This is a genomic window from Curtobacterium sp. BRD11, assembly GCF_031844345.1.
Lineage (GTDB): Bacteria > Actinomycetota > Actinomycetes > Actinomycetales > Microbacteriaceae > Curtobacterium.
This window is the reverse complement of sequence record NZ_JAUZUZ010000002.1, coordinates 56,185-113,117: the sequence shown is the minus strand read 5'-3', so window position 1 is coordinate 113,117 and position 56,933 is coordinate 56,185. Positions and strand designations below refer to the sequence as shown.

The 56,933-nt window shown below is 72.7% G+C and carries 51 protein-coding genes (2 of these 51 only partly in view); 31 read left to right on the top strand and 20 right to left on the bottom strand.

Annotated features, from left to right (window positions below; genetic code table 11):
• Window positions 1-258: the 3' end of a glycoside hydrolase family 65 protein gene (locus Q9R28_RS04995; RefSeq protein ID WP_066657193.1), read on the top strand. The gene continues 2,253 nt to the left of window position 1, outside the view; the window shows 258 of its 2,511 coding nt (coding positions 2,254-2,511); the start codon falls outside the window, past its left edge; it ends in the stop codon at window positions 256-258.
• Between the two features lie 197 nt (window positions 259-455).
• Window positions 456-1,223 carry an SDR family NAD(P)-dependent oxidoreductase gene (locus Q9R28_RS04990; protein WP_311205589.1) on the top strand — a complete coding sequence of 256 codons (768 nt, stop codon included), beginning with the start codon at window positions 456-458 and terminating at the stop codon, window positions 1,221-1,223.
• A gap of 16 nt (window positions 1,224-1,239) precedes the next feature.
• On the opposite strand, the gene Q9R28_RS04985 is transcribed toward Q9R28_RS04990, so the two are convergent.
• Complete coding sequence (locus Q9R28_RS04985; RefSeq protein ID WP_251155168.1) at window positions 1,240-1,755, bottom strand: DUF1697 domain-containing protein; 516 nt, start codon at window positions 1,753-1,755, stop codon at window positions 1,240-1,242.
• A 111-nt stretch (window positions 1,756-1,866) separates the two neighbouring features.
• Between Q9R28_RS04985 and Q9R28_RS04980 the strand changes: the two genes are divergently transcribed.
• The 3 genes from Q9R28_RS04980 to Q9R28_RS04970 all read left to right on the top strand — a co-directional run bounded on the left by Q9R28_RS04980 (window position 1,867) and on the right by Q9R28_RS04970 (window position 4,477).
• Window positions 1,867-2,439 carry a transcriptional regulator gene (locus Q9R28_RS04980; protein WP_066657186.1) on the top strand — a complete coding sequence of 191 codons (573 nt, stop codon included), beginning with the start codon at window positions 1,867-1,869 and terminating at the stop codon, window positions 2,437-2,439.
• Entirely contained in the window at window positions 2,436-3,704 is a 1,269-nt protein-coding gene (locus Q9R28_RS04975; protein WP_311205588.1) for an MFS transporter, read from the top strand. Before Q9R28_RS04980 ends, Q9R28_RS04975 begins: the two co-directional genes overlap by 4 nt.
• Window positions 3,705-3,997: 293 nt before the next feature.
• A complete protein-coding gene (locus Q9R28_RS04970; protein ID WP_066657180.1) occupies window positions 3,998-4,477 on the top strand; it encodes a hypothetical protein in 480 nt (159 codons plus the stop codon).
• Window positions 4,478-4,634: 157 nt separating this feature from the next.
• On the opposite strand, the gene Q9R28_RS04965 is transcribed toward Q9R28_RS04970, so the two are convergent.
• Window positions 4,635-6,107, bottom strand: coding sequence for an NCS2 family permease (locus tag Q9R28_RS04965; protein ID WP_311205587.1), 1,473 nt, complete (start codon window positions 6,105-6,107; stop codon window positions 4,635-4,637).
• Window positions 6,108-6,254: 147 nt separating this feature from the next.
• Between Q9R28_RS04965 and folE the strand changes: the two genes are divergently transcribed.
• The 6 genes from folE to Q9R28_RS04935 all read left to right on the top strand — a co-directional run bounded on the left by folE (window position 6,255) and on the right by Q9R28_RS04935 (window position 10,798).
• A complete protein-coding gene (gene folE, locus Q9R28_RS04960; RefSeq protein ID WP_311205586.1) occupies window positions 6,255-6,866 on the top strand; it encodes a GTP cyclohydrolase I in 612 nt (203 codons plus the stop codon).
• Window positions 6,863-7,801 carry a dihydropteroate synthase gene (folP, locus tag Q9R28_RS04955; RefSeq protein WP_311205585.1) on the top strand — a complete coding sequence of 313 codons (939 nt, stop codon included), beginning with the start codon at window positions 6,863-6,865 and terminating at the stop codon, window positions 7,799-7,801. Before folE ends, folP begins: the two co-directional genes overlap by 4 nt.
• Complete coding sequence (locus Q9R28_RS04950; RefSeq protein WP_311205584.1) at window positions 7,798-8,553, top strand: pyrimidine reductase family protein; 756 nt, start codon at window positions 7,798-7,800, stop codon at window positions 8,551-8,553. Before folP ends, Q9R28_RS04950 begins: the two co-directional genes overlap by 4 nt.
• 43 nt (window positions 8,554-8,596) lie before the next feature.
• On the top strand, window positions 8,597-9,301 hold the full coding sequence (locus Q9R28_RS04945; RefSeq protein WP_066657173.1) for a hypothetical protein: 705 nt from the start codon (window positions 8,597-8,599) through the stop codon (window positions 9,299-9,301).
• 208 nt (window positions 9,302-9,509) lie between these two features.
• Window positions 9,510-10,163 carry an HAD-IA family hydrolase gene (locus tag Q9R28_RS04940; protein WP_209684876.1) on the top strand — a complete coding sequence of 218 codons (654 nt, stop codon included), beginning with the start codon at window positions 9,510-9,512 and terminating at the stop codon, window positions 10,161-10,163.
• A gap of 89 nt (window positions 10,164-10,252) precedes the next feature.
• The gene (locus Q9R28_RS04935) at window positions 10,253-10,798 is read left to right on the top strand and encodes a type 1 glutamine amidotransferase domain-containing protein (protein WP_066657169.1); all 546 of its coding nucleotides are present in this window, start codon (window positions 10,253-10,255) and stop codon (window positions 10,796-10,798) included.
• A 128-nt stretch (window positions 10,799-10,926) separates the two neighbouring features.
• Here the strand turns inward: Q9R28_RS04935 and Q9R28_RS04930 are convergent, their stop codons facing one another.
• Window positions 10,927-11,424, bottom strand: coding sequence for a molybdenum cofactor biosysynthesis protein (locus Q9R28_RS04930; protein WP_251155279.1), 498 nt, complete (start codon window positions 11,422-11,424; stop codon window positions 10,927-10,929).
• A 382-nt stretch (window positions 11,425-11,806) separates the two neighbouring features.
• On the opposite strand from Q9R28_RS04930, the gene Q9R28_RS04925 reads away from it, so the two are divergent.
• The 5 genes from Q9R28_RS04925 (at window position 11,807) to Q9R28_RS04905 (ending at window position 17,756) form a co-directional block, all read left to right on the top strand.
• A complete protein-coding gene (locus Q9R28_RS04925) occupies window positions 11,807-13,351 on the top strand; it encodes an AlkA N-terminal domain-containing protein (protein ID WP_311205839.1) in 1,545 nt (514 codons plus the stop codon).
• Window positions 13,348-13,866 carry a methylated-DNA--[protein]-cysteine S-methyltransferase gene (locus tag Q9R28_RS04920; protein WP_311205583.1) on the top strand — a complete coding sequence of 173 codons (519 nt, stop codon included), beginning with the start codon at window positions 13,348-13,350 and terminating at the stop codon, window positions 13,864-13,866. Before Q9R28_RS04925 ends, Q9R28_RS04920 begins: the two co-directional genes overlap by 4 nt.
• Before the next feature lie 224 nt (window positions 13,867-14,090).
• Window positions 14,091-14,948 carry an alpha/beta fold hydrolase gene (locus Q9R28_RS04915; RefSeq protein ID WP_311205582.1) on the top strand — a complete coding sequence of 286 codons (858 nt, stop codon included), beginning with the start codon at window positions 14,091-14,093 and terminating at the stop codon, window positions 14,946-14,948.
• Between the two features lie 82 nt (window positions 14,949-15,030).
• The gene (locus Q9R28_RS04910; RefSeq protein WP_311205581.1) at window positions 15,031-15,903 is read left to right on the top strand and encodes a hypothetical protein; all 873 of its coding nucleotides are present in this window, start codon (window positions 15,031-15,033) and stop codon (window positions 15,901-15,903) included.
• Between the two features lie 377 nt (window positions 15,904-16,280).
• Window positions 16,281-17,756 carry an APC family permease gene (locus Q9R28_RS04905; RefSeq protein WP_066657154.1) on the top strand — a complete coding sequence of 492 codons (1,476 nt, stop codon included), beginning with the start codon at window positions 16,281-16,283 and terminating at the stop codon, window positions 17,754-17,756.
• A gap of 197 nt (window positions 17,757-17,953) precedes the next feature.
• On the opposite strand, the gene Q9R28_RS04900 is transcribed toward Q9R28_RS04905, so the two are convergent.
• On the bottom strand, window positions 17,954-18,829 hold the full coding sequence (locus tag Q9R28_RS04900) for a LysE family transporter (protein ID WP_311205580.1): 876 nt from the start codon (window positions 18,827-18,829) through the stop codon (window positions 17,954-17,956).
• A gap of 70 nt (window positions 18,830-18,899) precedes the next feature.
• On the opposite strand from Q9R28_RS04900, the gene Q9R28_RS04895 reads away from it, so the two are divergent.
• Complete coding sequence (locus Q9R28_RS04895) at window positions 18,900-19,820, top strand: LysR family transcriptional regulator ArgP (protein ID WP_066657148.1); 921 nt, start codon at window positions 18,900-18,902, stop codon at window positions 19,818-19,820.
• 56 nt (window positions 19,821-19,876) lie between these two features.
• Here Q9R28_RS04895 and Q9R28_RS04890 read toward each other — a convergent pair whose 3' ends face one another.
• Window positions 19,877-20,458, bottom strand: a complete 582-nt coding sequence (locus tag Q9R28_RS04890; protein ID WP_311205579.1) for a TetR/AcrR family transcriptional regulator — start codon at window positions 20,456-20,458, stop codon at window positions 19,877-19,879.
• A gap of 97 nt (window positions 20,459-20,555) precedes the next feature.
• Between Q9R28_RS04890 and Q9R28_RS04885 the strand changes: the two genes are divergently transcribed.
• From Q9R28_RS04885 to Q9R28_RS04865, 5 genes are all read left to right on the top strand, one after another.
• Window positions 20,556-21,590 (top strand): aldo/keto reductase, encoded by a 1,035-nt coding sequence (locus Q9R28_RS04885; protein ID WP_251155178.1) that lies wholly within the window; start codon window positions 20,556-20,558, stop codon window positions 21,588-21,590.
• 490 nt (window positions 21,591-22,080) lie between these two features.
• A complete protein-coding gene (locus tag Q9R28_RS04880; protein WP_311205578.1) occupies window positions 22,081-24,051 on the top strand; it encodes a cellulose synthase catalytic subunit in 1,971 nt (656 codons plus the stop codon).
• Window positions 24,048-24,788, top strand: a complete 741-nt coding sequence (locus tag Q9R28_RS04875; RefSeq protein WP_066657136.1) for an HlyD family efflux transporter periplasmic adaptor subunit — start codon at window positions 24,048-24,050, stop codon at window positions 24,786-24,788. The genes Q9R28_RS04880 and Q9R28_RS04875 overlap by 4 nt, the downstream gene beginning before the upstream one ends.
• 84 nt (window positions 24,789-24,872) lie before the next feature.
• The gene (locus Q9R28_RS04870; protein ID WP_209684884.1) at window positions 24,873-26,864 is read left to right on the top strand and encodes a glycosyl hydrolase; all 1,992 of its coding nucleotides are present in this window, start codon (window positions 24,873-24,875) and stop codon (window positions 26,862-26,864) included.
• 122 nt (window positions 26,865-26,986) lie between these two features.
• Window positions 26,987-27,484 carry a hypothetical protein gene (locus Q9R28_RS04865; protein ID WP_209684885.1) on the top strand — a complete coding sequence of 166 codons (498 nt, stop codon included), beginning with the start codon at window positions 26,987-26,989 and terminating at the stop codon, window positions 27,482-27,484.
• A gap of 75 nt (window positions 27,485-27,559) precedes the next feature.
• On the opposite strand, the gene Q9R28_RS04860 is transcribed toward Q9R28_RS04865, so the two are convergent.
• Window positions 27,560-28,339 (bottom strand): Fpg/Nei family DNA glycosylase, encoded by a 780-nt coding sequence (locus Q9R28_RS04860; protein ID WP_209684886.1) that lies wholly within the window; start codon window positions 28,337-28,339, stop codon window positions 27,560-27,562.
• An 80-nt stretch (window positions 28,340-28,419) separates the two neighbouring features.
• Window positions 28,420-33,231 (bottom strand): DEAD/DEAH box helicase, encoded by a 4,812-nt coding sequence (locus tag Q9R28_RS04855; protein WP_311205577.1) that lies wholly within the window; start codon window positions 33,229-33,231, stop codon window positions 28,420-28,422.
• Window positions 33,232-33,382: 151 nt separating this feature from the next.
• Here Q9R28_RS04855 and Q9R28_RS04850 point away from each other — a divergent pair, with 151 nt between their 5' ends.
• A complete protein-coding gene (locus Q9R28_RS04850; protein WP_066657116.1) occupies window positions 33,383-34,063 on the top strand; it encodes a PadR family transcriptional regulator in 681 nt (226 codons plus the stop codon).
• Between the two features lie 89 nt (window positions 34,064-34,152).
• Here Q9R28_RS04850 and Q9R28_RS04845 read toward each other — a convergent pair whose 3' ends face one another.
• On the bottom strand, window positions 34,153-34,773 hold the full coding sequence (locus tag Q9R28_RS04845) for an alpha/beta hydrolase (protein WP_271826690.1): 621 nt from the start codon (window positions 34,771-34,773) through the stop codon (window positions 34,153-34,155).
• A gap of 73 nt (window positions 34,774-34,846) precedes the next feature.
• On the opposite strand from Q9R28_RS04845, the gene Q9R28_RS04840 reads away from it, so the two are divergent.
• Window positions 34,847-35,389 (top strand): NUDIX hydrolase family protein, encoded by a 543-nt coding sequence (locus Q9R28_RS04840; RefSeq protein WP_066657112.1) that lies wholly within the window; start codon window positions 34,847-34,849, stop codon window positions 35,387-35,389.
• A 123-nt stretch (window positions 35,390-35,512) separates the two neighbouring features.
• Here the strand turns inward: Q9R28_RS04840 and Q9R28_RS04835 are convergent, their stop codons facing one another.
• Window positions 35,513-35,713, bottom strand: a complete 201-nt coding sequence (locus tag Q9R28_RS04835) for a CsbD family protein (RefSeq protein ID WP_066657109.1) — start codon at window positions 35,711-35,713, stop codon at window positions 35,513-35,515.
• Window positions 35,714-35,854: 141 nt separating this feature from the next.
• Window positions 35,855-37,534, bottom strand: coding sequence for a DEAD/DEAH box helicase (locus tag Q9R28_RS04830; protein WP_311205576.1), 1,680 nt, complete (start codon window positions 37,532-37,534; stop codon window positions 35,855-35,857).
• A 294-nt stretch (window positions 37,535-37,828) separates the two neighbouring features.
• Here Q9R28_RS04830 and Q9R28_RS04825 point away from each other — a divergent pair, with 294 nt between their 5' ends.
• Window positions 37,829-38,668: an endo alpha-1,4 polygalactosaminidase gene (locus tag Q9R28_RS04825; RefSeq protein WP_209684890.1), complete on the top strand. Its 840-nt coding sequence runs from the start codon at window positions 37,829-37,831 to the stop codon at window positions 38,666-38,668.
• A 174-nt stretch (window positions 38,669-38,842) separates the two neighbouring features.
• Here the strand turns inward: Q9R28_RS04825 and Q9R28_RS04820 are convergent, their stop codons facing one another.
• Window positions 38,843-39,202, bottom strand: a complete 360-nt coding sequence (locus Q9R28_RS04820; RefSeq protein WP_066657105.1) for a GntR family transcriptional regulator — start codon at window positions 39,200-39,202, stop codon at window positions 38,843-38,845.
• A 46-nt stretch (window positions 39,203-39,248) separates the two neighbouring features.
• Window positions 39,249-39,818, bottom strand: coding sequence for a DUF1684 domain-containing protein (locus tag Q9R28_RS04815; RefSeq protein WP_209684941.1), 570 nt, complete (start codon window positions 39,816-39,818; stop codon window positions 39,249-39,251).
• Between the two features lie 272 nt (window positions 39,819-40,090).
• Here Q9R28_RS04815 and Q9R28_RS04810 point away from each other — a divergent pair, with 272 nt between their 5' ends.
• Window positions 40,091-40,417, top strand: a complete 327-nt coding sequence (locus tag Q9R28_RS04810; RefSeq protein ID WP_066657103.1) for a hypothetical protein — start codon at window positions 40,091-40,093, stop codon at window positions 40,415-40,417.
• 13 nt (window positions 40,418-40,430) lie between these two features.
• On the opposite strand, the gene Q9R28_RS04805 is transcribed toward Q9R28_RS04810, so the two are convergent.
• A complete protein-coding gene (locus Q9R28_RS04805) occupies window positions 40,431-40,913 on the bottom strand; it encodes a hypothetical protein (protein WP_066657101.1) in 483 nt (160 codons plus the stop codon).
• Between the two features lie 74 nt (window positions 40,914-40,987).
• Window positions 40,988-41,620, bottom strand: a complete 633-nt coding sequence (locus Q9R28_RS04800) for a GNAT family N-acetyltransferase (RefSeq protein ID WP_066657099.1) — start codon at window positions 41,618-41,620, stop codon at window positions 40,988-40,990.
• 139 nt (window positions 41,621-41,759) lie between these two features.
• On the opposite strand from Q9R28_RS04800, the gene Q9R28_RS04795 reads away from it, so the two are divergent.
• Together Q9R28_RS04795 and Q9R28_RS04790 are read left to right on the top strand one after the other, a co-directional pair.
• A complete protein-coding gene (locus tag Q9R28_RS04795; protein WP_209684891.1) occupies window positions 41,760-42,365 on the top strand; it encodes a hypothetical protein in 606 nt (201 codons plus the stop codon).
• 55 nt (window positions 42,366-42,420) lie between these two features.
• Window positions 42,421-42,723 (top strand): DUF427 domain-containing protein, encoded by a 303-nt coding sequence (locus Q9R28_RS04790; protein WP_066657097.1) that lies wholly within the window; start codon window positions 42,421-42,423, stop codon window positions 42,721-42,723.
• A 35-nt stretch (window positions 42,724-42,758) separates the two neighbouring features.
• Here Q9R28_RS04790 and Q9R28_RS04785 read toward each other — a convergent pair whose 3' ends face one another.
• From Q9R28_RS04785 to Q9R28_RS04760, 6 genes are all read right to left on the bottom strand, one after another.
• Window positions 42,759-44,048, bottom strand: a complete 1,290-nt coding sequence (locus tag Q9R28_RS04785) for an Nramp family divalent metal transporter (RefSeq protein WP_209684893.1) — start codon at window positions 44,046-44,048, stop codon at window positions 42,759-42,761.
• A 74-nt stretch (window positions 44,049-44,122) separates the two neighbouring features.
• On the bottom strand, window positions 44,123-44,824 hold the full coding sequence (locus Q9R28_RS04780) for a CGNR zinc finger domain-containing protein (protein WP_066657096.1): 702 nt from the start codon (window positions 44,822-44,824) through the stop codon (window positions 44,123-44,125).
• 47 nt (window positions 44,825-44,871) lie between these two features.
• Complete coding sequence (locus Q9R28_RS04775) at window positions 44,872-45,351, bottom strand: SprT-like domain-containing protein (RefSeq protein WP_209684894.1); 480 nt, start codon at window positions 45,349-45,351, stop codon at window positions 44,872-44,874.
• Window positions 45,348-46,214, bottom strand: coding sequence for a hypothetical protein (locus Q9R28_RS04770; protein WP_209684895.1), 867 nt, complete (start codon window positions 46,212-46,214; stop codon window positions 45,348-45,350). The genes Q9R28_RS04775 and Q9R28_RS04770 overlap by 4 nt, the downstream gene beginning before the upstream one ends.
• Window positions 46,215-46,349: 135 nt before the next feature.
• Window positions 46,350-47,189, bottom strand: a complete 840-nt coding sequence (locus Q9R28_RS04765) for a DUF4064 domain-containing protein (RefSeq protein ID WP_311205575.1) — start codon at window positions 47,187-47,189, stop codon at window positions 46,350-46,352.
• Window positions 47,190-47,369: 180 nt separating this feature from the next.
• Window positions 47,370-48,212: a spermidine synthase gene (locus tag Q9R28_RS04760; protein ID WP_066657081.1), complete on the bottom strand. Its 843-nt coding sequence runs from the start codon at window positions 48,210-48,212 to the stop codon at window positions 47,370-47,372.
• A gap of 338 nt (window positions 48,213-48,550) precedes the next feature.
• Here Q9R28_RS04760 and Q9R28_RS04755 point away from each other — a divergent pair, with 338 nt between their 5' ends.
• From Q9R28_RS04755 to Q9R28_RS04745, 3 genes are all read left to right on the top strand, one after another.
• On the top strand, window positions 48,551-49,126 hold the full coding sequence (locus Q9R28_RS04755) for a hypothetical protein (protein WP_066657079.1): 576 nt from the start codon (window positions 48,551-48,553) through the stop codon (window positions 49,124-49,126).
• Window positions 49,127-49,539: 413 nt separating this feature from the next.
• On the top strand, window positions 49,540-53,028 hold the full coding sequence (rpoB, locus tag Q9R28_RS04750; protein ID WP_066657077.1) for a DNA-directed RNA polymerase subunit beta: 3,489 nt from the start codon (window positions 49,540-49,542) through the stop codon (window positions 53,026-53,028).
• 47 nt (window positions 53,029-53,075) lie between these two features.
• Window positions 53,076-56,933: the 5' portion of a DNA-directed RNA polymerase subunit beta' gene (locus Q9R28_RS04745; protein WP_311205574.1), read on the top strand. It continues 24 nt past the right edge of the window; 3,858 of the gene's 3,882 nt are visible here — the first part of the coding sequence; its start codon is at window positions 53,076-53,078; its stop codon lies off the right edge, out of view.

Genomic DNA, 56,933 nt, shown 5'->3' with positions numbered 1-56,933 from the left:
CTGGAAGAGGACGCGATGACCTTCACGGTGGAGACCGGCGAGGGCTTCACCGCGTGGGTGCACAACCAGCAGTGGGACGTCACCGCGGGGGCGCCGACGGTCGTGCCGCTCGCCCACCACGGGCCGCGGATGAGCGGGCACGCGCCCACCACGAGCGACATCCAGGGCACGCTCCGGGCGGACGGCTCCGTCATCACGGCGTCGATCCCGATGATCTCGCTGGACCGGAACCTCGACCTCGACGAGACCACCGCCTGATCGTCCGGCCGGGAGGCGCGGTGCGGGTCCGCCCCGCGCCGCGCCTCCCGTCGTCTCCGTACCCTCCACACCGGCACCGGTGCCGCCTCCGTCCCGCCTGCACACGCGCCCAGGCGGGTGCGGGCACCGTGGTCGTCCGTGCCCCCGGGCCGACGGCGTCTCCTGCGGCACGAGCAGTGCATCGAGAGGAGACACACATGGACAAGCGGTTCGAGGGCAAGGTCGCGATCGTCACGGGAGCCGGGTCGGGCATCGGCGAGGCCACCGCGCGGGCGTTCGTCGGCGAGGGAGCTGCCGTGCTGCTCGTCGACAGTGTCGAGGACAAGGTCCGTGCCGTCGCCGACAGCCTGCCGACCGGTCGTGCGGTCGCGCTGCAGGCCGACGTGGCCGACCCGGCGGCGTGGGAGACGATCGTGTCCGGCGCGGTGGATCGGTGGGACCGCGTCGACGTGCTCGTGAACAACGCCGGCACCTTCACCTCCGGCGACATCACCGACATCGAGCCCGACGAGTGGCACCGGGTCATCGAGACCGATCTGTCGAGCGTGTTCTACGGCACGCGGGCGGCGCTGCCGTTCCTGCGGGAGACCAAGGGGTCGGTCGTGAACACGTCATCGGTCTCCGGGATGGACGCCGACTGGCGGATGAGCCCGTACAACGCGGCGAAGGGCGGCGTCTCGAACTTCACGAAGGCCGCGGCGCTCGACAACGGGCAGTTCGGTGTCCGGGTGAACGCGGTCGCGCCGGGCCTCATCTGGACGGACATGACCCAGCAGCAGGCCGAGGACGAGGAGCTCCAGCACGCGTTCGCGGAGCGTGTCTCGCTCGGTCGCGGCGGGCGCTCGGAGGAGGTCGCTGCAGCGGTCCTGTTCCTGGCCAGCGACGCTGCGTCCTACATCACGGGAGCGATCCTGCCGGTCGACGGCGGGACGACCGCGAGCAACGGGCAGCCCGCGCAGTCCTGACCGTCCGACGCGCGGCTCAGAGCAGCTTGCGCAGGGTGTTCGTGTTGCGGGTCGTCGTCGTGCGCCGGAAGCGCGCGGCGGCGGCCCGCTTCGCGAACGCGGTGTCGGTGCTCGAGCCCTTCGGGCAGGACCAGTAGACGACACCGTCGCCCCGGGCCACCCGCTCGACACCGTCGTCGAGCGACAGGTCGGCGACCAGGCCGTCGAGGGCGGCGTCGTCGGAGCCGAAGACGACGTGGTCGTGCCGGTCGGGGGCGGAGTCGAACGGGAAGCCGTCGACGACCTCGGCGAGTCGCTCGTGCGGGACGAGGACGATCCGGGCGTCGTACCCGAAGCGGTCCCGCAGGGCCTGCTCGACGGCGGTCTGCACCGCCGACGCGTCGCCCGGTGCCGTGAACACGACGTTGCCCGAGGCGAGCACCGTCCGCACGTCGGTGTACCCGAGACCCCCGAACAGCGCCGCGAGCTCGGCGTTCCGGATCGTGATCCCGTTGACGTTCACCCCACGCAGCAGCGCGACCCACCTGGCCATGCCGGAACCGTAGCCTGCCCGGCGGCGGTGGGGCGAGCCTCCCGACTGATCCGCAACGACCATTGCGCAAGAAACGTTGCACAAGACGTGTTGTGCACCTATGGTCGAGCCATGGACGTGCAGCGACTCGACGACGCGGCGCAGATGCGCGCGCTCGCCCACCCGACCCGGCTGCGGCTCGTCGGGCTGCTCCGGACCGGTGGCCCGCAGACCGCGGCGATGCTCGGCGAGCAGGTCGACGAGGCACCGGGGACGATCAGCTACCACTGCAAGCGCCTGGCCGACGCCGGCTTCATCGAACCCGCACCCGAGCTCGGCACCGACCGACGTGAGCGCTGGTGGCGGGCGGTCGCGCAGCACACGTCGTGGGACCTCGCGGACGGCTTCGACGACCCCGACCGGATGGTCGCCGGCACCGCGCTCGACCGGACCGTCGCGCAGGCGTACGCCGACGAGTACACGGCGTTCCTCGACCACGTCCCGGCCTTCGGGCGCGAGTGGGTCGCGGCGTCGAACAGCGGCGACCGGACCCTCCGGCTGACGATCGACGAGCTGCGTGCCCTCGGGTCGGAGCTGCAGGGCGTCCTCGACCGGTGGGAGGCGCGGAGCGCCGAGCACGAACCCGGCGACGGTGCCGAGCGGGTCACCGCGGTCGTCCAGAGCTACCGGTCGGCGCGCCCGTGAACGCACACTGGCGGCTGCGGTCGCTGCTCGCCGTCCAGGTGGTCTCGCGGACCGGGAACGTCGCGACGACGATCGCGGTGCCGTTCGTGGTGCTCTCCCGCGGCGGGTCGGCGACGGACGTCGGCATCGCGGCCTTCGCGGCGACGATCCCGATCGTGCTCGGCGGGGCCTTCGGCGGCGTGCTCGTCGAGCGCTTCGGGTTCGTCCGGTCGAGCGTGGCGTCCGACCTGGTCAGCGCCGCGACGCTCGTCGCGATCCCGCTCCTGGCGTGGACGGTCGGGCTGCCGGCCTGGGCGCTGCTCGTGCTCGTGTTCCTCGGCGGCCTGTTCGACACCCCGGGGGAGTCGGGCCGGCGGGTGCTCCTGCCGGGACTCGCGACGGCGGCGGGGATCCCGCTCGAGCGTGCCGTGGGCCACTTCGAGGCGTCGGTGCGTTTCTCAGTGCTGCTCGGCGCCCCCGCGGCGGGACTGCTCGTGGGCGCCGTCGGGCCGTTGCCCGCACTGGCCGTGACCGCCGCCGTGTTCGGGGCGGCAGCGGTGCTCGCCGCCGTCACGCTGCGGGGTGTCGTCGTCGCGCCCGCGACCGACGCGGGCGCCGCCGAGCCGTCCGCCGGGTACTGGCGCGACCTCGGCGCCGGGCTGCGCTTCTGCGTGCGCGACCCGCTCTTCCGGCTCGTCATCGCGCTCGTGCTCGTGACGAACCTGCTCGACGCGGCGCGCTCGACAGCGCTGCTCCCGCTCTACGCCGACCGAGTGCTCGACGGCGCGCAGTCGCTCGGGATCGTCAGCGGGACCTTCGGTGGTGCGGCGTTCCTCGGGTCCCTCGCGTTCGGGTACGTGGCGCACCGGGTGCCCCGGCGGATCACGTTCGTGGTGTGCTTCGTCCTGGCCGGCGGGCCGTCGCTCGCGGTGCCGGCACTCGGACTCGGGCTGCCGTGGGTGCTCGGCGCGTGCGTGCTGTCGGGCTTCGCGGCGGGCGCGCTCAACCCGATCCTGGGGGCCGTCGAGCTCGAGCGCATCCCGTCGCACATGCGGGCCCGGGTGTTCGGGCTCCTGTCGGCGGGGTCGTGGGCGGGCATCCCGCTCGGCGGACTCTTCGGGGGCATCGCTGCGGACGGCATCGGGGTGACCGCGACGTTCGGCGTCGTGGCGGTCGTCTACACGATCGTCACGCTGTCGCCGCTGCTCGGTGGGTCCTGGCGGCTCATGGAGCGCCCGACGGCGACGGCGCCCGCGGCCGTGCCGCCGACGGTCCCGGTCCCGTAGCCCGGCCGGCCGACCGGTCGGCCGGCCAGCCGGTCGGCCGGCCAGCCGGTCGGCCGGCCAGCCGGTCGGCAGCGCTCGCGGGGCGGCCGGCCGCGGCGCTCGCGGCGGCGCGGTCCGTCGTCACGCCGCACCACCGGAAGCACGTCGCACCACGGGATTCCGTGGTGCGACGTGCTTGCGGTCGTGCGCGAGCGAGTCGAACCAGCGCACGACCGCACCACCCGAACGCGACGAAGGAGCCCGTCCCGCACTTGCTCGGAGCGACCCGAGCGACGCTCCGGTAGACGAGGAGCATGACGGACGAGCGCAACGCAGACGGCCAGGCAGCAGACGGACAGGGACCGGACGACGCACACGTGGTGCCCGAGGGGGTGTCCGAGGCGACGGTCGAGGCGCTCGGCACGCTGTCGGCCGCACTCGAGGTGCTCGAGCACGCACGGGGCCTGCTCTACGGGTTCCACCGACTCACCGGGACCGCGGACCTGAACCTCGGCGAGGCCGTCGAACAGCTCCGGAAGGCCGGCCACACCGAGCTCGCCGAGCGGATCGACACCGAGCTGGTCGGCCGCAACGTCATCGACGGACGGTGGACGTTCCAGATCGTCGAGGACTACGACGACAACTACTACGCCCTCGCCAAGGAGCTCGAGCAGACCGCCCGCGACCAGCTCGTCGGCGGCAAGCGCCACCTGTACGAGGCGGGCATGAAGGAGGACCGGCGCACCCCGGGCCGACGCCGCCACGAGGCCAAGCCGGCCGACCTGCGGGACTGACCCAGCGCCTCCCGGCCGGACCTACCGGACGTACCGGACGCACTCTCGCGGAACGCACCGTGGGCGGCCCCTCGCAGCGGAACGTCGCTGCGAAGGACCGCCCACGTTGCGTCTCGCGGAAAGCGCGGGAAGCGCGGGACGCGGAAGCGGGAGCGCGCTACCCGACGCCGAGCAGCGCCTCGAGCGGCCCGCGCGCGAAGTACAGCAGGAAGCCCGCCGCGACGACGTAGAGGAGCCAGGAGACCTCGCGGCCGCGGCCGGACAGCAGCTTGATGAGCACCCAGCTGATGAAGCCGGCGCCGATGCCGTTCGCGATCGAGTAGGTCAGCGGCATCACGACGATCGTCAGGAACGCCGGCAGCGCAGCCCCGAAGTCACTCCACTCGATGTCCTTCACCTGCGCGACCATGAGCGCACCGACGACGACGAGTCCGGCGGCGGCGACCTCGAGCGGGACGACCTGGGTCAGGGGCGTGAGGAACATCGACGCCAGGAACAGCAGGCCCGTCACGACCGAGGCCATGCCCGTGCGGGCTCCCTCGCCGATGCCCGACGCCGAGTCGATGAAGACCGTGTTCGACGACACCGAGGCGCCACCACCGGCGATGGCGCCGGCACCCTCGACGACGAGCGCCGACTTCAGGCGGGGGAAGGTGCCGTCGGGCTTCGCGACACCGGCGGCCTTCGCGAGCCCGGTCATCGTGCCCATCGCGTCGAAGAAGTTCGTGAAGACGAGGGTGAAGACGAGCATCGACGCGGCGACCGGGCCGATGCGGGTGAACGCTCCGAAGACGTCGGCGTGCCCGACGAGCGACAGGTCCGGCAGCGCGAAGAGGGCGTTCGGCAGGCCGGGGGCGTTGAGGTTCCAGCCGGTGGGGGAGTCGACCGAGGTGGGGACCTTGAAGATCGCCTGCAGGATGATGGCGATCACGGTGGTGCCGATGATGCCGATGAGCAGCGCGCCCTTCACCCGGCGGGCCATGAGCGTGCCGATGATGACCAGGCCGATCAGGAACACGATCGTGGGGAGGGCCGCGACGGAGCCGTCCTCACCGAGCTGCAGCGGCGGCGAGGCGTTCTTCGTGGTGCGGACGAACCCCGAGTCGACGAGTCCGATGAACGCGATGAACAGACCGATGCCGACGGTGATCGCGGCCTTGAGCTGCGCGGGCACGGCCGTGAAGATCATCGTCCGGATGCCGGTCAACGCCAGGATCACGATCACCACGCCGTTGATGACGACGAGGCCCATCGCCTCGGCCCAGGTGACCTGGTGCACGACGCTCACGGCGAGGAACGAGTTGATCCCGAGGCCCGCGGCGATGCCGAACGGCAGGTTCGCGACGAGGCCCATCGCGATCGTCATCACACCGGCGACGAGGCCGGTCGCGGCGGCGACCTGCGCGTTCTGCAGCCAGCCGCCGAGGACGTCCTGCGGCGCCTGGTCCTGACTGAACCCGCCGAGGATCAGCGGGTTGAGGATGACGATGTAGGCCATCGTCACGAAGGAGACGAGACCACCACGGATCTCACGGGGGATGCTCGACCCGCGGTGCGTGATCGAGAAGAAGCGGTCGAGGCCGGATGCGAAGCGGTTCCGGGGCGGGGTGTCGGTCTGCTGGGCGCTCACCGAACGAGTTTACAGAACGCTGGGAGTCCGAGCGGCTCGTGTGTCGCTGCAGGGCACCGGCCTGGAGGCGCGGGTCACCGACCCGGGGGACGGTGCGTCCGACAGGCGGCCGCGTTCTGCGGCCATCCGACGGTGTTGGATGAGAGCGTGAACGAACGTCTGGACCGCGCGCGGGTCGAAGCCGCCGTGCGCGAGCTCCTCCTCGCCGTCGGCGACGACCCTGACCGCCCCGAGCTCGAACGGACCCCGGCACGCGTCGCCGACTCGTACGCCGAGTTCTTCGCCGGCATGGGAGTCGACGCCACCGCGATCGCCCGCTCCGGCGCCGTGCACTCCGAGGACGGGGAGCGCGGGCAGCTCGTGGTCGTCCGCGACGTGCGCTTCCGCTCGATGTGCGAGCACCACCTGCTGCCGTTCATCGGCGTCGCCCACCTGGCGTACGCGCCGGGTGAGCAGCTCATCGGCCTCGGGACCCTGTCACGCGTGCTCGACGCGGTGGCCTCGCGGCCGCAGCTGCAGGAGCGGCTCGGCGAGCAGGTCGCCGCAGCCGTCACCGAGGGACTCGACGCCGCCGGCGTGCTCGTCGTGCTCGACGCGACGCACCAGTGCGTCACCGCTCGCGGCGAACGGCAGTCGGGCTCGTCGACGGTGACCGTCGCCGCGACCGGCAGCCTGGCCGAGGCGTCGGGGCGGGCCGAGGCGATCGCACTCATCGGTGCCGGTGCCGGTGCCGGTGCCGACCACGGGGTGGACGCATGACGAGCGAGCAGCCGACCACGGGCCTCCAGGCCGTGACACCCGCACCCGGCTGGGTCGTGCCGGCCCTGCGCGACCCGGTCCGCACCATCGGGCGCCGCACCTTCGACTTCGACCACCGCATCGCCGTCATGGCGATCGTGAACCGCACGCCCGACTCGTTCCACGACAAGGGTGCGACCTTCGCACTCGACCGGGCCGTCGAGGCCGCCGTCCGCGCTGCCGACCAGGGGGCGGACTGGGTCGACATCGGCGGGGTGAAGTTCGCGCCGGGGCCCGAGCTGTCCGCCGACGACGAGATCGACCGGGTGCTGCCGGTCGTGTCCCAGCTCGCCGAGCAGTCCGACGTCGTGATCTCGGTCGACACCTTCCGGCCCGAGGTCGCTGCGGTGACGATCGCCGCGGGGGCCAGCGTCGTCAACGACACCACGGGGTTGTCCGACCCGCGGATGGCGTCCGTGGTCGCCGACTCCGACGCGACCGTCGTCATCACGCACTCGACCGCCCCGCCGCGCCAGCAGCTGCCGACGCCGCCGACGTACGCCGACGTGACCGCCTCGGTCGTGGACTTCCTGCGCGAGCGGGTCGACCGTGCGCTCGCGGCGGGGATCCCCGAGTCGCGGATCATCGTCGACCCCGGGCACGACCTCAACAAGAACACCGTGCACACGCTCGAGCTGACCCGACGGCTGCCCGAGGTCGTCGCGCTCGGGTTCCCGGTGCTCGCAGCGGTGTCGAACAAGGACTTCGTGGGGGAGTCCCTCGGGCGTCCCCGTGGTGCTCGCCTGTCGGGGTCGCTCGCCGCGGCGACCGTCAGCGCGATGCTCGGCGCCCGGATCGTCCGCATGCACGATGTCGTCGAGAGCGTCGACGCGATGCGCATGGTCGAGGCGGTCCTCGGTTGGCGCGAACCCGTGGAAGCGAGGCACAACACGTGAACAGCCCCTCCCTGCCGGCGTCGATCGCCGACCTGTCCGACGACGAGCTGCTCGACCGGTACACCGCGGACGTCCCCGACGGCCCCTGGCTGCGGGTGAACTTCGTCGCGACGCTCGACGGTTCGGCGTCCGCGTCGGGTCGCACGGCGTCCCTCGGCGGGGACGACGACCTGCGCGTGTTCGACCTGCTCCGCCGGGTCGCCGACGTCGTGCTCGTGGCCGCCGGCACCGTGCGCGACGAGGAGTACGGCCCGATGGTGCTGCACGACGAGGACGTCGCCTGGCGCCGCGCGAACGGGATGCCCGACCACCCGGTCTTCGCGATCGTCACGAACTCCGCGTCGGTGGACGCGGGCTCGCGGGTGTTCACCGAGGCTCCGGTGCGGCCGATCGTGCTGACGTCCGGGTCCGGTGCCGCGTCGTCGTCCGGGCAGGCCCTGGCGTCCGTCGCGGACGTCGTGGACTGCGGCTCGGATGCTGTCGACGTGGGTGCCGTGCGGGACGCCCTGGCCGTTCGGGGCCTCGACCGGATCCACTGCGAGGGCGGTCCGTCGTTCCTCGGGGCGCTCGTCGCCGCCGACGCGGTCGACGAACTGACGCTGACGATCGACCCGACGCTCGAGGGCGGCGAGGGTCCGCGCATCGCGACCGGGTCCTCGCCGGAGCTGCGCCGGATGCGGCCCGCGCACGTGCTGCTCGGCGACGGCGGTGTGCTGCTGACCCGGTGGGTGCGCGACCGTGACGAACGGTGACGGGCTCCGGTACTGAAACCTGACATGCCAGTAGGCTCCTGGCATGGTCTCGATCTTCTTCCCCACGCCCCTGACCGCCCGGCCACTCGTCGCGACGGGAGCCGTCGTCGTTGCCCTCGTCAGCGGTCTCGTGACTGCGCCCGACCCAGCGGCCGCTGCCCCGAGGTCCTCGACGACCTCGACCGAGCGGGGCATCCGCGACCTCGTCGAGCAGGCGCAGTCGTGGGAAGCACTCACCGACAGCGAGACCACGGCGGCGGTGGCGGTCTGGTCCGGTTCGGGACGGACGTCCTCGAGCGGGCTCCCCCTCGACCTCGCACGAGCGCAGGCTTTCGTGACGGTCGACGGGACGGTCCTCCGGCTGCCCTTCGCTGAGGGTGCCGACGTGTTGCCCGAGTCCAGCGTCACGGCCGTCCTCGACGGCGGGCACATCAGGACCTGGAGCGAGCTGGTCCTGACGCCGAAGACGGCTGACTCGGGTCGCCTGCAGACCTGGATCAACGGGATCGCCGGTCTCGATCGTGACGTCGCAGCCGGACCGGCGGCGCGCTCGACCTGGTGGAGCCGGTTCTCGTCGTGCCTGAACAGTGCCGGGGTCGCAGCATGGGCCATCACGGCCCTCACCATCGCGTGTTCTGCAGCATGCCTGGTCACAGCGGGTGTCGGCTGCATCGCCTGCATCACTGCTGCCGGCGCGGCGACCAGTGGGACGATCTCCTTCTGCGCGGGGAAGGCGAGCCGAGGGTGAGTCGCCGATCGACCCGGCGCGGCTCGATCGTCGCTGCCGTGCTCTGTGGTTGCGCTGCGGTCGTCATGGTGAGCGGCCACATGGTCCCCGCGCTCCGAGAGGTCCCAGCGGTGGTGTGGATCACGACCCTGGCGCTGATCGTCGCTGCGGGTGCTGTGATCGTTCGAGACCGGCGGCCGGGCGACCGGTAGCGGCTAGGGTCGGACGCGTGATCGACGTCGTGGTGTCCGGGGTGCTGTTCGACATGGACGGGACGCTCGTCGACTCGACCGCCGTGGTCGAGGAGGCGTGGAGCCGCTTCGGTGCGGAGCACGGCATCGACCCCACCGAGATCCTCGGCTTCTCGCACGGGCGGCAGACGATCGACACCGTGCAGCGCTTCCTGCCGCACCTGGCCCCGGACGAGCAGCGGGCGATCGTCGCGACGATGATCGCCGCCGAGATCGGGTACACCGAGGGCATCGTCGAGGTGCCGGGAGCGGGCGCGTTCGTGCAGCGCCTGCTCGACACCGGTGTGCCGGTCGCCCTCGTCACGAGCGCGCCGCGGGAGCTCGCGGTGGAGCGGATGCGGGCCGCGGGGGTCCCGGTGCCCGAGGCACTCGTGCCCTCGGAGGACGCCGAGCGGAGCAAGCCGCACCCCGAGGGCTACCTGCGTGGTGCCGCGCTGCTCGGGGTGCCGCCGGAGCGGTGCCTGGCGTTCGAGGACGCCCCCGCCGGGGTCGAGGCCGCCGTCGCCTCCGGAGCCACGACCGTCGTCGTCGGGACGCTCGAGGCACCGGTCACCGCAGGGCTGCCGCGCATCACGGGGTACGACGGCATCGAGGTCGTCCGCGAGGGGTCCGCTTTCCGCATCCGGGGCTGAACGTCGGCTCCGGACTGCGAACGTCCCCAGGCCGTCCGGACGACCGTGGACATCGCGCCGGGAGACCCCCGGCAGCGGAAGGAGCGACCATGGCAGCCCTCGACGGCAAGAAGATCCTCGTCATCGCGACGAACTACGGCGTGGAGCAGGACGAGATCGTCGTCCCCACCGACCAGCTCCGCGAGCGCGGTGCCGACGTCACGGTGGCGGCGCAGGAGTCCGGCTCGATCGAGACCCTCGTCGGCGACAAGGACCCGGGCAAGTCGGTCTCCGTCGACACCACCATCGGCAGTGTCAGCGGCGCAGGCGACTACGACGCACTCGTCGTCCCCGGTGGCACCATCAACGCGGACACCATCCGCCAGGACTCGGACGCGGTCGCACTCGTGAAGGCCTTCGCCGAGGCGGGCAAGCCCGTCGCCGCGATCTGCCACGGCCCGTGGACCCTCATCGAGGCCGGTGTGCTGCAGGGCAGGACCATCACCTCGTTCCCCTCGCTGCAGACCGACGTGCGCAACGCCGGCGCCGAGTGGGTCGACCAGGAGGTCCAGGTCGACGGCGGCCTGATCACGTCGCGCAACCCCGACGACCTGCCGGCGTTCGTCGACGCGATCGAGCAGGCGCTCACCGCCTGACCCGCTCGCACCACGCACCGTGGGCGGCACCTCGCAGGGCTACGGCGCTGCGAGGTGCCGCCCACGGTGCGTTCCCCGGAACGGCCGGAAGGGCCGGAACGGGCGGGAGCGCCGGGCACACCCGTCCGTCAGAGCGCGACGGGGCGCGCCGTGCGGAGCACCGCGGGCCCGAGGGTGAGCACGCCGTCGGACTCCGGGTCGCAGCGCACCCCGCCCAGCCCGCGCATCGCCCGGAACGCGCCGGGAGCCACCTCGTGGTCCATCCAGGCGCACGGGTTCGCCGGCCGGTACCCGCGGAAGGACACCGGACCGCCGGACCCCGGGCTCTCGAGCGAGAACGGCGAACCCCGGAGTGCCTCGACGTCGGCACCCCGCAGGTACACGTTGCGCCGGGTCGCCGCGGGGTCGACGGGGGCACCCACCGCCTCGGCCACGGCGTCGAGCCCCTCGAGACCGATCACCGTGACGGTGGCGTGCACGTGCGCCCGTGCGGCGAAGTAGCGGTCACCGACGATGCCGAGTCCCGCCCGGAGCTCGATCCGGTCGCGGAGCTCCGGGCCCGCGGCCGGCAGCGCCCCGTCCGCCGGGCGCCCCTCGTAGCGGTGGTGCGGGGAGACGAGCAGCATCGCGACCTCGACGTCGGTGCGGAAGGGCAGGTCGCCGGGGCCGGCCACGTCGTCGACGGAGGTCACGGCGCCCACGGTAGTCGTGCCTCCCGGCCGGCACCGCTGCCCCGCTGCCGTGGTGAGACGCCGGCGTGCGCGCGAGACCCCCGAAGGTTGTGAGACGCCGCCGGATCCCGCGGCGTCTCGGAGCGAACGGTGCGTCTCGACGCGACGCCGCCGTCTCGACACAGCCGCCGACCGCCGGTACACACCGCCGCCCCGCTGCCGTGTCCGATTCCCGCCAGTACCTGTCGGGGGCCCGTGCCAGGCTGACCGCGTGACGAACCCCGCACCCGGCACGGAGCCGCAGCCCGACGCGCAGCCCGACGCGCAACCCGACGAGCTGCACGCCGAGCGCCACCGCGCCGTCGCCTCCCGCGACGCCCGATTCGACGGCCAGTTCGTCACCGCCGTGCACTCCACCGGCATCTACTGCCGCCCGAGCTGCCCCGCCCGGACCCCGCGCGCCGAGGGCGTCACGTTCTACCGCACGAGTGCCGCCGCCCACCTCGCCGGCTTCCGCGCGTGCAAGCGCTGCCTGCCCGAGGCGACGCCGGGCAGCCCGGAGTGGGACCTCCGTGAGGACGTCGCCGGCCGTGCCGTCCGACTCGTCCTCGACGGCGTCGTCGAGCGCGAGGGGGTACCCGGCCTGGCCGCCCGCGTCGGGTACTCCGAGCGGCAGCTGGGCCGGATCATGACCGAGGAGCTCGGGGCCGGACCGAAGGCCCTCAGCCGGGCGCACCGTGCACAGACCGCGCGGACGCTCCTGACCTCGTCGGACCTGCCGGTGGCCGACGTCGCGTTCGCCTCCGGCTTCACGAGCGTCCGGCAGTTCAACGACACCGTGCGCGAGGTCTTCGCCCTCACCCCCTCCGAGCTCCGCGCGCGCCGGACCGACCGGCCGACGTCGGCCGACGACGGCTGGCTGCACGTCCACCTCCCCGCGCGCGCGCCCTTCGACCTGCAGGGCCTGCTCGACTGGCACGCGCTCCACGCGCTGCCGGGGCTGGAGCACGTCGAGCGGGACGCCTCGGGCCGCGTCACGGCCTACGGTCGCCTCGTCGCCCTGCCGGGAGGCCCGGCCCGCTTCACCGCCTCGGCCCCCGCCACCGACGGGGTCGGCAGGGGCGCGGGGCGCGTCGGGGTCGCCCTGCGCGTCCGGCTCACGACGCTCTCCGACCTGCCGACGCTCGTGGCGCGGGTGCGGGCCCTGTTCGACCTCGACGCCGACCCCGAGGCGGTCGACGCCGTCCTCGCCACGGACCCCGTCCTCGCCCCGGCGGTCGCCCGGGTCCCCGGCATCCGCCTCCCCGGCGCCGTCGACGCACACGAGGTCGTGTTCCGCACCCTGATCGGGCAGCAGGTCTCCGTGGCCGCCGCCCGCACCGCACAGACCCGGCTCGTCGCAGCCCTCGGGGAGTCGGTCGACCCCGGGCTGGCCGAGGACGGGCTGCTGTTCCCGACCGCGACGACGATCGCGACCCGCGGGCACGAGGTCCTGCGGGGACCCGCGGCACGGGTGGACACGATCCTGCGCGTCGCGGCGGCGCTCGCCGACGGGTCGCTCGTCGTCGACGCGGGACAGTCCCTCGCGGAGCTGCGCGCCGGGCTCCTGGCGGTGAAGGGCATCGGGCCGTGGACGGCGGACTACGTGGCCCTGCGGGTCCGGCACCACCCGGACGTGTTCCTGCACAGCGACCTCGCCGTGCGGAACGGTGCACAGGAACTCGGCCTGCCCGGTGGCGCCCGCGAGCTCTCCCTACGGTCGGAGCAGGTGGCGCCGTGGCGGAGCTACCTGACGATGCACTGCTGGCGTCCGATCGTCGACCGCGCGAGCGCGGTGGCGGAGGCGGCAGCGGCGACGGACCACCAGGAGGAGACAGCATGACCGAGCCCACGACGACCATCCAGACGCTCGACACCCCCGACGGCCCCTTCACGGTGCTCGAGGACGACGAGGGGCACGTGCTCGCGTCGGGGTGGACCGACGACTCCGCACGGTTGCTCGCGCGGCTGGCCGATCGGCACCGCCCACGACGGCTGATCGACGGCCGGGTGCACGCGGCCGAGGCGGTCGAGGCCTTCTACGCCGGCGAGGTCGAGACGGCGATGCGGGTCCCGGTCCGGCAGCACGGCACCGACCTGTTCGCCGAGGGCTGGCGGCAGCTCCGCGCGATCCCGGCCGGCACCGTCCTGACGTACACCGAGCTCGCGGCGGCCATGGGGCGACCGGACGCCGTCCGCGCGGCTGCGAGCGTCTGCGCGCGGAACGCCCCGGCGCTCTTCGTGCCGTGTCACCGGGTGCTGCGGTCCGACGGGACGCTCGGCGGCTTCGCGTGGGGGCTCGGCGTCAAGCGCTCCCTGCTCGAGCGCGAGTCGGTCGGCGTGACCGCGCTCGCCTGAGCAGCTCGGCGAGCGGGGATTGAGCGGCGACCGAGCGGAGACCGAGCGGCGACCGAGCGGAGCCCGAGCAGGTTCGACCGAGCAGAGTGCACAGGGAACGTGGAGCGCTCCCCCTGGTTGCGGGTGGTGACGCTCACGGTCCGGACTGTCATGCTCTGGGTACCGACCCGCACGGTCCCTCCGCAGGACCCGACGCAGCGCCGTCGCGCACCTCGGAAGGACCCATGCCCCCCGACCAGCACGCCCCGCCCGGACAGCAGCCGGGGGACCCCGCGCACGTCGACCGCACGGTCGTGTCCGCGGACGGCACACCGCTCGCGGTCGCCGAGAGCGGCTCCGGGCCCGCCCTGGTGCTGGTCGGCGGCGCCTGGGACCACCACGGCAGCCCGGCGGTCGACCGGATGGTCGCGGCCCTCAGCGACCGCTACCGCGTCGTCACCTACGACCGGCGGGGTCGGGGTGCGAGCGGGGACACCGCGCCGTGGTCGGTCGAGCGCGAGGTCGAGGACCTGGCGGCGGTCGGGGCGTCCGTCGACGGCCCGGCCGACGCGGTGGGGTGGTGCGTCGGTGCAGGGGTGGTGCTGCGTGGCCTCGCCGCCGGCGTGCCGTTCGGGCGCGCGGTGCTCTGGGAGCCGCCGTACCGCGCCACGGTCGACCCGCAGGGCGACGACGTGCTGTTCGCGGACTTCCTCGACGGGCACGTCGCGGCCGGACGCCGGGCGCAGGCGGTGCGGGCCTTCCTGTCCCGGGTGCTCGGCATCCCGATCCCGCACATCACCGCGGCGCGCCTGAAGCCCGGACTGTGGCGGTCGCTCCTGGCCGACGCACACGTGCTCTCCCGGGACGTCCGGGTGCTCAACGGCCTCTCCGTCCCCGAGCGGGTGGCGGCGTCGGTCGGCGTCCCGGTGCTCGTGGCCTCGGGCGACGGCGGCGCCGAGTGGATGCGGCAGGCCTCGGTCGCGCTGGCCGAGGCGGTGCCCGGCTCGCGGCACCTCGTCGTCCTCGGTCAGGGGCACGTGCCGGAGCCGAAGGTGCTGCGGCACCTGGTCGACCGGTTCGTCGGGCTGCCCGCGCCCGAGTGACGTGCGCGCCCGGAGCCGCTGCGGTCGGTCGTCACCGGCCGACGCGGGAGGGTGGGCATCGCGGGTGCGAGAGGATGGAGGCGTGACTGCTCCCCGCCTCGGCCTGCTGCTCGACGTCGACGGACCCATCGCCAGCCCGGTGACCCGGACGATCGCGATCCCCTCGATCGTGGCGGACCTCGTCGCGCTCGCCGCCGAGGGCGTCCCGATCGTCTTCAACACCGGCCGCAGCGACGCGTTCATCCGCGAGCAGGTCGTCGGTCCGCTGATCGCCGGAGGGCTCGCGGAGGGCGGCCGGGTGCACGCGGTGTGCGAGAAGGGTGCCGTCTGGTGCTCGATCGGCCCGCAGTACGAGGGCGGGATGAGCGACCTGGTGATCGCCGAGGACCTCGCGCTCCCGCGGGACTTCGCCGACGAGATGCGCGACCTCGTCCGTGACGAGTACGCCGACCTGGTGTTCTTCGACGAGACGAAGCACGCGATGGTCTCGATCGAGCAGCGCGTCGAGGTGCCGAACGCCGCGTACCTCGCCCGCCAGGCCGAGTTCGACGCGAAGGCGATGGCGGCGCTGGAGCGGCGCGGGCTCGGTGTCCGCCGGCTCGACGACGTCCGACCGGACGCCGACGGCGCGGTGCAGTGGCGCGTCGACCCGACGATCATCTCCACCGACGTCGAGTCCGACCGGTCCGGCAAGGACATGGGTGCCGAGCGAGCCCTCGAGCTGCTCGCGCAGGACGGGGAGCTGCCGGTGACCTGGCGGACCGTCGGCGACTCTCGTAGCGACTACGCCATGGCGGACTGGTTGCACGCCAACGGGCACGACGTCGCGCACGTGGACGTCCGGCCGGCGGACGGGGTGCCGGCGACGCCGTACCCGGTGCTCACCGCCGACGACGGTGTGATCCACGACGAGGCGGGCGCGCGCTTCCTGGCCCACTGGCGCCGCCGCGCCTGAGCCGCCCCGCGTTCGGGCGGGCCCCTCGCGCCGGACCCGCGCCGAGCCTCCAGGCCGATGCCGCGATGCCGCGTCTGCACGGGTGCCCGGGTGCCGAGACGCCGGTGTCTGCACCAGACGCCCTGAGTGCCTCGAGACGGTCCCGGATCCGGCGGTGTCTCGACGCGTCGACGGCGTCTCGCCGGGACGCCGTCGTCTCGCACCCCACGCCGCCCTCGCCCGGACGCCAGCGCCGTCTCGCCCGGACGCCAGCGCCGCGCACCGTCCGGACGGCTGGTGCTGCTGGCCCCGTGTCCCGGGGCGACACCGTTTGCGAGCCGGGGTGGTACACCAGTACCCTCACGGGGTCCATCGCCAGCCGTTCGACGGGAACCCCCATGGCATCACCGCTCCGCATCAAGTCGATCGAGGCCTCCCTCGCCGACTCGGAGGAGGAGGGCCGCTCGCTCAAGCGGTCCCTCAAGACGTTCGACATCGCCGCGATGGGCATCGCGGTCGCCGTCGGAGCCGGCATCTTCTCGGTCGGCGCGAACGCCGCCGCGAACTTCGCCGGCCCGAGCGTCATCATCTCGTTCCTGCTCGCAGCCGTCACGTGCGGCCTGGCGATCATGTGCTACGCCGAGTTCGCCTCGACCATCCCGGTCGCCGGCTCCGCGTACACGTTCACGTACGCCACGATGGGCGAGCTGCTCGCGTGGATCGTCGGGTGGGACCTCATCCTCGAGACCCTGACCGCGAGCGCCGTCATCGCGAAGTACTGGGGCATCTACCTGAGCACCGCGTTCGGGGTCTTCGGCATCGACCTCCCCGACACGATCCAGCTCGGCCCGATCGGCTTCACGTGGGGCCCGGTCCTCATCGTCGGCGTCTTCACGCTGCTGCTCGCGTTCGGCACCCGCCTGTCGTCCCGCGTCTCCGCCGTCATCACGATCATCAAGGTCGCGATCGTCGTCTTCGTCATCGTCGCCGGGGCGTTCTTCGTCAAGGCCGCGAACTTCACCCCGTTCGTCCCGCCGGCCGAGGCGTCGAAGGGCGCCGAGGGCGGCGTCCTGACGCAGTCGCTCGTGTCCTTCGTGACCGGTCAGGCCCCGGCGCAGTACGGCGTGTTCGGCCTGCTCGCCGCGGCGTCGCTCGTGTTCTTCGCCTTCATCGGTTTCGACGTCGTGGCGACGAGCGCCGAGGAGACCGAGAACCCGCAGAAGACCCTGCCCCGAGGCATCTTCATCGGCCTCGGCATCGTCACGCTGCTCTACATCGGCGTCAGCATCGTCATCACGGGCATGGTCTCCTACCAGCGGCTCGCCGACGAGGAAGCGCCGTCCCTCGCCTCCGCCTTCGACATCGTCGGACTGCCGTGGGCCGCGGGCATCATCGCGATCGGCTCGCTCATCGGCCTGACCACCGTGGTGATGGTCCTGCTGCTCGGCCTGTCCCGCATCGTCTTCTCGATGAGCCGCGACGGTCTGCTGCCCCGCTGGTTCTCGAAGACGAACCCGAAGACGCAGACCCCGGTGCGGGTGCAGGTCGTCGCCGGTGTCGTCGTCGCGTTCATCGCCGGGTTCACCGCCGTGGAGCGCCTCGAGGGCATGATCAACATCGGCACGCTCTCGGCGTTCGTGCTCGTGTCGATCGGCATCGTGGTGCTGCGCAAGACCCGCCCGGACGCACCGCGGGCCTTCCGAGTGCCGTGGGTGCCGGTCCTGCCGATCCTCTCCGCGGTGCTGTGCTTCTGGCTCATGCTCAACCTCGAGGTCGAGACCTGGCTGCGCTTCATCGCCTGGCTGGCGATCGGGTTCGCGATCTACTTCGGCTACAGCCGACGCAACAGCCGGGTGGGCAAGGGCCTGCAGTAGCGGGCGGCGGCCTCGCCGCATGCACAACGGGAAGCACCTCGCGCCACGGATCGCCGTGGCGCGAGGTGCTTCTGGTTGTGCCGGAGCAGCCCGCGCCACCGCCCGCCGCCCGCGCCACCGCCCGCCACCCGCGCCGCCGCCCGCCGCCCGCGCCACCGCCCGCCGTGCCGGGTGCCGCACGCCCCGCGCCGCGGCGGCTACGCCCCGACGGCGAGCGCGACGCCGAACGACAGCATCACGACGGCGACGAGCCCGTCGAAGACCCGCCACGTGAGCGGCTTCGCGAACAGCGGTCGGAGCAGTCGTCCCCCGAACCCGAGTGCGCCGAACCAGAGGCAGCTCGCGGCGACCGCGCCGACGATCCACCACCAGCGGTCGTCGACGCCCTGCTGGTTCGCCACCGAGCCGAGGAACACGAGGGTGTCGAGGTACACGTGCGGGTTCGCCCACGTGAACACGAGCATCGTCGCGACCGCCGCACCGAGGGTCGGGACGGCGCGTGCTGCGGAGGCGACTCGTGTCGCGACCGCGGGTGTCGTGGTCCGGCCGGGAGGCTCCTCCGCGCTCCGTCCCGCTGCCCCGGCCCCGCCGCCGGGAACGACGGTGTCGTCGGCCCGCCGCGCGGCTCGGCCCGCGGCCGGTCCGGGGTCACCAGCCGCCTGCGCGGCTGTCTCGGACGAGGCCGTCGCAGGCGCCGCGACCGCCGTGGGCGCGACCGTCGTCGGCACCACCACGCCGTCGTCCGCCGCCTCCTGCTCGACGGCCATGGCCTCCCCGGTGGGACGGAACGCCCGGCGGGCCGCGAGCACCCCGTACACCACGAGGAACGCCGCGCCCACGAACCGCACCACCACGAGCGCGACGGGGAACCGCTCGACGACGACCCCGACGCCGAGCACCCCGGCGACGATGAGCACCGCGTCGGACACCGCACAGACGGCGACCGCGGCGGCGACGACCCGCGCCGGGGCGCTGACCGCGAGCCGGAGCAGGTACGCGTTCTGCACCCCGATCGCGACGATCAGGGCGAGGCCGGTGCCGAGGCCGGCGAACAGGGGGAGGAGGACGGTCACGGTCTCGACGGTAGGAGCGACCCCCGGTGCAGTCCAGCTCACGTTCCTGAAGGTCCGTAAGCTCTGCTGCATGCTCCGTCTGCAGCGGGACCACCTCGAGACGCTCCTCGCCGCCGTCGACCACGGCACGCTCGACGCTGCGGCCCGCGCCCTCGCGATCACCCCGTCCGCGGTGTCGCAGCGCATCAAGGCGATGGAGCAGCAGCTCGGCCGGGTGCTGCTCCAGCGGACGACGCCGGTCGCGCCCACCGCCGACGGTGCGGTCGTGCTCCGGCACGCACGGCAGGCCCGGCTCCTCGAGGACGAGACCGCCCGGGCGCTCGGCGCGGTCGGGGATGCGGACGCGCCCGTCGTGCCGTCGATCCCGCTCGCCGTGAACGCGGACACGCTCGGCACGTGGTTCCTCGACGCACTCGCGCTCGTCCGAGCCGACACCGAGGTCGTGTTCGACCTGCACCGCGAGGACCAGGACCGCACCGCCGAGCTCCTCCGTGCGGGTACCGTGATGGCCGCGGTCACCGCCGAGGCCGACCCGGTGCAGGGCTGCTCGTCGGTGGCACTCGGGGTCGACCGCTACCGGGCCGTCGCCGCGCCTGCCTTCGTCGACCGGTACCTCGCCGGTGCGGTGTCCGAGCGGCAGATGACCGCACGGCTCGACGCGGTCCCGCTCGTCGACTACGACCGCGACGACGACCTGCAGCAGGGGTACCTCCGCCGGGTCCTCGGGCACGCCCCTCGCGGGCCGCGGCACTTCGTCCCGACGTCGGCAGACTTCGCGCGCGCGGTGTCGCTCGGCTTCGGGTGGGGGATGCTGCCGGAGGCTCAGTGCCTCGACGGCCTGCGCAGCGGAGCACTCGTCGAGCTCACGCCGGGGCGTCGGGCGGACGTGGCGCTGTGGTGGCAGCGGTGGAACCTGGCGTCACCGCTGCTCGAACGGGTGACCGAGGCCGTGCGGGCGACCGCGCACGAGCGACTGCACCAGCCCGGCTGACCGCGGACGCTCTCCGCCCCGCCCAGCGGGTTGCGGACCCCGCCGGCGGTGCCGGATCAGACGGTCGCCCGCCAGCGCAGCCCGTCGACGAGCAGTCCGACCAGCTGCTGGCTCTGCTCGGTCGTCGGCGCCCCGTGGCAGAGGTCGGCGACCGCGCGGAGCAGCTGCGTGGCGTCGATGTCGTTGCGGATGGTCCCCGCTGCCGAGGCCGCGTCGAGCAGTCCGGTCAGCGCCCCGCCGAGTCGACCGATGAACCAGGGGTGCAGTCCCTCGAACGCCGGGTCACCGGACTGGAGCGCCGCAGCGAGCCCGCGCTTCGTCGCGACGAACCCGGTGAACCGCTGGAGCCAGAGCGCGAGGGCGTCGTCCGGCTCGTGGTGCTCGGCGAGGTCCGCGGCGGCGTCGGCGCACTCCTCGACGGCCTGCTGGAACACCGCGACCACCAGGTCGGAGCGCTGCGGGAAGTGGCGGTACAGCGTGCCGACACCGACGCCGGCGAGGTCGGCGATCACCCTGGCGGGAGCGTCGACGCCCTGGTCGGCGAACACCTGACGGGCAGCGTCGACGAGGGCGTCGAGATTGCGGCGGGCATCGGCGCGCACGGTTCCTCCGAACGGGGTCGCGGTGAGGGCTTGCAAAAACGGAACAGCTTTCCGTATTGTTGCGGAATAGCGTTCCGCTTCGAGCCAGCCTACGACGACCGGCCTCGGGACGCCACCGACAGGAGGCACCACCATGCAGTACCGCACCCTCGGCCGCACCGGCATCCAGGTCAGCCCCTTCGCGCTCGGCGCCATGATGCTCGGCACCGACGGTCGCATCGGCAACGGCGACGAGCAGGACTCCATCCGCATCGTGCACCGCGCGCTCGACGCCGGCATCAACATCATCGACACCGCCGACCGCTACTCGCAGGGCGGGTCCGAGGTGCTCGTCGGCAAGGCGATCAAGGGCCGGCGCGACGACGTGGTCCTCGCCACGAAGTTCAACGGCCCGATGGGGGACGACCCGAACCGGCGCGGCAACTCCCGCCGCTGGATCACCACGGCGGTCGAGGACTCGCTCCGACGCCTGCAGACCGACCACATCGACCTCTACCAGGCGCACCGCCCCGACGACACCGTGGACCTCGAGGAGACCCTGTCCGCACTCACCGACCTCGTCCGGAGCGGCAAGGTGCGTGCGATCGGCTCGTCGGACTTCCCCGCATCGATGCAGGTCGAGGCGCAGTGGACCTCCGAGCGTCGCGGTCTCGAGCGCTTCCGGTCCGAGCAGCCGACCTACTCGATCCTCAGCCGGGGCATCGAGCGCGAGGTCCTGCCGGTCGCCCAGCGCTACGGCATGGGAGCGCTGGTCTGGAGTCCGCTCGCCGGCGGCATGCTGACCGGGCGCTTCCGTCGGGGACAGCAGAACGACCTGTCGCGGGCGGGCATGTTCCGCCACGACCAGGACGACCGGCGGATCGACGCCGTGGAGCAGGTCGTCGCCCTCGCCGAGGAGACCGGCATCCCCACCACCCACCTCGCCCTCGCGTTCGCGATCGCCCACCCCGGCGTGACGAGCGCGCTGATCGGGCCGCGGTCGGTGGAACAACTCGACGACCTGCTGGCGGCGGCGGACGTCGCACTCTCCGACGAGGTGCTCGACCGCATCGACGCGATCGTCCCGCCGGGCACCGACGTCACGCGGCTCGACCAGCAGTACCAGCCGCCCGCGCTCCTGCGACCCGAGCTCCGCCGTCGTCCGGCCGCCGAGCGCTCCGCCGCCTGACGCCGCCTCGCCCTCCGCAGGACGCAACCCCGGCGGTTGCTCGCAGCGCTGTACCGCTGCGAGCAGCCGCCCTCGTTGCGTCTCGCGAAAGAGCGAGAGAGCGAGAGAGCGAGAGAGCAGGGGAGCGGGGGAGCAGGGGAGTGTCGGCGCCCCCACCCGATCCCGCAACGCGGTGATGCGGGAAACCGCAAGAAGCAGCGGGGTCCTGCGGGATTCACACGACGGACACCCGAGCGCGTCGAGCGGGTCGTAGTGTCGCACTCGACCGACGGCACGGGCCGTCGTCGCACGACCGCTCTCGACACACCGAACACCGCGACCGCACCCTCGGTCGCGACCTCCCCGGCGCAGGATCCCTGGTCCCTCGCCGAGCCGGACCCATCCCGACGGTCCGGGCCCATGTCGCCACAGTCGCCGACGCCCGTCTCGCGACCCGTCGGCGTCCCTGCCTGCGGGCCGCGAGCTTCTCCCGACCCGACAGGAGATCCTCATGTCCGCACCAACGGACGTCCGTCGCGCACGCCCGGACGCCAGCACCCCGCAGTACCGCCGGAGCGCCCAGCCGCAGTCCCCGGACGCGGCCCAGCCCGTTCAGCCGCAGCAGACGGGACAGCTCCAGCAGCCCCGACTGCTCCAGCAGCAGGCGCTCCCGCCGCAGCCGCTCCCCCAGCCGCTCACCCCGCGTGACCGCGAGCGCGCCCGTCGACGCCGGCAGGCCGAGCAGGTCGGGCACGTGCGACCCCGCTCCGAGAGCCGCGCGCACAGCCCCGTCATGGTGCTCATCGTGCTCGTCGCGACCCTCGGCGTGATGGCCTACGCGGTGTTCCTGCTCGACCCCGCGAACCGCGGCGACTTCCTGCCGTACGGCCTGGTGATCGTGGCGGAGAGCGTGCTGGTCGGCCAGGCGCTGCTGTCGATGTGGACGATCCTGTCCGGCGGTGCCGACCCGCGGGACTTCGCGTTCCACCACACGCAGGACACCCTGTTCGACCGGGACACGATCGAGCGCGACGGGCTCACCGACCAGCCCCACCGCTGGCCGATGCACGTGCGGGGCCGTCAGGTCGAGGTCGACGTCTTCATCACCGTCTACGGCGAGGAACTGTCCAAGATCGCCGCCACCGTGCGGGCAGCGGTCGCGATGCGCGGCGAGCACCGCACGTGGGTGCTCGACGACGGCCGGAGCGACGAGGTCCAGGCGCTCGCCGCCCGGCTCGGCGCGCGGTACGTCCGCCGGCTGTCGTCGCACGGTGCCAAGGCCGGCAACATCAACCACGCCCTGACCCTCGCCAAGGGCGACTACTACGCCGTGTTCGACGCCGACTTCGTCCCGGAGCCGGAGTTCCTGTTCGAGACCGTGCCGTTCTTCGCGGACGACACCATCGCGTTCGTGCAGACGCCCCAGACCTACGGCAACCTGCACAACCTGGTGTCCCGCGGCGCCGGGTACATGCAGACCGTCTTCTACAAGTTCATCCAGCCCGGCCGGAACCGCTTCAACGCCGCGTTCTGCGTCGGCACGAACGTCATCTTCCGCCGCAGCGCGATCGACGACATCGGCGGCATGCACACCGACTCGAAGTCCGAGGACGTCTGGACCAGCCTGATGCTGCACGAGCGCGGGTGGAAGTCGGTCTTCATCCCGATGACCCTCGCCGTCGGCGACGCTCCCGAGACCATCGAGGGCTTCACGAAGCAGCAGCTGCGCTGGGCGACCGGCGGGTTCGAGATCCTGCTGACGCACTTCCCGTTCAACCCGAAGCACCGCCTGACGATGGACCAGCGTCTGCAGTACCTGGTGACGGCGAGCTTCTACCTGACGGGCATCGTCCCCGGGCTCCTGCTCCTCGTGCCGCCGCTCGAGATCTTCTTCGACCTCCGCCCGATGAACCTGTCGATCGGGGCGGGCGAGTGGGTGCTGTTCTACCTCGGGTTCTACCTCATGCAGGTGGTGCTGGCCTTCTACGCGCTCGGCTCGTTCCGCTACGAGACGCTCCTGCTCGCGGCGGTGTCCTTCCCGATCTACGCGAGCGCGCTCTGGAACGTGCTGTGCGGCAAGGAGCAGGCCTGGCACGTCACCGGTGCCGACCGCGGACGGACACCCTCACCGTTCAACTTCATCGTGCCGCAGGTGCTCGTCTTCGTGTTCCTCACCCTGACCAGCGTGGTCGCGGTCTGGCGGGACACCGGCAACGGGCAGTTCACGCTCGCCACCGCGTGGAACATCACGAACACGCTGGTCTTCGCCGCGTTCATCGTCGCGGCGTTCCGCGAGCAGGCCCGCAACCGCGTGGCCGACCGGCAGCGCGCTCGCGGCGAGGCCGTCCGACCGGCCGCGCCGCTGGTGCAGGCCCCGGTCAGCCCCGTGCGGACGACCGTCGTCCGCCCCGACACCCTCGAACCCCAGCGCGCCGCGATCGCCGGCGTCGCGATGCAGCTGCAGGACGGACCCCGCGCATGACCTGGACCAACCGACTCCGACTGTTCGGCGGCCTCGTCGTCGTCCTGGTGATCGTCGCCGCGTGCACCCTCGTGTTCAACCAGCGTCAGAGCGCCGTGGCGAGCACCTCGGCGGCCATCGCCGCGCAGGAGTACGCCGTCGGCACCGACTACGGCGGGACCGTCACCGAGGAGTACGTCCAGGAGGGCGACTCCGTCACCAAGGGCGAGAAGCTCCTGCAGGTGCAGAGCCTGCAGCTGGCGCAGGACATCCGGAAGGGCGTCGTCGGCGCGGACACGCAGACGAGCGCGTACGACATCGGCGAGGACGGCTTCATCACGTTCAAGGCCGAGGTCTCGGGCACCGTGGCGAAGATCGACGTGAAGACCGGCGGGTACGTGCAGGCCGGTTCCGAGCTCGGCACCATCCACAAGGAGGACAGCCTCTTCGTCACCTCGGAGTTCACCGTCACCGCGCGCGACTACGGGCGCATCCGGAACGGTGCCGAGGTCGAGCTCCGCCTGCCGGACGACCGCACCATCACCGGCACCGTGAAGAGCGTCAGCGTGGAGACGAACGACGACGGCCGGGCGAAGACCACCGTCGACGTCGAGAGCCCCGAGCTGTCGGCCTCGCCGTCGTCGGGCATCACGAGCCCGGGCACGCCCGTCGACGCGACCCTGCACCTGCGCGACGACGGCACGCTGGCGGGCGTCACCGACGCCGTCCGCGACTTCTCGCGCCAGATCGGGCTGTAGCCGGTGCGGCACCACCTGCACCCCGGCCGCCGCCCTGCGGGCGCACGCCGGGCCTCCCGGTCGACGCTCCTGGTCGTCCCCCTGGTGACGTCCGTCGCCCTGCTGCTCGCTGCGTGCACCGGGACGGGAGGCACGGACCACCCGACCCCGTCGGCCACCCCGACCGACGCGGCGGCCCAGGCACGCGCGGTCGCCGCCCTGGGCGACGTCGCGTCGTCGACGGTGGGCACGATGCGCCTGGCCGAGGGACTGACCCCGCCGACGAACCGGTGGTTCTCCGGCCTGGTGTTCGGCGACGCACCCCAGCCGGTGTTCCCGACGCCGATCTCGTGGCAGGTCACCGACCACGGCTTCGCAGCCGGACTGCCCGACGTGACCGCGACCGAGAAGACCATCGCCGGCGGCGCCGTACCGCAGGTCGGCTTCGACCTCGGCGCGACGAGCACCCTCGTGTCGGCGTACGACGCGGTGTCGGTGACCGTCGAGCACCGCGACGGCGACACCGTGCTCGGGCACTCGGTCGTCGCCGAGGGGTCGCCCCTCGTGACCTACACCGCCGACCGCGACCAGACGCTGACCGGCACCTCGCCGCTCGACCCGACCGGCGACGGCACGGCGACGATGTCCGGCGGCGGTCGCACCTGGCAGGTCGTCGTGCGCGATGGCTCGGTCGCCGCGTCCGGCGTGCGCCTGCGCAGCGGCGGGTCGGTCGTGCTCCTGCCGACACCGGACGGCGCGTCGTCGTCCGAGGTCTCCCGGCTCGTCGCGGCCGCACGGCCGCTCTCCGGCTCGTCGCTGGAGCGCAGCGCGTCCGGTGGGTCCCAGCGCACCACGCTGTCGTACGACTTCGACGGCGGTGCCGGGGTGCTCGTGCCGCAGCCCGGCCAGGGCACCCGCGGGCTGACGTGCACCGACCTGCGGGTCGCGACGCTGACGGGTCCCGCGCCGGTCTGCACCGGGACGGCGCTGCGCTTCGACGCCGACACCGTCGAGCCGTCCGACCGGCTCGACCTGTCCGGCCTGTCCGACGGTCAGCGGGACACCCTGGCCGCACAGGTCCGGCAGGACGCCGCCGGGGTCGACGCCTCGTCGTACGCGGCCGACTCGTACGGCGGCGGCAAGGACCTGTACCGCGTCGCCACGCTGTACCGGCTCGCCGTCGCGCTCGGGCTCGACGACCAGGCCGCGGCGCTGAAGACGTCCGTCGTCGCGGAGCTCGACCAGTGGTTCGACCCGGCGGGCTGCGGCGGGAGGACCGCGCGGTGCTTCGCCTACGACCCCGAGGTCCACGGGCTCGTCGGCCAGGAGGCGTCGTTCGGCTCGGACGAGTTCAACGACCACCACTTCCACTACGGGTACGTGCTGTCCGCCGCTGCGATGGTGGCCGACGGTGACGCGTCCCTCGTGCGGAAGTGGCGCACCGTCGCGGACCTCGTCGCCGCGGACATCGCCTCGCCGACCGCGACGGAGTCGTTCCCCGCGCTCCGCGTCTACGACCCGTACGCGCAGCACTCCTGGGCGTCCGGCTACTCGCCCTTCGCCGACGGCAACAACCAGGAGTCGTCGTCCGAGGCGGTGTCCGCGTGGAACGGCCTGGCCCGCTGGGGTGCCGTGTCCGGGTCGGCCTCGCTCGAGTCCACCGGCACCTGGCTGCTGTCGAACGAGGCCGCCTCGGCGCAGCGCGACGTGCTCGACCCGGACCTGTCGGCGTTCCCGGGCTTCACGCACCGGGTCGTCTCGCTGACCTGGGGCGGCAAGCGCGACCACGCGACGTGGTTCAGCGCGGCGGCCGCGGCGCCGGCGGGCATCGAGCTCATCCCGATGCCCGCGATGGCGGCGGAGTACGTCGACGCGGGCGGCCGGCAGCAGATCGGGCGCGTGCTCGACGAGGCCGTGCCGGACGGTCGCTACGACGTCCAGTTCGGCGACTACCTGCTCATGTACCGGGCGCTCGGCGGGAAGGCCGACGCGGCGGCAGCCCTGCGCGACGCGGAACGGCTGCCGGACGCGGTGATCGACTCGGCGAACACGCGGTCGTACCTGCTCGCGTGGATCATGACCCAGGGTCGGGCGTAGCGGCCCGTCCCCCGCGCGAGCCCGACGGGCGGCACGACGGTCCACCGACCGCGTACCGCCCGTCGTTCGCTTCCCGGACGCCCTGGGGTCCTGCACGGGGACCGCGGCCTACCGTCCACCACATGACCACGCGAGCCAAGACCGCCACCGCGCTGCTCGGCGCTGCCACCCTCGCCCTGCTCCTGACGGCGTGCGACCCGGGCGGCGCCCAGAACATCGACCCGGTCGGCAAGGTCCCCGGGGACGAGCAGAAGTCGCAGTCGACCGAGTGCGCCGTCGCCGCGAGCAACGCCGTGGACGCGATCGGCACCGCGGTCGGTCCCCACGACACGACGGACTTCGCGAACGTGGCGGAGGGCGACGGTGGCTGGTACCTGGCCGCGTCGATCGTGCCGTCGGACAGCAAGGACGCCAACGACGACGAACTGACCATCTGGGCGACGGCGACCGACCCGACGGCCGACGACTGGGACGGCACGATCTACGCCGTGAACCAGACCGCGAAGGACGCCACCTCGGACGAGTCACGCTCGGCGTCACCGGCACCGAGCGCGTTCAGCGCGGACTCCGACGCCGCGAAGCGCGCCGAGAGCTGCGCCGTCGAGGCCGCCGACCGCTGACCCCGCCCCAGGCCTGGTGCCGCGCGGCCCCGTGCTGCTCGCTGGCGGGCCGTCCCGGGCTCCGGTCGGCCCGGCTCAGGTCTGACAGCGCGGGCACCAGTAGGTGTCCCGCAGCGTGAGCTCCGAGTCGCCGAGCTCGCCCCGACGCACCGGGGTGCCGCACCGCAGGCAGGGCTTGCCGGCGCGGCCGTAGACCCAGAAGCGGCGCCCGGGCCGGTCGACGCCCGTCGTGACGCGGTTGCTGCGGTCACGGTTCATCGTGATGAGCCGGTGGGACAGCGCGATCGCCCGCGCCGGGTCCGGCACCTGTCCGACGGGTCGCGTCGGCAGCACCCCCCGCAGGAAGCACAGCTCGTTCCGGTACACGTTGCCGAGTCCGGCCAGCACGCGCTGGTCGAGCAGCGCGAGCCCGATCGGGCGCTCCGGGTCCGCCGTCAGGTTCTCGAGCGCCCGGTCGGCGTCCCAGTCGGGACCGAGCAGGTCGGGGCCAAGGTGCCCGACGACCTCGGACTCCTGGTCGCGCGGGACGACCTCGAGCACCCCGAGGGTGAACCCGACGGTGGAGACGTCCTCGGCGTCGAGCACGACCCGGGCCTGGTGCGCGGGCCGTCGCCACCGCTCCCCGGGCGCGTAGACGTCCCAGCGGCCCTCCATCTTCAGGTGCGAGTGCACGGTCACGTCGCCGATGCGGTGCAGCAGGTGCTTGCCGCGGGGCACGACCTCGTCGACCGTCCGTCCGACCAGGTCGAGGGTCGCGAACGCGGGGACGCGGAAGTCCGAGCGGGTCAGGACCTTGCCCGCGAGCGCGGTGTGCAGGCGCCGGGCAGCGCGGAAGACGGTGTCACCCTCGGGCACGGCACACCTCCGCTGCGGCTCGTCCGGTCGGCCGTGTCACGTCCCGTGCACCGGCGCACGCCCGGGAGGCCCTGGTCGCGTCAGACACGCAGCCGCAGTCCCTGCGGGGTCGCCGTGAACCCCGCCTCGCGCAGTGCCGACCCGAGCGGCGTCTCCAGCACGAAGTCGCCGTCCACCCGCTCCACCGAGAGCTTCCGCAGCCCGCTCCGCACGGTGGCGGCGATCGAACGCGCCGCGACCGCGAGGTCCGCCGGGTCGTCGGTGAAGGTCAGGACGGACTTCCCGCCGCGCTCGACGTAGACCGCGAGGCGGCCGTCGACCGTGGTCACGAGGGCCCCGGCCTTCCGCCCCGGTCGGTGTCCGCGACCGCTCGTCGACGTCGACCGGCTGGCGGGGACGGCCGCACCGCGGGCGCCCGTCGGAGCGGCGTCGGCCGCGGGACCGGGAGCAGCGGGGTCGGCGTCCGGGTCGGCGGGGGCGTCGTCCGACGGCCACGGCAGCGCCGCACCGTACGGGTTCGCCGGGTCCGTCGCCGCGAGCGTGAGTGCCTGGCGTTCGCGGTCCGGGTCGGCGCGCTCGTCGTCGTCGAGGTCGCGTGCGTAGGTCCGGAGCCGGTCCACGGTCGGGCTCGTCGCGAACTGTGCCGCCCCGAGCCCCTCGACGAAGTACCCGCGGCGTGCCCGGCCGGACTCCTCGAACCGGCTGAGCACCCGGTAGACACCGGCGAACCCGCCACGGACGCCCTCGACCTGCACGGCACCGCGGGTCACGACGCCGTAGCGCTCGAGCAGCTGCTCGGCGGTCGCTGCCGCACGCAGCGTCGAGTCGGACTCGGCGAGCGGCAGGATCGACCACCGACCACCCACGGACGGCGGACCGGACTGCGACGGCAGCGTCGGCCGACGCCGCCCGCGGTACGCCCGGGCCCGCGGCGCGCTCGTCGACCTCGCCTTGCCGCCGAGCATCGACCGCAGCGGCGCGAACGTGTCGTTCGTGACCTGTCCGGCCCAGACCAGGTCCCACAGCGCGGTCGTCAGGGCCTGGTCGTCCGTGCTGCCGACCGCCTGGCCGAGCTGCCGGAAGAAGTAGGCACCACCGCCGGCCAGCGCTCCGAGGACGTCGCGCTGCAGCTCGGTGGTCTCGCCGCCGTCGGGCTCCGCCAGGGTCGTCGACGCGGTCTCGGCGAGGTGCAGGCGCACCCAGCCGTCGTTCCCGGGCAGCGTGCCGCCGCCCGACCACAGGACCTCGCCGGTGGCGGTCAGCTCGTCGAGCATGCTCGTGGAGTAGTCGCTCACGCGGGACGGCAGCACGAGGGTCTCCCACGAGCTCGCGGGCAGGGCGACGCCGGCCAGCTGGTCGATGACCTGCAGCACCCCGTCGACCCCGCGCAGCCCGCCGCGGGTGCCGGGCGCCTGGACGTGCTGCCACGCCGGCAGGAACCGGGCGAGGGTGTCCGGCGACACCGGCTCGACCTCGTGCCGGAGCGCGGCGAGGGACTTCGTCCGGATGCGGCGGAGCACCTCGGCGTCGCACCACTCGGCGCCCTGGCGGTCCGGGCGGAACTCGCCCTCGATCACGCGGCGGTCGGCGACCAGGCGGCGCAGGGTGTCCTGCACGACGGCGATGCCGAGGCCGAGCCGGCTCGCGGCCTCCTGCGCGGCGAACGGTCCGTGCGACCGGGCGTACCGGCCGACCAGGTCGCCGAGCGGGTCCGCGACGGGTTCGACGAAGGCGGTCGGCACGCCGATCGGCAGCGGGACGCCGAGGGCGTCGCGGAGGCGGGAGGCGTCCTCGATCACCGACCAGCGCGTCGCACCGCCCTGCGTGAACGACAGCACACGACGGTCGCGCTCGAGGGTCTCCAGCGCCGACCGGACGGTCGCACGCGCGGCGTCGGGGTCAGCGGCGTCGGCCACCCAGCTGCGGGCGACGAGCTCGTCCAGCTCGAGGGCGCCGACGAGCCGCAGCACGTCGACGAGCCCCTCGGTGTCGCGCGCTCGACGGTCGGGGGAGAGCCGCTGCAGGTCGCGCTCGACGGAGGCGATGACCGCCGGGTCGAGGAGCTCGCGGAGCTCGGCCCGTCCGAGCAGCTCTCCGAGCAGCGTCGAGTCGAGCGACAGTGCCGCCGCCCGGCGCTCGGCCAGCGGCGAGTCGCCCTCGTACATGAAGGCCGCGACGTACCCGAACAGGATCGACCGGGCGAACGGCGACGGCTGCTCGGTCTCGCGCTCGACCAGGCGGATGCGGCGCTCGGCGATCTGGTCCGAGATGCCGAGCAGCGCCGGCACGTCGTAGACGTCCTGCAGGACCTCGCGCACGGTCTCGAGCACGATCGGGAACGTCGGGTACTTCCGCGCGACCTCGAGCAGCTGCGACGCCCGCTGGCGCTGCTGCCAGAGCGGCGACCGCTGCCCGGGGTTCCGCCGCGGCAGGAGCAGGGCCCGGGCCGCGCACTCGCGGAAGCGGGCGGCGAAGAGCGCCGAGCCGCCGACCTCGTCGGTGACGAGCGCCTCGAGGTCGTCGCGCTCGAACACGAACAGGTCGGCGCCGGGCGGTTCCGCGTCGGTCTCCGGGATCCGCACCACGATGCCGTCGTCGGCCGCCATCGCGTCGCCGTCGATGCCGTGCCGCTCGCGCAGCCGGGCGCCGACCGCCAGGGCCCACGGCGCGTGCACCTGCATGCCGTACGGCGAGTGCAGGATGAGCCGCCAGTCGCCGAGCTCGTCGCGGAACCGCTCGACCACGAGCGTGGTGTCGTTCGGCACGTGACCGGTCGCCGCACGCTGGTCGCGCAGGAAGGTCAGCAGGTTCGTCACGGCCCGCTCGTCCAGCCCGCCGGAGGCGACCCGGGCACGCGCGTCGTCGTCGGAGGCCGCGTCGACCTCGCGCACGAACGCACCGGTCGCCCGTCCCAGCTCGGCGGGACGACCGATGCCGTCGCCCTTCCAGAACGGGACCCGCCCGGGCTGCCCGAACGCCGGGCTGACGATGACCCGGTCGTGCGTGATCTCCTCGATGCGCCAGCTCGTCGCGCCGAGGGCGAAGACGTCGCCGACGCGGGACTCGTAGACCATCTCCTCGTCGAGCTCGCCGACGCGCGACGCCTTCTCGCCGACCATGAAGACGCCGAACATGCCGCGGTCCGGGATCGTGCCACCGCTCGTCACCGCGAGCCGCTGGGCGCCCGGACGCCCGGTCAGGGTGCCGTGCACGCGGTCCCACACCAGGCGCGGCCGGAGTTCGGCGAACTCGTCGCTCGGGTACCGCCCGGTCACCAGGTCGAGCGTCGCCTCGAACGCCGACCGCGGCAGCGAGCTGAACGGGGCGCTCCGCCGCACGAGCTCGAACCAGTGCTCCACCTCGACGGTGTCGATCGACCCGGCGGCCACGGTGTGCTGCGCGAGGACGTCGAGCGGGTTCGCGGGCACCGAGATCGACTCGATCTGCCCGGAGACCATGCGCTCGACGGTGACCGCGCTGTTCACGAGGTCGGCGCGGTGCTTGGGGAACAGCACGCCGCGGGAGATCTCGCCGACCTGGTGTCCGGCGCGACCGACGCGCTGCAGGCCGCTGGCGACCGACGGCGGGGCCTCGACCTGGACCACGAGGTCGACCTCGCCCATGTCGATGCCGAGCTCGAGCGAGCTGGTCGCGACGACGCAGCGCAGACGTCCGGACTTCAGGTCGTCCTCGATGATCGCGCGCTGGTCCTTCGACACGGAGCCGTGGTGGGCGCGGGCGAGCACCGGGACCGACGGGTCGGAGCCGCCGCCCTCGGTCTGTCCGGACTGCCCGACGAGCTGCGCCGGCGGTCGCTTCGGCTGTGCGACGGGCGCGTGCGCGGACGCCCGTCCGGGGGACTGCGTGACGGGAGCCGACCCGGCCACCGCGCCCACGGCCTCCGCGCCCACGACCTCCGGGGCGCCGACCGCAGCCGTGCCCACACCCGCCGTGTCGACGGCCGCGAGCACGCGTTCCTCGTGGATCTCGTTGAGCCGTGCCGTCAGGCGTTCCGCGAGTCGGCGCGAGTTGGCGAACACGATCGTCGAGCGGTGCTCCTCGATGAGGTCGACGACGCGTTCCTCGACGTGGGGCCAGATCGAGCCGTTCGTCGGTGACTCGGTCGCGTCGGCACCGACCGGCGGGGCCCCGAGCTCGGTCATGTCGTCGACCGGCACGACCACGCGCAGGTCGAAGGTCTTCTGCGCCGGCGGGGCGATGATCGACACGGGCGCGCGGCCGCCGAGGAACCGGGCGACCTCCTCCGCGGGGCGCACGGTCGCGGACAGGCCGATCCGCTGCACGGGCTTCTCGAGCAGGTCGTCGAGGCGCTCGAGCGAGACCGCCAGGTGTGCGCCGCGCTTGGTCGAGGCGACCGCGTGGACCTCGTCCACGATGACGGTGTCGACGTTCACCAGGGTCTCGCGCGCCCGCGACGTGAGCATGAGGTAGAGCGACTCGGGCGTCGTGATGAGGATGTCCGGCGGCTGCCGCAGGAGCCGCTGCCGGTCGGACGACGGGGTGTCACCGCTCCGGACGCCCACCGTGACCTCGGGCGGTTCCGTCCCGAGCCGACGCGCGGTCTGCGTGATGCCGACGAGCGGGCTGCGGAGGTTCCGCTCGACGTCGACACCGAGGGCCTTGAGCGGGGAGACGTACAGCACGCGGGTGCGCTGCTTCGCCGGCGGACGGTCGCTCGCGCTGATGAGCCGGTCGATCGACCAGAGGAACGACGCCAGCGTCTTGCCGGAGCCGGTCGGGGCGACCACGAGCGCGTGCTGCCCGGTGGAGATCGCGTCCCACGCGCCCGCCTGCGCCGCGGTCGGGCCGGGGAACGCGCCGCGGAACCACTCCGCGGTCGCGGGGGAGAAGCGCTCGAGGACGTCCGTCATGGTCCGTCCCATCCTGCCCGTCGCCACCGACAGCGGTCCGAGGGAGGACGGGTGCTTGACAGGCCGATCCGTAGCGATCTATCGTTGACCCATCGCGATAGGAACACAACGCATCGCGAGCTCACGTCACCACCGACAGGAAGGAGTCATCATGCGCCCCTCGTACGATGACCTCGACAGCACCACGCCCCGCCGCGGCCCCCGCGGCACCGGTCCGCGCGGCCCCCGCTTCGGCGGCGCGCGGCAGCACCACGGCCACGGCTTCCCCGGCCGCGACCGCGGCGACCACGACCACGGCGGACGCGGCGGCTTCGGCCCCGGGTTCGGCGGACGCGGCGGCTTCGGCCCGGGCTTCGGTCCCGGCTTCGGCGGCGGCCCCGGCTTCGGGCGCGAGCGCCGCCGTCGCGGCGACGTCCGCCTCGCGATCCTCGGGCTGCTCGCCGAGGGCCCGCAGAACGGCTACGCCGTGATCAAGACCATCGCCGAGCGCACCGGCGGTGCCTGGAAGCCGAGCCCCGGCTCGGTCTACCCGACGTTCCAGCAGCTCGTCGACGAGGACCTCGTCGTCTCGAACGGCGACGGCCGCAAGACGCTCTTCGAGCTCACCGACGCCGGCCGCGCCGAGGCCGAGGCGAAGGCGGACGAGATCGCCGCCGCATTCGACGCCGCGCCGGGCATGCCCGACACGCAGCGCGAGTTCGTCGAGGCCCTCCGCAAGGCGATGGGGGTGCTGCACATGTACCGCACCAGCGCCTCCGACGAGCAGACCAGGGCCGCGACGGCGAAGGTCGACCAGCTCCGCAAGGACCTGCTGCAGATCCTCGCCGAGTAGCGCCGTGCCGGACGGGAGGCACGTGGCGACCCCGCCACGCGCCTCCTGGCCGTCAGTCGGTCACCCGGTCACCTTCGCGGGAGCGGCCGTCAGGACGCGTCGACGAACGCGGCCACGTCGGCGAGCTCCTCGGCGGACACCGCGTGCGGCAGGCCGACGTACGTCCGGTCGGTCACGTCCGTGTGCGTCGCGGCCCACGCCTGCGTCCGCGCGGTGGCCTCGGCCGGGATCACCGGGTCGAGGTCGCCGTGTCCCAGGAAGACCCGGGGACGGACGGCCGCGACCGCCTCGTCGCGGGAGTCGGTCACCCCGGGCACCACGAACCCGGACAACGACACCGCGAAGGCGAACGCGGCCGGTCGGGCACGCAGGAGCTGCAGCGCCATCGACCCGCCCTGCGAGAACCCGAGCAGACCGATGCGCGGGTGGTCGGCGGACACGGCGTCGATCCAGTCGAGGACACCGGCGACCGCGGCGTCGACCGGCTCGAGCGCGGGGGACCCCGGCGTGCCGAGCGGGTACCAGGAGAACCCGGGACCCCACGGCATCGGTGCGCGGAGCGATGCGACGGTCCAGACGGACGGCAGCGCGGGCGCGAGCCCGAGCAGGTCGCGCTCGTGCGACCCCACCCCGTGCATGGCCACGAGCAGGGGCGTGCCCGCGCGTTCCCCGGTCGGACGGGTCCACTGCACGATGTCCGCATCGATCACGGGGACCACGCTAGCCGTCCACGGCGACCGTGCCTCCCGCCGAACTCGCCGGGGCGACTGGTAGACACGGTGCATGGCCTCGCTGCGCACCCCCGACCCCGACTCCGGCTGGCTGTCCGACGAGGAGCTCGCCGACGTCCGTCGTCGACTCCCCATCTGCTACGTCGAGGCCCTGCCCGTCCGGACCGACGGGCTCGGTGTCGTGACCGAGGTCGGCGTGCTGCTCCGTGTCGCCCCGAGCGGCTCGATCGCGCGCACGCTCGTCTCCGGCCGCGTGATGTTCGGCGAGTCGATCCGCACGGCGCTCTTCCGGCACCTCGAGAAGGACCTCGGTCCGATGGCGTTCCCGCAGCTCCCCGCGAGCCCCACGCCCTTCACGGTGGCCGAGTACTTCCCGCTCCCCGGCGCCTCGGTGTTCACCGACGAGCGGCAGCACGCGATCTCCCTCGCGTACGTCGTCCCCGTCACCGGCACCTGCGAGCCCCGGCAGGACGCCCTCGAGCTCACGTGGATGAGCCCGATGGAGGCAGCTTCCGACGCCGTCGCCGAGGAGATGGAGGGCGGCCGCGGCGCACTCCTGCGCGCCGGCCTCGCCTCGGTCGGCGCCCTGCACTAGCCATCACATCACCGCGGCGCTCCCGGGCCGCGCCCGCGACCGAACCGACACGGTGCCCGCACACGACGAAGCCCCCGGAACCATGCGGTTCCGGGGGCTTCGCAGCTCGGTCGTGGACCGGCTTCAGTGCTTCTCGTCGCGGAGGGAGTCCGCAACGCCGTGCGCTGCGCCCTTGACGTCGTCGACACCCTGCTTGGCCGACGCCTTGGCCTGGTCGGTCTGACCCTCGGCCTTCAGCTTGTCGTTGCCGGTCAGGTTGCCAACGCCCTCCTTGACCTTGCCGACGAGCTTCTCGCCGGTGTGGTTCTCTTCGCTGCCAGCCATACGGTCTCCTTCCAACGACGGACGATTCCCCGTCGGCCACTCGCGCGGCCGTCGGTGAAGGAGAACCTACGCGCGGGGACACCCGGTGCTCCCACCGGGCGTCCAGGTTCCGGACACCGTCGCTCCGGCCGAGCGGACCGCTCAGTGGCGGTCGGCAGCCCCCGCCGGACGCGATGCGCGACGCGAGCCGCCGCGGCGACGACCGCCGCCGGACTCACCCGCACCGGAACGACCCGCTGCGTAGCCGCCCTCGGACGACCACACCGGGGCGGACCCGCCACGGACGACGTCACTCGACGCCCGACGGCTCCCGCCCGAACGACGCTGCCCACCGGCGGCCGCACCGCCCGACGCTGCAGCACCCGAGCCCGAGCCGTTGCCGCGACCGGCACCACCGGCGCGCCCGGTGCCACCAGCGGAGGCCGGAGCCCCCGCGGTGACCGGACGACCACCGCGACCACCGGCGGCGCGACCCGAGCCGCGACCGGTCGAGGCGGTCTCGGGAGCCTGCGTCGAGCCTCCCGACCGGCCGCCGCGACCACGGCGACGACCGCCGCCCGCGGACTCGGCGAGACCCGTCTCGGTCGCACGCGGCTGCCGCTGGCGCTGCTGCTGTGCGGGCTGCTCCGGAGCGAGGTGGCGGATCGGCGCGACCTCGCCGACGAGCGACGCGACGGCCGGCGAGGTCGCGGTGACCTGCTGCGGGGTGACCTTGATCGCGGCGGCACGCATCATCTGTGCGACGTCGCGGCGCTCGGCCGGCAGCGTCACGGTGACGACGTCACCCGAGGACCCGGCACGCGCGGTGCGGCCCGAACGGTGCAGGTACGCCTTGTGCTCGGTCGGCGGGTCGACGTGCACGACGAGCTCCACGTGGTCGACGTGCACACCACGGGCGGCGACGTCGGTGGCGACGAGCACGAGGGCCTCGCCGGAGGAGAACTTCGCGAGGTTCCGCTCACGCGCACCCTGCGACAGGTTGCCCTGCAGGTCGACGGCCGGGATGCCCTGGCTCGTGAGCTGCTTCGCCAGGCGCTTCGCGTGGTGCTTGGTGCGCATGAAGAGGATGCGGCGGCCGGTGCCCGAGGCGAGCGCGCGGACGAGGTCCTTCTTCGCGTCGGCGTCGGCGACCTCGAACAGGTGGTGGGTCATCGCCTCGACCGGGCTGGTCTCGTCGTCGACCGAGTGCATCACCGGGCTGTGCAGGAACTTCTTGACGAGCTTGTCCACGCCGTTGTCGAGCGTGGCCGAGAACAGCAGGCGCTGCCCCTGCTCCGGGATCGCCTGCATGATCTTCGTCACGCCGGGCAGGAAGCCCATGTCGGCCATGTGGTCGGCCTCGTCGAGGACGGTGACCTCGATGTCGCCGAGGCTCACGTGCCCCTGCTGCATGAGGTCGGCGAGGCGGCCCGGGCAGGCGACGACCACGTCGACACCGGCGCGGAGCGCGTCGACCTGACGGCCCTGGCCCACGCCGCCGAAGATCGTCGTCGTGTTGAGGCCCATCGACTTCGCGAGCGGGGCGAGGGTCGCGTCGATCTGCGTCGCGAGCTCACGGGTCGGGGCGAGCACGAGCGCACGGGGGCGGCCGGCGCGGCGCGGGCGACGGCTCGCGGCCAGACGGGCGGCCAGGGGGATCGCGAAGGCGATCGTCTTGCCGGAGCCGGTGCGCCCGCGGCCGAGCACGTCCTTGCCCTGCAGGGAGTCGGGGAGCGTGTCGGCCTGGATCGGGAACGCGGTCTCCTTGCCCTGCTGGGCGAGGGACTGGACCATCGGCGCGGGGACGCCGAGGTCGGAGAAACGGATGTCCTGGTTGGTCATGGTGACCTTTCGGGCCGGCTCGTGCCGGCCGTGGGCGCGCTGGCATGTGGCGCGCGGGCGGGAACCCCGCGTCAGCAGAGGCTGACGCGGTCGCCGCAGCAGAGAGCCTGGCACCGGGATGTCGGTGCGCGATCATCGACCGGATGAGGGTCGGGAGTCGGGGGCGTCCGTACGACGCACGAGGCGATCGGCGCCTCGAGTACCACCAGCATAGCGGGTGCTCGTCGAACGAGCCGGGGCCGTTCGCGTCGGGCGTGCGATGTGGCGTGCGACGGGGCGTGCGATGATCCCGTGGTGCGCACGCGATCCGTCCTCCTGACCACCGCGATCGCGCTGGTCGCCGTCCTCGGCAGCGCAGGCTGTGCCGAGGCCGCGACACCCGCCGGGTCGACGGCCTCCTCGTACCGGAACCTGCCGACCTCGGGGCGCCCCGACTACCAGCTCGGCGGTGGGTACACGCCGCCGTCCGGGGTGACGATCGTCGAGCGGGACAGCACCGACCGCCCGGCCGCCGGGAAGTACTCCGTCTGTTACGTCAACGGCTTCCAGACCCAGCCGGGAGCGCTCGCCGGGTGGGAGCGCCGGGCGCCGTCGGCGCTGCTGCGCGACGGTTCCGGCGAGCTCGTGGCCGACCCGGGCTGGCCGGACGAGGTGCTCCTCGACACCCGGACCGCCGCGAAGCGCGCCGCGATCACGAAGGAGCTCACGAAGTCGGTCGCGCGGTGCGCCGACCGCGGGTTCGCCGCCGTCGAGTTCGACAACCTCGACTCGTGGACACGGTCGGGGAAGCGACTGACCCGCGCGGGGAACCTCGCGCTGGCGGCGACGCTCGTCCGGCTCGGGCACGACCGCGGTCTGGCCGTCGGGCAGAAGAACACGCCGCAGCTCGGGAAGGCCGGGCGGCAGTCGACGGGCTTCGACTTCGTCGTCGCCGAGGAGTGCGTGCAGTACGACGAGTGCTCGGCCTACACGGCCGCGTACGGGAAGCGCGTGGTCGACGTCGAGTACGCGGACACGCTCGACCGCTCGTGGGCATCGGTGTGCCGCCTGCGCGACCGCCCGGCCATGACGATCCTGCGGGACCGCGACCTGGTCACCCCGGCGTCGGACGAGTACGTCTTCGAGCACTGCTGAGGACCCCGTCCGGTCCCGTCCCGCCCGGCGCGACGCAACGTCGGCGGCAGTGCGCAGGAGCACAGCGCTGCGAGACCTCGCCGACGTTGCGTGTCGCGGAGGGCGCGCACGGCGGTCGGCCGGGAGGCACGGTGTGCCTTCCGCCCCGCGCGTCGCGGACGGCGGGCGGTCGCCTCAGGCGGGCCAGGCGTCGCGCAGTGCCGCTGCGGCCTGGTCGGCGGACAACCCGGCCGCTCGCGCGGCGGCGGCCAGGGCGTGCGCTGCCCCGGCGACGGCGTCGGGCACCTCGGCCGGCCGCACCACCCGCGTGCCGGCGCCCCGGGCGGTGTGCACGAGCCCGGCCTCCTCGAGCAGCTGGTAGGCCTTCGCGACGGTGCCCGCGGCGAGCGAGAGCTCCTCGGCCAGGGCGCGCACGCTCGGCAGGCGCTCCCCGTCCACCAGGTACCCGGCGGCGATCTGCGCCGCGATCTGCGAACGGACCTGCTCGAAGGGCGGCACCCGGCCGCCCGCGTCGAGTGCCACGAGTCCCGTCATGCGATCCACCCTTGCGTCCTGTCCGTGTGCTCGTGCGTGCGTCGTGTCAGAAGTCGTACTGCTCGCCGACCGGGATCGGCACGGCGACGGTGTTGCCCGGGGGCGCGAGGGGGCACGCCCACGCCGGGTCGTACGCGCACGAGGGGTTGTACGCGAAGTTGAAGTCGAGGACGAGCTCGCCGTCGTCGCCGCCGAGGTCCGCACCCTTGATCGTGTCGAGCAGGTACCGCCCACCGCCGTAGGTGCCGCGGGCACGACCGGCGCTGGCGTCCTTCACGGGCACGAAGAGCCCGCCCGCGTAGCCGCCGTGCGACCAGACGTCGAGCGTGCCGATGCCCGGCAGCCGCACGACACCGAGCCGGTCGAAGTGCACGACGCCGTCGGTGCCCGTCTCCACGTCCATCGCACGGGGCTCGGCGGACTCGATGCGCGCGCGGAACCGCCACTCGGGGTCGTAGTCGGGCACGGGCAGCGCCTCGAAGTCGCGGGCGTCCTCGTCGAGCAGCGGACTGGCCGGGTGCTCGGCGAACATCGCGTCGCGGGTCTCGCGCCACATCGCGTGCGCGGTCTCGGGGTCGGCCGTCGCCCGCACCCGGCGGTACAGGTCGAACGTCATCCGCCGCCAGTCCACGGTGGCGAGGGTGCTGTGCACACGGTCCTGGGCCCTCGGCTCCTGCGTCTGGCTCACGAGGACGAGCGTACGCCCGGGTGCTCCGGACCCGCCAGCGACGGGCCGGGGCTGTGGACGGTCCCCTGCGGGTGCTCCCGTGACGGCCCTGGCACACTGGTCGGACAGCGACCGACGAGGGGACGGGCGACGTGACCAGGGGAACGACGACCAGACGGACCGCCGCCGCGCGGACCACGGCGGGACGGGCGGCACCACGCGTGCACCGCTCGATCGCCCCGATCGTGGCGGGTCTGACCCTCGTCGCGGTCCTGAGCGGGTGCACGGTGTCCGCCTCCGCGAACCGGACGGTGTCGCCGTCGGGGTTCGAGGACGTGGTGGCCGACGCACTCGAACGCGAGGTCGGTCAGCGTCCGCTGGTCGACTGCGGCACGGACCCGATCGACCTGGTCGAGGGGGACACCGTGCACTGCGAGATCGGTGCCGAGGGTGACACGACCGTGTACGACTCCGTCGTCGAGGTGCGTGACGTCGACGGCACGGACTACGCCGTCCACGTGCAGGTGGACGAGCAGCCGAAGTCCTGACGGACGTCGCGCGTCAGTGCCCGGGACGGCCCCACGACGGGGCGAGCTGCCGCATCCGGAGCGCACGCCACTGCCAGATGACCCACATGCCCGGCCAGAGTGCGGCCCCGAGGAGCGTGGGGCGCATCCGGTAGGTGAGCCGGTCGAGCAGCAGGGTCCGCCCGTCACCGAGGTCGACGGTGGCCATCCGGTGCCGCATGGTCATCCGCCCGAAGAGCCCCGAGGTGCCACCTCCGTTGTCGCGTTGCACCGGCACCCCGTCGACCTCGTACAGGTCGATGTCGACGTGCGTGTCGCCGCTCGGCACGACCCCGAGGGCGTCGGCGGTGATCGGGTGCGGGACGCCGGGGGTCCAGCGCTCCGGGAGTCCCTCCGGTGACCGTGAGCGGTAGACGAGGAACGGCTTCGTGACGGCGACCATCACCGAGGGCGACAGCAGGGCGTCGCGGACGGCGTCGACCGGGGCGTCGAGGACGATGCGGAGACCGACGTGCATGCTGCGGACGCTACGCCGTGGCGCTGGGCGGGCGACGTCCCCGCGGGGGACGGTGCACCCGTGCGTCCGACGGGTCAGGCGTGCCGGGCGGCCCGACGCCGTGCGCCCTCGGCACGGTCCCGCGTGCGCAGGCGCTCGGTGAGCGACAGGCGCACGGTCGGCCACTCGGTGGCGGTGATCGAGAAGACCACGGTGTCGCGCAGCGTGCCGTCCCGGCCGATCGAGTGGCTGCGCAGGACGCCGTCCTGCTTCGCGCCGAGCGAGGCGATCGCCGCCCGCGACTGCTGGTTGTGCCAGTGCGTCCGGAACTCGACGGCGATGCAGTCCCAGGTGTCGAACGCGTGCGAGAGCAGGAGCAGCTTCGCCTCGGTGTTGATCCCGCTCCGCTGTGCCGCCCGCGCCAGGAAGGTGTAGCCGATCTCGACGCGACGGTTGGCGGTGTCGATGTTCGCGAAGGTGGTCGCCCCGACGACGCGACCGGTCGGGCGGTCACGGATCGCGAAGGGCACCATCCGCCCCGCCGCGTGCTCGCCGAGCCGCCGGTCGATCTCGGCCTCGACCCGGTCGGGGGCCGGCACCGAGGTGTACCAGGTGCGCCAGAGGTCGCCGTCCGCCACCGCCGCCCGCAGGTCGTCCGCGTGCTCGGCCGCCAGGGGCTCGAGGGTGACGCGGTCGCCGGTCAGCGTGGGGACGGTGGCGATCTCCATGGTCACCGATCCTACGGTCGCGGCACCGACAGCGGGGTCGAGCGGGCACAGGCTGTGGACCGGGCTCCTGTGGGGACGGACAGGGACCGCCGGGGACGGACCGGGACGGACGGGGACGGCCCGCGGCTATCGTGGACCGGTGGCAGCACGCACCCAGGAGCAGTACCAGGTCCGGTTCGCGTGGGGGAGCGCCGGTGCCGACCGGATCGCGCACGGCACGCACCTCGTGGTGTGGGTGGACGTCCTGCCGGAACCGTCCGGGGGCGGGGCCGACCCCGCGGCACGGGCGCGGGCCGCGGCAGCCCTGCTGCCCGACGGCCCGGAGGTCGTGCTCGGCCACCTCGGCAACGCGGCGGCGGTCGCGGAACGCGTGACGAGCCTCCAGGCCGAGCGCGGGGACCGGTGCGTCGTCGCGGTCGTCGCCGCGGGCCGCACCACCGACCCCGGCGTCACCGTCGCGGACGCCGCCGGGGAGCCGGCGGACGGCGCGGAGACGCCGGAGCCCGCGGTCGAGGACCTGCTCGCCGCCGGGGCCGTCGTCGACGCCCTCGTCACGGTCGGCATCGACCACACCTCGCCCGAGGCGGCCACCGCCTGCGCCGCGTACACGGGACTCCGTCGCGCGGTGCGGCACCTCGTGAGCGCCGCGGAGGGTGCGGCGGACCTGGACCGGGAGACGGTGCACGCGGCGCTCGCCGCGGGGCCCGAGCTCGTCGTCCTGCGGGAATCCGGCACCCGGGCGTAGCGTTCCCGATCGGGACCGGCGTCGCCAGGACGCCGCTGATCGCAAGGAGCACGTCATGAAGGCAGTCGTCGGCGACACCGTGATCGCGGAGGCTCCGCAGGAGGACCTCATCCAGATCGAGGGGAACTGGTACTTCCCGCCGTCGAGCGTGGCGCCGGAGTTCTTCTCGGAGAGCGACACCCAGTACCACTGCCCGTGGAAGGGCGACACGCAGTACTACACCGTCACGGTCGACGGTCAGGCGCTGCCGGACCGCGCCTGGACCTACCCCACGCCGATCCCGTCGTCGTTCGACCGGGTCGGCAAGGACTACTCGGGCTACTACGCCTTCTGGAAGGAAGTCCGCGTCGTCGACTGACACGGGGACGACCCGGTCGTCGCCGTCCGGCGGGTTCAGCCGGCCAGCGTCAGCACCACGAGCGCCACGTTGAGGGCGACGATCACCAGCGCGATGACACCCGCGACCACGCGGGTGGTCATCGCGTTGACGTCTGCGCCCATGATGCTCCGCCGTGACGTGTAGACCACGAGCGGCACGATCGCGAAGGCGATGCCGAAGCTCAGCACCACCTGGCTGAGCACGAGGAGCATCGTCGGGTCCGCGCCGACGGCCAGGAGCACCACGGCGGGCAGCAGCGTGACGAGCCGGCGTACCGCGACCGGGATGCGGACGTGCAGCAGCCCGTGCATGATCTCCGCGCCGGCCATGCAGCCCACCGAGGTCGACGCCAGACCGGACGCGAGCAGGCCGACCGCGAACAGCACGCCCACGACGGGGCCGACGTTCGCCGCGATCGCGGCCTGCGCGCCGGGGATGGTGTCGGTGCCCGCGACCCCGGGCAGCGTGGCGGCGGCGAGCACGAGCATGCAGACGTTGACACCGCCCGCGACGATGAGGGCCAGCCCGACGTCCCACCGCGTCGCGACGAGCACCCGGCGGCGCTCCGGCCCGGCGGGGACGTCGCCGTGCCGGTCCCGTGCCAGGGCCGAGTGCAGGTAGACCGCGTGCGGCATCACCGTCGCACCGAGCATGGAGGCGGCGAGGAGCACCGACTGCGCGCCCTCGAACCGGGGGACCAGGCCGCTGACGAGCTCGCCGGGGGAGACCTGCGCGGACAGCAGGCCCGCGCAGAAGCCGACGGTCAGGACCGCGAGCATCGTCGTCACCACCGCCTCGAACGTGCGGGTGCCCCGGCGGCTGTGCAGGAGCAGGATCGCCATCGAGACCACGCCGGTGAGCACGCCGCCGACGACGAGCGGCAGGCCGAACAGCAGGTGCAGCGCGAGCGCCCCGCCGATGACCTCGGCGACGTCGGTCGCAGCGGCGACGACCTCGGCCTGGGCCCAGAAGAGCAGGCGCGGGGTGCGACGCATCCGCAGGCCCAGGTGTTCCGGCAGCGACCTCCCGGTGACGACCCCGAGCTTCGCCGACAGGTACTGGACCACGACGGCACTGGCGTTCGCGGCGACGAGCACCCAGAGCAGCAGGTACCCGTACTGTGCACCGGCGGTCAGGTTCGCCGCGACGTTGCCCGGGTCGACGTAGGCGATCGCGGCGACGAAGGCGGGCCCGAGCAGCGTGAGGCCGGCGGCACGGCGACGCGGCCGACCGGGACCGGGTCCGCCGGTGCCGTCGTCGAGACGTCCGGAGGGGGCACGGCGGGCGGCGGCGGTGTCGGACATGCCGACAGCCTGCCAGGTTTCGGCGGGCCGAATCCTCAGATTCGGCGTGTCACGAGTCGTCCGGGCAGGGCGCCCTAGGCGGCCGCGCGTCGCGCCCGGTGCGCGCGGACCTTCGCGCGGTTGCCGCACCGCTGCATCGAGCACCACCGGCGGGTGCCGCCACGCGACGAGTCGTAGAAGACGAGCCCGCAGTCGTCCGCCGAGCACCGGCTGAGGCGGGTCGCCTGTCCGTCCGCGGCGACGTCGTCGAAGCCGACCTCGGTGAAGAGCGCCACCGCGTCGCGGGCCACGCTCGACAGCGCCTGGGCCAGACGGACCCGGTTCGCGCCCGCCCGACGTCGGCCCCCGGGCAGGCTCGGGGGCACGTCCGGCAGCGCCGCGAACAGGTTCACCGTGTCGATGTCGTCCGGTGCCGGCCGGGTCCGTCCGGTACCGGCGCGGAGCCCGGCGGCGACCGCGGTCCGTTCGGCGGGGCCCGACGAGCCGACGGGGGCCGGGGCAGCGGCGACGGCCAGTCGTCCGATCGCGGCGCGGAGGGCCCGGGCGTCCTGCAGCTCCCGCGCCGTCGCGCCGACGTCGATCGGCTCGGTGTGGTCGCCGAGCCACTCGTCCAGGTCGGCCGGCGTCACGAGGAGCTCACCGAGCCGGGCGCGAGGGCGACGGCCGTCGGCATCGTCGGCGAACCCACCGGTGTGGGCGAAGTCCAGGGCGATCCGGCCGGCGTCGAAGAACCACGACGACCCGCTGTCCGTCCGGATGTGCTGCCCCGTGTGCATCCGCCCAGGCTAACGGCTCCCCGGCGCGCCTCCACGTGCCGGATCGATCATGCGGTAGCCGCGCGCCGCTCCCAGGTGATGAGGTTCCGGCCGTCGAAGCGTCGCGCGCACCGGGCGCAGGCCAGGGGGCGCGTCGGTGTCCGGTAGCGGAAGTGCTCGTGGCCCGCCGGACAGGTGCCGACCCACGGCGCGAGCTCCGACGCGACGGGCCCGTCGTACAGGCGGGAGCCGGTGTACCCGATGTCCGCCGCGGTGCGTCGCCAGACGGGACCGTGACCGGCACGGGGACCGGCGAGCGCGTGCGCGACCTCGTGCAGCAGGACCTGGTCCACGTCGTCGTCCGACACCCGGGTGACGATGTGCCGGCTCACCGTGATGCGTCGGCGGCCGAAGTCGCACTGCCCCGCGCGGGTCCTGGCGTGGTCGAACGCGAACGTCCACCCGCCCGGGCCGAGGTGCACCGCCAGCAGGTGCTCGGCTCGTGCACGGACCCGCTCGAGCGTCGCCGCTGCGGGCTGCGTCGTCACCGTGCGCCGGGGTCCCGCAGGTCGTCGGTGGGCTCGTCGCGCGGCGCCTGACCCTTCTGCGCCGCCTTCGCCGCGATCCGACCCCAGATGTCGTCGGCGTCGGTGCGTGCGGCGTCGGGTGCTCCGAGCACACGGCGACGGACCGGCGGGACCTGCTTCACCGGTTCGGCGACGCGGGTCGTCTGCGGCTCGTCGTCCTCGGCACGGCGCGCGGCGACCTCGCGGGCGGTGCGGGGCTTGTCCTCGGAGGCCTTCGGCTGCGCCACCGAGGCCCGGAGCGCGGCCTCGACCGCGGTGCGGAGCGCCTCGGTGCGCTCCGACGGAGCCCCCGCCTGCCGGAAGGCCTGGTAGGCACGCGAGAGCGCCGACCGGGCCTCGTCGAACCGTGACAGCTCGAACAGCGACCAGCCTTCGAGCTCGGCGGCGGCGCCCTCGAGCTCCGGCCACTCCTCGGTCCGGGCGGTGTCGCGCGCCATCGCGGCCTCGGTCGCGGCGCGCTCGTGGCGTCCCAGGTCGTGCAGCACGTGCGCACGGCGGATGCGCGCGGCGACCTTGTCCGACCGCTCACCGGTGAACATCGTCAGCCGGAAGACCTCCTCCGCGACGACGAGCGACTCGTCGAGCCGGCCGAGCAGGCGGAGGAGCTCGGCCCGCTCCGCCAGGGCCTCGGTGCTCCGGCTCTGCCCGAGGTCGCGCAGCCGCTGCTGCACGGCGTCGGCGTCGACGGCCGGCCGCAGGCTGATCGGCGCGAAGGTGCTCCCCGGGCTCACACCCGCGGTGACCGGGGCGGAGTCGCCCGGCGCGGCGTGACGGGGTTCCCGAGCGCGGTCGGGTTGCTGGCTGTCGTCAGGCGGGAGGGACATCGGTTCGAGGGTAACCGCGGGCTCCCGTGAGCGGGCGGTGCCACGCGCACGGGGGGTCCGAGAACGCGGACCGGTCCGGGACGCGGAACGGCCCGCCCCGCTGCGGCGGGACGGGCCGTCGGTGGCACTCGTGGATCAGTTGCCGCCGGTGACCGCGGCAGCCGCGGCGATGCTGACCGCGATGAACGTCGCGAAGGTGGCGACGACGGCGAGGATGATCGCGAGGACACCCCAGACGCGACCCCGGCCCGCGACCGCCGCGATGATGCCCTGCACCAGGGCCCACAGGCCGAGGACGGCTGCGATGAGGATGATGATCGCCCCGCCGCCGAGCTGGCTCATCGCGGACGGGTCGTTCATGAGCTGCTGCTGCAGCTGTTCCTGCTGCTGCACCGATCCGCCGCCGTCGCGTGCGATCTGCTCGAGTGCGGCGTTGCCCGCGAACGCGGCGCCCAGCACGGCACCGCCGACGACGCCGAGCACGAGCGACAGGACCCCGAGCGCGAACGCCACGAGGCCGACGGTCTTCTTCTTCGCCGGCTTCGTCTCCTCGGAGGACTGCCACGCCGGGCTGCCTGCACTCGCCGGCGCCGAGGACGCCGCGTAGGGCTGGTGCGACCCCTGGTGCTCGCCCCACGTCGGGGACTCGTGACGGCCGTCGCGCTGGTCGTACCGACCGTGCTGGTCGTGCTCGCCGTGCTGCGGCTGGCCGTACTGCTGCTGTCCGTGCTGGTCGCGCTCGCCGTACTGCTGCTGCCCGTACTGGTCGCGCTCGCCGTACTGCTGCTGCCCGTACTGCTGCTGGCCCTGGTGCTGCTCGCCGTACTGCGGCGCCGATCCCGGTGCCGGTTCCACGCGCTCGCCGTAGCGGGGTGCGTCGTGCTGGTCGCGCTGGTCGCGCTGCGGCGCACTGCCCCAGACCGGCGCGTCGCCGTCGCCCGTCCGGTCCTCGTTGCTCCGGTCGTCGTTCGTCATCAGGGGACTCCCTCGGTCGGTCGCGCGGTCGCGCGGTCGTTGTCCCCCATCCTGGCAGCCGGATGCCCGACGTGTTCAGGGGGACTCGGCGCTCCTGTACCCGTCCCACGGCCGGGAGGCCCGGCACCGGACCGGCACCGGGCCTCCCGTCCGGCGTGTGGTCGGGACGCGACCGCGGGCTCAGCCGCCGAAGACGCTGCGGTTCGGTTCGGGGGACGCGACCGCGGTCGCGTCGGTGACGATGGGCGCGCCCGCCGTGAAGGCACGGAGCTCCTGCCCGTGCACCACCTTCGCCGGCATCGGGTCGGACGAGTAGCGCCGGGGCATGTCCGCCACGGGGAGGTCGGTCCGCGACCCGAGCAGCACGATGTTGCCGAACCGCCGCCCCTTGAGCATGCCGGTGTCGGCGACGGCCGCGACCGACGGCAGCACGGCCTGCAGCGTCGATGCCTGCCCGCGTGCGAAGGCCAGGCCGGCCCCGTCCGCGACGTTCACGGCGACGATCCCGGTGGGCGAGAGGAACTCGGCGACGGAGCGGTAGAACTCGACGCTCGTCACGTGCGCGGGGATCTGCGAGCCGCCGAACACGTCGACGACCGCCAGGTCCACCGTGCCGCGGAGGCCGGCCGGCAGCTTGCCGAGCACCTCGCGGGCGTCGCCGTAGCGGACCCGGATCGAGGCGCCGCGGGGGAACGGGAGCACCTCGCGCACGTGCTCGACGAGGTCCCGCTCCAGCTCCACGACCTGCTGCCGCGAGCCCGGGCGGGTGACGGCGACGTACCGGGGCAGGGTCAGTGCACCCGCACCGAGGTGCAGCGCCGTGATCGGTCCCTCCGGCAGGAGGTCGATCGCGTGTCCGATGCGCCGGATGTACTCGAACGCCAGGTGCGTGGGGTCCTCGAGGTCGACGTGCGACTGCGGCGTGCCGTCCACCACGAGCGTGAAGGACCCGGGGCGGTGCCGGTCCGGCTCCACCGACGCCCAGCCCGCACCGATCCGGAACCCGTCGAACGCATCAGCCATGCCTCCCATGGAACACCACCGCGGAGCCTCCGCTCTCCGCACGACCAGCCGACGTCAAGGGACACGACGTACCGTTCTCGTCGTCGTCACCCGACAGGTGTCGAGCACCGTGCGGCCGAGGCCGTGGTGTTCCGCCGGTCCGGGTGACCGCGACGTGGACCGGCACGACCCCGCGCGACCCCCACCGCGCCCGGGTGCCCCGCACGTCGTCGGCGCGCCCCGCACCCCCACCAGAGGCTCGCCGCCCTCCCGCGTGCGACGGCGCACGGCACCACGCGTGCGCCGTCCGACGACCCGGGCGCCCGCGGCAGGAACACGACTCCCGCAGGAGACCCGCGATGACCGACACCCTGAGCATCCCCACCCTCCGTCCCGCCCGGCGCCCGGCCGGCGTGCCACGCAGCCGGACCGGCTCCGCCGCGGCGGACGGTCGCCGGTCCGCCCGGCCGCACCGCGCCTCCCGGCCGGTGGCCGTCGACGGTGAGCGCGCTCCCCGGTGGATGCGCGTGGTCGGCGCCGTGCTGCTGCTCGGCGGGGGCGCGCTGACCGCGGCCGTCCTCGGTTGGCCGGGGGACGCACCGGAGGTCGCGCTGCTGCTGCCGGGCGTGGTCGCACTCGTGGCCGGTGCCCTGCTGCTGCTCGCCCGGACCGGCATCGCGGTGACCGACGCCGCCGTCGTCCTGCACTTCCGGCCGCTGCCGACGCGGCGGATCGCGCGGGGACGCATCGCCGACGTGACGGTGGCCGACGCGGACGCGCGCACCTTCGGCGGGGTGGGCCTGCGGCTCGGTCGCGGGGTGCGTGCGCTCATCCTCACGCCGGGCCGCGGCGTGCGGATCACGGACGACCGGGGGCGGGTGACCTTCGTCCGGACCGAGCACCCGGAGGAGCTGCTGCACGCGCTCGAGGACTGATCCGGGCCGCGCTGCGGGAATCCCGGGGCGGACGGTGTGCTCGTACACGCCATCGCGGGGGCGGTCCGCGTGCTTGTACACGCCGTCGCGGGGGCGGTCGGTGTGCTTATACACGCCATCGCCGAATCCGGTCAAGCCAGGACTGGACAGCGCGCGCCAGGGCGACCTATGATGACAGTTCGCGCTCCCTGGCATTCGTGTGTCGTCATATTGCGGTCGAACACGCGCCCTGGTGCAGCCGGTCCCGTATATGGCGGCGGGACCCGCTCACCGATCATCCCACAGGTCCTCGACGGTCGTTGCCGTCGTGCGTTCCGTGTCGGTGGTCCCGGGGTCGCGCCGAGCGATCAATCCACTCACCTACGTGCTGCTCGTCAGTACCGGCCCGACGGGGCCTACCGGAGGTCACACCCTTGGCTGCTGCGCCCAACGCATCCACCAACCCCAAGAACGGTCGCAACCACTCGCGACTCTCGTTCGCCAAGATCACGGACACCCTCACGGTGCCGGATCTGCTCGCCCTCCAGACGGAGAGCTTCGACTGGCTCGTCGGCAACGACGTCTGGAAGGCCCGCCTCGCCGAAGGACAGGAGCAGGGTCGCACCGACCTCGCGCTGCACTCCGGCCTCGAGGAGATCTTCGAGGAGATCTCCCCGATCGAGGACCTCGGCGAGACCATGCAGCTCTCGTTCACGTCCCCGGAGCTCGAGGACCCGAAGTACTCCATCGACGAGTGCAAGGAGCGTGGCAAGACCTACGCCGCGCCGCTGTACGTCAACGCCGAGTTCATGAACCACATGACCGGTGAGATCAAGACGCAGACCGTCTTCATGGGCGACTTCCCGCTCATGACCGAGCGCGGCACGTTCATCATCAACGGCACCGAGCGCGTCGTCGTCTCGCAGCTCGTCCGCTCGCCGGGCGTCTACTTCGAGCGCCAGCAGGAGAAGACCTCCGACAAGGACATCTACTCCGCCCGTGTGATCCCGTCGCGTGGTGCGTGGCTCGAGTTCGAGATCGACAAGCGCGACCAGGTGGGCGTGCGCATCGACCGCAAGCGCAAGCAGTCCGTGACCGTCTTCCTCAAGGCCCTCGGCCTGACGAGCGAGGAGATCATGGAGGAGTTCCAGGGCTTCGCCTCGATCGAGTCGACCCTCGAGAAGGACGCCGTCCTCACCAAGGAAGAGGCGCTCAAGGACATCTACCGCAAGCTGCGTCCGGGCGAGCAGGTCGCCGCCGAGGCCGCGCGTGCGCTCCTCGACAACTTCTACTTCAACTCGAAGCGCTACGACCTCGCCAAGGTGGGTCGCTACAAGCTGAACCGCAAGCTCGGCATCGACGCGCAGCTCTCGGACTCGGTGCTGACCGTGCAGGACATCGTCCGCACCATCAAGTACCTCGTCTCGCTGCACGCCGAGAAGACGACGCTCGACGGTGTCCGTGACGGCGAGCCCGTCCAGCTCCGTCTCGACGTGGACGACATCGACCACTTCGGCAACCGTCGCATCCGCGCCGTCGGCGAGCTCATCCAGAACCAGGTCCGCACCGGTCTGTCCCGCATGGAGCGCGTCGTCCGCGAGCGCATGACCACGCAGGACATCGAGGCGATCACCCCGCAGACCCTGATCAACGTGCGACCCGTCGTCGCCGCGATCAAGGAGTTCTTCGGCACCTCGCAGCTGTCGCAGTTCATGGACCAGAACAACCCGCTCGCGGGTCTGACGCACAAGCGTCGCCTGTCGGCCCTCGGCCCGGGTGGTCTGTCCCGTGAGCGTGCCGGCGTCGAGGTCCGCGACGTCCACCCGTCGCACTACGGCCGCATGTGCCCGATCGAGACCCCGGAAGGCCCGAACATCGGTCTGATCGGCTCGCTCGCGTCGTTCGGTCGGATCAACTCCTTCGGCTTCATCGAGACGCCGTACCGCCGCGTCGTGAACGGTCAGGTCACCACGACCATCGACTACCTCACGGCATCGGAGGAGGACGACTTCGTCGTCGCCCAGGCCAACGCGCCGCTGACCGACGACTTCCACTTCCAGGACGACAAGGTGCTCGTCCGGAAGAAGGGCGGCGAGGTCGAGCTCGTCGGCAAGGACGAGGTCGACTACATGGACGTCTCGCCGCGCCAGATGGTGTCGGTCGCGACCTCGCTCATCCCGTTCCTCGAGCACGACGACGCGAACCGCGCCCTCATGGGTGCGAACATGCAGCGTCAGGCCGTGCCGCTGCTCCGTTCCGAGTCGCCGCTCGTCGGCACCGGCATGGAGGGCTACACCGCCATCGACGCCGGTGACGTCGTCACCGCCGACAAGGCGGGTGTCGTCTCCGAGGTCTCGGCCGACGCCGTGACCCTGCAGCTCGACGAGGGCGGCACGCAGACCTACTACCTGCGCAAGTTCGACCGCTCGAACCAGGGCACGAGCTACAACCACCGCGTCATCGTCTCCGCAGGCGAGCGCGTGGAGCAGGGCGAGGTCATCGCCGACGGCCCCGCGACGGAGAACGGCGAGCTCGCGCTCGGCAAGAACCTCCTCGTCGCGTTCATGCCGTGGGAGGGCTACAACTACGAGGACGCGATGATCCTGTCGCAGAACCTCGTGAAGGACGACACGCTCTCCTCGATCCACATCGAGGAGTACGAGGTCGACGCCCGCGACACGAAGCTCGGCAAGGAGGAGATCACCCGCGACCTCCCGAACGTCAGCCCGGACCTCCTGGCCGACCTCGACGAGCGCGGCATCATCCGCATCGGTGCCGAGGTCCGCCCCGGCGACATCCTGGTCGGCAAGGTCACGCCGAAGGGCGAGACCGAGCTCTCCGCCGAGGAGCGCCTGCTCCGCGCGATCTTCAACGAGAAGTCGCGCGAGGTGCGCGACACCTCGCTGAAGGTGCCCCACGGTGAAGAGGGCACGATCATCGGCGTCAAGGTCTTCGACGCGCAGGACGGCGACGACGAGCTCGGCTCGGGTGTCAACCAGCGCGTGGTCGTCTACATCGCCCAGAAGCGCAAGATCACCGCGGGTGACAAGCTCGCCGGTCGTCACGGCAACAAGGGCGTCATTTCGACGATCCTGCCGGTCGAGGACATGCCGTTCCTCGCGGACGGCACCCCGGTCGACATCGTGCTCAACCCGCTCGGCGTTCCCGGCCGCATGAACTTCGGCCAGGTCCTCGAGATCCACCTCGGGTGGCTCGCGAAGCAGGGCTGGAACGTCGAGGGCATCCAGGAGTGGGCATCCGCCCTGCCGGAGGCAGCGCACAGCGCGGCGCCCGGCACGAAGGTTGCCACCCCGGTGTTCGACGGTGCGTACGAGCGCGAGATCGAGGGGCTCCTCGACAGCACGCTCCCGAACCGCGACGGCGAGCGCCTGATCGGTTCCTCCGGCAAGGCGCAGCTCTTCGACGGCCGCTCCGGCGAGCCGTTCCCGGAGCCCGTCTCGGTCGGCTACATGTACATCCTCAAGCTGCACCACCTGGTCGACGACAAGATCCACGCCCGTTCGACCGGTCCGTACTCGATGATCACGCAGCAGCCGCTGGGTGGTAAGGCGCAGTTCGGTGGACAGCGGTTCGGTGAGATGGAGGTGTGGGCGCTCGAAGCGTACGGCGCCGCCTACGCCCTCCAGGAGCTCCTGACGATCAAGTCCGACGACATCCTCGGCCGCGTGAAGGTCTACGAGGCGATCGTCAAGGGCGAGAACATCCAGGAACCCGGCATCCCCGAGTCGTTCAAGGTCCTCATGAAGGAGATGCAGTCGCTCTGCCTGAACGTCGAGGTCCTCTCGGCGGACGGCCAGGCGGTCAGCCTCCGCGACACGGACGACGAGGTCTTCCGTGCCGCTGAAGAGCTCGGCATCAACATCTCCTCGCGGTTCGAGTCGTCGTCCGTCGACGACATCTGAGCCGGCCCGTACCGAACACGTTTCGAACTCAGCAAGAGAGAAGAACATTGCTCGAAGCAACGTCATTTGACGCCATCCGGATCGGCCTCGCGACCGCCGAGGACATCCGTCAGTGGTCGTACGGCGAGGTCAAGAAGCCGGAGACCATCAACTACCGCACCCTGAAGCCCGAGAAGGACGGTCTGTTCGGCGAGCAGATCTTCGGTCCGTCCCGCGACTGGGAGTGCGCCTGCGGCAAGTACAAGCGTGTCCGCTTCAAGGGCATCGTCTGCGAGCGCTGCGGCGTCGAGGTCACCAAGTCCTCGGTCCGTCGTGAGCGCATGGGCCACATCGAGCTCGCCGCCCCCGTCACGCACATCTGGTACTTCAAGGGCGTCCCGTCGCGCCTCGGGTACCTCCTCGACATGGCGCCGAAGGACCTCGAGAAGGTCATCTACTTCGCGGCGTACATGATCATCAACATCGATGAAGAGGGCCGTCACGCCGACATGCCCGGTCTCGAGAACGAGATGCGCCTCGAGATCAAGAACCTCGAGGGTCAGCGCGACTCGATCATCGCCGACCGCCTCAAGAAGCTCGAGGACGACCTCGCAGCGCTCGAGGAAGAGGGCGCCAAGGCCGACGTGAAGCGCCGGACCAAGGACACCGCCGAGAAGGAGATGTCCCAGGTCCGCAAGTCCTTCGACGAGGACATCACCCGCCTCGAGCGCGTGTGGGAGGACTTCCGCAACCTCAAGGTCGGCGACCTCAAGCCCGAGGACGCCGTGTTCCACGAGCTGCAGGACCGCTTCGGGATCTACTTCGACGCCTACATGGGCGCCGAGGCGATCAAGCTGCGGCTCGAGGCCTTCGACCTGGCCGCCGAGGCCGAGTCGCTGCGCCTGCAGATCGCCGAGGGCAAGGGTCAGAAGAAGATCCGCGCGATCAAGCGCCTGCGCGTCGTCAGCTCCTTCCTCGCCACCGGCAACTCGCCGGCCGCGATGGTGCTCGACGTCGTGCCGGTCATCCCGCCGGAGCTGCGCCCGATGGTGCAGCTCGACGGTGGCCGCTTCGCCACGTCGGACCTCAACGACCTCTACCGTCGTGTGATCAACCGCAACAACCGTCTCCGCCGCCTGCTCGACCTCGGTGCCCCCGAGATCATCGTGAACAACGAGAAGCGCATGCTGCAGGAAGCGGTCGACGCGCTGTTCGACAACGGTCGTCGTGGTCGTCCCGTCACGGGTACCGGCAACCGCGCCCTGAAGTCCCTGAGCGACATGCTCAAGGGAAAGCAGGGTCGTTTCCGCCAGAACCTGCTCGGCAAGCGCGTCGACTACTCGGGTCGTTCGGTCATCATCGTCGGCCCGCAGCTCAAGCTGCACCAGTGCGGTCTGCCGAAGCAGATGGCGCTCGAGCTGTTCAAGCCGTTCGTCATCAAGCGCCTGATCGACCTGTCGCACGCGCAGAACATCAAGTCGGCCAAGCGCATGGTCGAGCGTTCGCGTCCGCAGGTGTGGGACGTGCTCGAGGAGATCATCCGCGAGCGCCCCGTCCTGCTGAACCGTGCGCCGACGCTGCACCGTCTGGGCATCCAGGCGTTCGAGCCGCAGCTCGTCGAGGGCAAGGCCATCCAGCTCCACCCGCTCGTGTGTGCTGCGTTCAACGCGGACTTCGACGGTGACCAGATGGCCGTGCACCTGCCGCTGTCGGTCGAGGCCCAGGCCGAGGCCCGCATCCTGATGCTCGCCTCGAACAACATCCTCAAGCCGTCGGACGGCCGTCCGGTGACCCTGCCCGCACAGGACATGATCATCGGTCTGCACCACCTGACGACCGTCCGTGAGGGCGCGCTCGGCGAGGGCCGTGCGTTCTCGTCGGTCGCCGAGGCGATCCTGGCCAAGGACCAGAACACGCTGCACCTCAACGCGATGGTGAAGATCCGCATGTCGGGTGTCCACTTCGCCGAGGGCGAGGCGCCGGAGGGCTACGAGGTCGGTCAGCCGATCCTCCTCGAGACCACCCTGGGCCGTGCGCTCTTCAACGAGACGCTGCCGGCGGACTACCCGTTCGTCCAGCGCGTCACCGACAAGGGCACCCTCTCCGCGATCGTCAACGACCTCGCCGAGCGCTACTCCAAGACCGAGACGGCCGCTGCGCTGGACCGGATCAAGGACGCGGGCTTCTACTGGGGCACGCGCTCCGGTGTGACCGTGGCGCTGTCGGACGTCGTGACGCCTCCTCGCAAGAAGGAGATCATCGCGGGCTACGAGGTCCAGGCCGCCAAGGTCCAGGGCGAGTTCGACAAGGGTCTGATCACCGACGCGGAGCGCCGCGCCGACCTGATCAAGATCTGGACCGAGGCCACGAACGAGATCGCGCAGGAGATGCGCGACAACTTCCCGGTCGACAACACCATCAACCGCATGGTCTCGTCGGGTGCTCGTGGTAACTGGCTGCAGGTGCGCAACATCGCCGGTATGCGTGGTCTGGTGAACAACCCGAAGGGTGAGATCATCGCCCGCCCGATCATCAACTCGTACCGCGAGGGCCTGACCGTGGCGGAGTACTTCATCGCCACGCACGGTGCCCGCAAGGGTCTGGCGGACACGGCTCTCCGTACCGCCGACTCGGGCTACCTGACCCGTCGTCTCGTCGACGTGTCGCAGGACGTCATCATCCGTGAGGACGACTGCGGGACGACCCGTGGCCTCGAGCTGCCGATCGCGACCGTGGGTGCCGACGGCGCCCTCGTCCGCGACCCGCGCGTCGAGAACACCGTCTACTCGCGCACGCTGGCCACCGAGGCAGCGGACGCGAAGGGCACGGTCGTCGCCGAGGCCGGTTCGGATGTCGGTGACGTCCTGCTGGACACGCTGCTCGAGGCGGGTGTCGAGAGCATCAAGGTGCGCTCGGTCCTGACCTGTGAGTCGGCCGTCGGTGTCTGCGCGAAGTGCTACGGCCGTTCGCTCGCCACGGGCAACCTCGTCGACATCGGCGAGGCGGTCGGCATCATCGCCGCCCAGTCCATCGGTGAGCCCGGTACCCAGCTGACGATGCGTACCTTCCACACGGGTGGTTCGGCCTCGGCCGACGACATCACGCAGGGTCTGCCCCGCGTGACCGAGCTCTTCGAGGCGCGCACCCCGAAGGGCGCGTCCCCGATCGCCGAGGCCCCCGGCCGCGTCACGATCGAGGACACGGACAAGGGTCGTCGGATCATCCTCACGCCGGACAACGGCGACGAGCCGTTCATCTACCCGGTGCTCAAGCGTGCGACCCTCCTCATCGAGGACGGCCAGCACGTCGAGCTCGGCGAGCAGTTCATCGCCGGCACGGTGGACCCGAAGGAGGTCCTCCGGGTCAAGGGTGTGCGCGAGGTCCAGAAGCACCTCGTCAACGGTGTGCAGGACGTGTACGGCTCGCAGGGCGTGCCGATCCACGACAAGCACATCGAGGTCATCGTCCGCCAGATGCTCCGCAAGGTCACCGTCGTCGACCACGGCGACACCGACCTGCTGCCGGGCGAGCTCGTCGACCGGTCGCGCTACAACGCGCTGAACCGTGCGGCGCTGCAGGAGGGTCGTAAGACCGCCTCGGCTCGCCAGGAGGTCATGGGCATCACGAAGGCGTCCCTCGCGACCGAGTCGTGGCTGTCCGCCGCGTCCTTCCAGGAGACCACCCGCGTCCTCACGCAGGCGGCCATGGAGGGCAAGCAGGACCACCTCGTCGGTCTCAAGGAGAACGTCATCATCGGTAAGCTCATCCCCGCCGGGACGGGCCTCAGCCGGTACCGTGACGTGGACGTCGCCGCGACCGAGGAAGCCAAGGCGGAGCGGTACCCCAACCGCATCTTCGCCGACGACTCCTCGTTCTCGGACGCCGACCTGAGCTTCGTCGACTTCGACAGCTTCTCGTCGGACGAC

Excerpts from the sequence above, each read along its gene's own strand:
- Q9R28_RS04990 (WP_311205589.1), top strand. The coding sequence starts at position 456 with ATGGACAAGCGGTTCGAGGGCAAGGTCGCGATCGTCACGGGAGCCGGG.
- Q9R28_RS04985 (WP_251155168.1), bottom strand. The coding sequence starts at position 1,755 with ATGGCCAGGTGGGTCGCGCTGCTGCGTGGGGTGAACGTCAACGGGATC.
- Q9R28_RS04980 (WP_066657186.1), top strand. The coding sequence starts at position 1,867 with ATGGACGTGCAGCGACTCGACGACGCGGCGCAGATGCGCGCGCTCGCC.
- Q9R28_RS04970 (WP_066657180.1), top strand. The coding sequence starts at position 3,998 with ATGACGGACGAGCGCAACGCAGACGGCCAGGCAGCAGACGGACAGGGA.
- folP (WP_311205585.1), top strand. The coding sequence starts at position 6,863 with ATGACGAGCGAGCAGCCGACCACGGGCCTCCAGGCCGTGACACCCGCA.
- Q9R28_RS04945 (WP_066657173.1), top strand. The coding sequence starts at position 8,597 with ATGGTCTCGATCTTCTTCCCCACGCCCCTGACCGCCCGGCCACTCGTC.
- Q9R28_RS04935 (WP_066657169.1), top strand. The coding sequence starts at position 10,253 with ATGGCAGCCCTCGACGGCAAGAAGATCCTCGTCATCGCGACGAACTAC.
- Q9R28_RS04930 (WP_251155279.1), bottom strand. The coding sequence starts at position 11,424 with ATGCTGCTCGTCTCCCCGCACCACCGCTACGAGGGGCGCCCGGCGGAC.
- Q9R28_RS04920 (WP_311205583.1), top strand. The coding sequence starts at position 13,348 with ATGACCGAGCCCACGACGACCATCCAGACGCTCGACACCCCCGACGGC.
- Q9R28_RS04915 (WP_311205582.1), top strand. The coding sequence starts at position 14,091 with ATGCCCCCCGACCAGCACGCCCCGCCCGGACAGCAGCCGGGGGACCCC.
- Q9R28_RS04905 (WP_066657154.1), top strand. The coding sequence starts at position 16,281 with ATGGCATCACCGCTCCGCATCAAGTCGATCGAGGCCTCCCTCGCCGAC.
- Q9R28_RS04895 (WP_066657148.1), top strand. The coding sequence starts at position 18,900 with ATGCTCCGTCTGCAGCGGGACCACCTCGAGACGCTCCTCGCCGCCGTC.
- Q9R28_RS04885 (WP_251155178.1), top strand. The coding sequence starts at position 20,556 with ATGCAGTACCGCACCCTCGGCCGCACCGGCATCCAGGTCAGCCCCTTC.
- Q9R28_RS04880 (WP_311205578.1), top strand. The coding sequence starts at position 22,081 with ATGTCCGCACCAACGGACGTCCGTCGCGCACGCCCGGACGCCAGCACC.
- Q9R28_RS04875 (WP_066657136.1), top strand. The coding sequence starts at position 24,048 with ATGACCTGGACCAACCGACTCCGACTGTTCGGCGGCCTCGTCGTCGTC.
- Q9R28_RS04865 (WP_209684885.1), top strand. The coding sequence starts at position 26,987 with ATGACCACGCGAGCCAAGACCGCCACCGCGCTGCTCGGCGCTGCCACC.
- Q9R28_RS04855 (WP_311205577.1), bottom strand. The coding sequence starts at position 33,231 with ATGACGGACGTCCTCGAGCGCTTCTCCCCCGCGACCGCGGAGTGGTTC.
- Q9R28_RS04850 (WP_066657116.1), top strand. The coding sequence starts at position 33,383 with ATGCGCCCCTCGTACGATGACCTCGACAGCACCACGCCCCGCCGCGGC.
- Q9R28_RS04840 (WP_066657112.1), top strand. The coding sequence starts at position 34,847 with ATGGCCTCGCTGCGCACCCCCGACCCCGACTCCGGCTGGCTGTCCGAC.
- Q9R28_RS04835 (WP_066657109.1), bottom strand. The coding sequence starts at position 35,713 with ATGGCTGGCAGCGAAGAGAACCACACCGGCGAGAAGCTCGTCGGCAAG.
- Q9R28_RS04830 (WP_311205576.1), bottom strand. The coding sequence starts at position 37,534 with ATGACCAACCAGGACATCCGTTTCTCCGACCTCGGCGTCCCCGCGCCG.
- Q9R28_RS04820 (WP_066657105.1), bottom strand. The coding sequence starts at position 39,202 with ATGACGGGACTCGTGGCACTCGACGCGGGCGGCCGGGTGCCGCCCTTC.
- Q9R28_RS04815 (WP_209684941.1), bottom strand. The coding sequence starts at position 39,818 with ATGACGTTCGACCTGTACCGCCGGGTGCGGGCGACGGCCGACCCCGAG.
- Q9R28_RS04805 (WP_066657101.1), bottom strand. The coding sequence starts at position 40,913 with ATGCACGTCGGTCTCCGCATCGTCCTCGACGCCCCGGTCGACGCCGTC.
- Q9R28_RS04800 (WP_066657099.1), bottom strand. The coding sequence starts at position 41,620 with ATGGAGATCGCCACCGTCCCCACGCTGACCGGCGACCGCGTCACCCTC.
- Q9R28_RS04790 (WP_066657097.1), top strand. The coding sequence starts at position 42,421 with ATGAAGGCAGTCGTCGGCGACACCGTGATCGCGGAGGCTCCGCAGGAG.
- Q9R28_RS04785 (WP_209684893.1), bottom strand. The coding sequence starts at position 44,048 with ATGTCCGACACCGCCGCCGCCCGCCGTGCCCCCTCCGGACGTCTCGAC.
- Q9R28_RS04780 (WP_066657096.1), bottom strand. The coding sequence starts at position 44,824 with ATGCACACGGGGCAGCACATCCGGACGGACAGCGGGTCGTCGTGGTTC.
- Q9R28_RS04770 (WP_209684895.1), bottom strand. The coding sequence starts at position 46,214 with ATGTCCCTCCCGCCTGACGACAGCCAGCAACCCGACCGCGCTCGGGAA.
- Q9R28_RS04765 (WP_311205575.1), bottom strand. The coding sequence starts at position 47,189 with ATGACGAACGACGACCGGAGCAACGAGGACCGGACGGGCGACGGCGAC.
- Q9R28_RS04760 (WP_066657081.1), bottom strand. The coding sequence starts at position 48,212 with ATGGCTGATGCGTTCGACGGGTTCCGGATCGGTGCGGGCTGGGCGTCG.
- Q9R28_RS04755 (WP_066657079.1), top strand. The coding sequence starts at position 48,551 with ATGACCGACACCCTGAGCATCCCCACCCTCCGTCCCGCCCGGCGCCCG.